This is a genomic window from Nonomuraea lactucae (assembly GCF_003313395.1).
In the GTDB taxonomy this organism is placed as follows: domain Bacteria; phylum Actinomycetota; class Actinomycetes; order Streptosporangiales; family Streptosporangiaceae; genus Nonomuraea; species Nonomuraea lactucae.
The window spans coordinates 1-49,502 of the sequence record NZ_QNFZ01000010.1 but is presented as its reverse complement, the minus strand read 5'-3'; the positions used below and the strand labels follow the sequence as shown (position 1 = coordinate 49,502).

At 69.5% G+C, this 49,502-nt stretch carries 58 protein-coding genes and 9 pseudogenes; 37 read left to right on the top strand and 30 right to left on the bottom strand.

The annotated features are described in order from the left end of the window. From DQW85_RS00680 to DQW85_RS00665, 4 genes and pseudogenes are all read left to right on the top strand, one after another. Positions 1-401 (top strand): annotated as a pseudogene (locus tag DQW85_RS00680) (hypothetical protein); the annotation flags it as partial. Between the two features lie 15 nt (positions 402-416). Next, positions 417-554, top strand: a complete 138-nt coding sequence (locus DQW85_RS48025) for a LuxR C-terminal-related transcriptional regulator (RefSeq protein ID WP_420819131.1) — start codon at positions 417-419, stop codon at positions 552-554. A 99-nt stretch (positions 555-653) separates the two neighbouring features. Further along, positions 654-1,472: a helix-turn-helix domain-containing protein gene (locus tag DQW85_RS00670; RefSeq protein WP_113698540.1), complete on the top strand. Its 819-nt coding sequence runs from the start codon at positions 654-656 to the stop codon at positions 1,470-1,472. A gap of 187 nt (positions 1,473-1,659) precedes the next feature. Next, positions 1,660-1,971 carry a type II toxin-antitoxin system Phd/YefM family antitoxin gene (locus DQW85_RS00665; RefSeq protein ID WP_240196831.1) on the top strand — a complete coding sequence of 104 codons (312 nt, stop codon included), beginning with the start codon at positions 1,660-1,662 and terminating at the stop codon, positions 1,969-1,971. On the opposite strand, the gene DQW85_RS43980 is transcribed toward DQW85_RS00665, so the two are convergent. Beyond that, complete coding sequence (locus DQW85_RS43980) at positions 1,908-2,138, bottom strand: hypothetical protein (protein ID WP_162794620.1); 231 nt, start codon at positions 2,136-2,138, stop codon at positions 1,908-1,910. The two genes, DQW85_RS00665 and DQW85_RS43980, sit on opposite strands and share 64 nt — an antisense overlap. Positions 2,139-2,327: 189 nt before the next feature. On the opposite strand from DQW85_RS43980, the gene DQW85_RS43975 reads away from it, so the two are divergent. Beyond that, positions 2,328-2,504 (top strand): hypothetical protein, encoded by a 177-nt coding sequence (locus DQW85_RS43975; protein ID WP_162794619.1) that lies wholly within the window; start codon positions 2,328-2,330, stop codon positions 2,502-2,504. Positions 2,505-2,522: 18 nt separating this feature from the next. Here DQW85_RS43975 and DQW85_RS00660 read toward each other — a convergent pair whose 3' ends face one another. The 8 genes and pseudogenes from DQW85_RS00660 to DQW85_RS47485 all read right to left on the bottom strand — a co-directional run bounded on the left by DQW85_RS00660 (position 2,523) and on the right by DQW85_RS47485 (position 8,402). Continuing rightward, complete coding sequence (locus DQW85_RS00660; RefSeq protein WP_113698539.1) at positions 2,523-4,106, bottom strand: Na+/H+ antiporter; 1,584 nt, start codon at positions 4,104-4,106, stop codon at positions 2,523-2,525. 35 nt (positions 4,107-4,141) lie between these two features. Beyond that, entirely contained in the window at positions 4,142-4,423 is a 282-nt protein-coding gene (locus DQW85_RS48020; RefSeq protein WP_205314766.1) for a PQQ-dependent sugar dehydrogenase, read from the bottom strand. Positions 4,424-4,607: 184 nt separating this feature from the next. After that, the gene (locus DQW85_RS00650) at positions 4,608-5,408 is read right to left on the bottom strand and encodes an SDR family NAD(P)-dependent oxidoreductase (RefSeq protein WP_113698537.1); all 801 of its coding nucleotides are present in this window, start codon (positions 5,406-5,408) and stop codon (positions 4,608-4,610) included. Between the two features lie 166 nt (positions 5,409-5,574). After that, a pseudogene (locus DQW85_RS46335) lies at positions 5,575-5,715 on the bottom strand (amidohydrolase family protein); the annotation flags it as partial. Between the two features lie 159 nt (positions 5,716-5,874). Next, entirely contained in the window at positions 5,875-6,255 is a 381-nt protein-coding gene (locus DQW85_RS46330) for a hypothetical protein (protein WP_240196830.1), read from the bottom strand. Between the two features lie 300 nt (positions 6,256-6,555). Then, on the bottom strand, positions 6,556-7,335 hold the full coding sequence (gene budC / locus DQW85_RS00640) for a meso-2,3-butanediol dehydrogenase (RefSeq protein WP_205314765.1): 780 nt from the start codon (positions 7,333-7,335) through the stop codon (positions 6,556-6,558). Between the two features lie 26 nt (positions 7,336-7,361). Beyond that, positions 7,362-8,201 (bottom strand): oxidoreductase, encoded by an 840-nt coding sequence (locus tag DQW85_RS00635; RefSeq protein WP_113698536.1) that lies wholly within the window; start codon positions 8,199-8,201, stop codon positions 7,362-7,364. A 78-nt stretch (positions 8,202-8,279) separates the two neighbouring features. Beyond that, positions 8,280-8,402, bottom strand: a complete 123-nt coding sequence (locus tag DQW85_RS47485) for a hypothetical protein (protein WP_275888152.1) — start codon at positions 8,400-8,402, stop codon at positions 8,280-8,282. A gap of 849 nt (positions 8,403-9,251) precedes the next feature. On the opposite strand from DQW85_RS47485, the gene DQW85_RS00630 reads away from it, so the two are divergent. Further along, positions 9,252-9,704: a nuclear transport factor 2 family protein gene (locus tag DQW85_RS00630; protein WP_113698535.1), complete on the top strand. Its 453-nt coding sequence runs from the start codon at positions 9,252-9,254 to the stop codon at positions 9,702-9,704. A gap of 261 nt (positions 9,705-9,965) precedes the next feature. On the opposite strand, the gene DQW85_RS43970 is transcribed toward DQW85_RS00630, so the two are convergent. After that, positions 9,966-10,115, bottom strand: a complete 150-nt coding sequence (locus DQW85_RS43970; RefSeq protein WP_162794618.1) for a hypothetical protein — start codon at positions 10,113-10,115, stop codon at positions 9,966-9,968. A 318-nt stretch (positions 10,116-10,433) separates the two neighbouring features. Continuing rightward, positions 10,434-11,111, bottom strand: a complete 678-nt coding sequence (locus DQW85_RS00620; RefSeq protein WP_113698533.1) for a TetR/AcrR family transcriptional regulator — start codon at positions 11,109-11,111, stop codon at positions 10,434-10,436. Positions 11,112-11,190: 79 nt separating this feature from the next. Between DQW85_RS00620 and DQW85_RS00615 the strand changes: the two genes are divergently transcribed. Both DQW85_RS00615 and DQW85_RS00610 read left to right on the top strand, forming a co-directional pair. Next, positions 11,191-12,129, top strand: a complete 939-nt coding sequence (locus tag DQW85_RS00615; RefSeq protein ID WP_162794617.1) for an SAM-dependent methyltransferase — start codon at positions 11,191-11,193, stop codon at positions 12,127-12,129. Positions 12,130-12,280: 151 nt separating this feature from the next. Continuing rightward, positions 12,281-12,832, top strand: a complete 552-nt coding sequence (locus tag DQW85_RS00610) for an acyl-CoA thioesterase (protein ID WP_205314764.1) — start codon at positions 12,281-12,283, stop codon at positions 12,830-12,832. Positions 12,833-12,853: 21 nt separating this feature from the next. Here the strand turns inward: DQW85_RS00610 and DQW85_RS00605 are convergent. Next, positions 12,854-13,120: pseudogene (locus DQW85_RS00605) on the bottom strand (IS982 family transposase); the annotation flags it as partial. 376 nt (positions 13,121-13,496) lie between these two features. Here DQW85_RS00605 and DQW85_RS00600 point away from each other — a divergent pair. The 6 genes and pseudogenes from DQW85_RS00600 to DQW85_RS00575 all read left to right on the top strand — a co-directional run bounded on the left by DQW85_RS00600 (position 13,497) and on the right by DQW85_RS00575 (position 19,828). Continuing rightward, positions 13,497-14,333 carry a helix-turn-helix transcriptional regulator gene (locus DQW85_RS00600; RefSeq protein WP_113698530.1) on the top strand — a complete coding sequence of 279 codons (837 nt, stop codon included), beginning with the start codon at positions 13,497-13,499 and terminating at the stop codon, positions 14,331-14,333. 225 nt (positions 14,334-14,558) lie between these two features. Further along, positions 14,559-15,401 carry an SDR family NAD(P)-dependent oxidoreductase gene (locus tag DQW85_RS00595; RefSeq protein ID WP_113698529.1) on the top strand — a complete coding sequence of 281 codons (843 nt, stop codon included), beginning with the start codon at positions 14,559-14,561 and terminating at the stop codon, positions 15,399-15,401. Between the two features lie 79 nt (positions 15,402-15,480). Beyond that, entirely contained in the window at positions 15,481-16,260 is a 780-nt protein-coding gene (locus tag DQW85_RS00590; protein ID WP_113698528.1) for an SDR family oxidoreductase, read from the top strand. 45 nt (positions 16,261-16,305) lie between these two features. Next, positions 16,306-17,790 (top strand): amidohydrolase family protein, encoded by a 1,485-nt coding sequence (locus DQW85_RS00585; protein ID WP_240196829.1) that lies wholly within the window; start codon positions 16,306-16,308, stop codon positions 17,788-17,790. An 84-nt stretch (positions 17,791-17,874) separates the two neighbouring features. Then, entirely contained in the window at positions 17,875-18,621 is a 747-nt protein-coding gene (locus DQW85_RS00580; RefSeq protein ID WP_162794616.1) for a hypothetical protein, read from the top strand. A gap of 494 nt (positions 18,622-19,115) precedes the next feature. Beyond that, a pseudogene (locus tag DQW85_RS00575) lies at positions 19,116-19,828 on the top strand (Tn3 family transposase). 168 nt (positions 19,829-19,996) lie between these two features. On the opposite strand, the gene DQW85_RS00565 reads toward DQW85_RS00575, so the two are convergent. Beyond that, entirely contained in the window at positions 19,997-20,641 is a 645-nt protein-coding gene (locus DQW85_RS00565; protein ID WP_113698524.1) for a hypothetical protein, read from the bottom strand. Between the two features lie 4 nt (positions 20,642-20,645). Then, entirely contained in the window at positions 20,646-20,804 is a 159-nt protein-coding gene (locus DQW85_RS43965; protein WP_162794615.1) for a hypothetical protein, read from the bottom strand. 95 nt (positions 20,805-20,899) lie between these two features. On the opposite strand from DQW85_RS43965, the gene DQW85_RS00560 reads away from it, so the two are divergent. Further along, a complete protein-coding gene (locus DQW85_RS00560) occupies positions 20,900-21,244 on the top strand; it encodes a hypothetical protein (protein WP_162794614.1) in 345 nt (114 codons plus the stop codon). Positions 21,245-21,342: 98 nt separating this feature from the next. On the opposite strand, the gene DQW85_RS00555 is transcribed toward DQW85_RS00560, so the two are convergent. The 3 genes from DQW85_RS00555 to wrbA form a co-directional block, all read right to left on the bottom strand. Continuing rightward, a complete protein-coding gene (locus tag DQW85_RS00555) occupies positions 21,343-21,879 on the bottom strand; it encodes a hemerythrin domain-containing protein (protein WP_113698522.1) in 537 nt (178 codons plus the stop codon). Between the two features lie 687 nt (positions 21,880-22,566). After that, a complete protein-coding gene (locus tag DQW85_RS00545) occupies positions 22,567-23,991 on the bottom strand; it encodes an MFS transporter (protein ID WP_113698521.1) in 1,425 nt (474 codons plus the stop codon). A gap of 25 nt (positions 23,992-24,016) precedes the next feature. Continuing rightward, entirely contained in the window at positions 24,017-24,697 is a 681-nt protein-coding gene (gene wrbA / locus DQW85_RS00540) for an NAD(P)H:quinone oxidoreductase (RefSeq protein WP_113698520.1), read from the bottom strand. 79 nt (positions 24,698-24,776) lie between these two features. On the opposite strand from wrbA, the gene DQW85_RS00535 reads away from it, so the two are divergent. The 4 genes from DQW85_RS00535 to DQW85_RS43960 all read left to right on the top strand — a co-directional run bounded on the left by DQW85_RS00535 (position 24,777) and on the right by DQW85_RS43960 (position 26,483). Beyond that, positions 24,777-25,271: a MarR family winged helix-turn-helix transcriptional regulator gene (locus DQW85_RS00535; RefSeq protein ID WP_113698519.1), complete on the top strand. Its 495-nt coding sequence runs from the start codon at positions 24,777-24,779 to the stop codon at positions 25,269-25,271. 100 nt (positions 25,272-25,371) lie between these two features. Continuing rightward, positions 25,372-25,524, top strand: a complete 153-nt coding sequence (locus DQW85_RS46325; RefSeq protein WP_240196828.1) for a hypothetical protein — start codon at positions 25,372-25,374, stop codon at positions 25,522-25,524. Continuing rightward, positions 25,470-25,733: a site-specific integrase gene (locus DQW85_RS48015; RefSeq protein WP_420819130.1), complete on the top strand. Its 264-nt coding sequence runs from the start codon at positions 25,470-25,472 to the stop codon at positions 25,731-25,733. The genes DQW85_RS46325 and DQW85_RS48015 overlap by 55 nt, the downstream gene beginning before the upstream one ends. Before the next feature lie 465 nt (positions 25,734-26,198). After that, complete coding sequence (locus DQW85_RS43960) at positions 26,199-26,483, top strand: hypothetical protein (protein ID WP_162794613.1); 285 nt, start codon at positions 26,199-26,201, stop codon at positions 26,481-26,483. 87 nt (positions 26,484-26,570) lie between these two features. Here the strand turns inward: DQW85_RS43960 and DQW85_RS43955 are convergent, their stop codons facing one another. Both DQW85_RS43955 and DQW85_RS00520 read right to left on the bottom strand, forming a co-directional pair. Then, entirely contained in the window at positions 26,571-26,738 is a 168-nt protein-coding gene (locus DQW85_RS43955; RefSeq protein ID WP_162794612.1) for a hypothetical protein, read from the bottom strand. Between the two features lie 124 nt (positions 26,739-26,862). Continuing rightward, the gene (locus DQW85_RS00520; RefSeq protein ID WP_113698543.1) at positions 26,863-27,438 is read right to left on the bottom strand and encodes a TetR/AcrR family transcriptional regulator; all 576 of its coding nucleotides are present in this window, start codon (positions 27,436-27,438) and stop codon (positions 26,863-26,865) included. A 157-nt stretch (positions 27,439-27,595) separates the two neighbouring features. Between DQW85_RS00520 and DQW85_RS00515 the strand changes: the two genes are divergently transcribed. Then, a complete protein-coding gene (locus DQW85_RS00515) occupies positions 27,596-28,510 on the top strand; it encodes an NmrA/HSCARG family protein (RefSeq protein WP_205314762.1) in 915 nt (304 codons plus the stop codon). Continuing rightward, positions 28,507-29,169: an LLM class flavin-dependent oxidoreductase gene (locus tag DQW85_RS00510; protein ID WP_113698517.1), complete on the top strand. Its 663-nt coding sequence runs from the start codon at positions 28,507-28,509 to the stop codon at positions 29,167-29,169. The genes DQW85_RS00515 and DQW85_RS00510 overlap by 4 nt, the downstream gene beginning before the upstream one ends. A gap of 102 nt (positions 29,170-29,271) precedes the next feature. Here the strand turns inward: DQW85_RS00510 and DQW85_RS47480 are convergent, their stop codons facing one another. From DQW85_RS47480 to DQW85_RS00500, 4 genes and pseudogenes are all read right to left on the bottom strand, one after another. Next, positions 29,272-29,805, bottom strand: coding sequence for a Tn3 family transposase (locus DQW85_RS47480; RefSeq protein WP_275888153.1), 534 nt, complete (start codon positions 29,803-29,805; stop codon positions 29,272-29,274). 50 nt (positions 29,806-29,855) lie between these two features. Next, positions 29,856-30,558, bottom strand: a pseudogene (locus DQW85_RS47475) (Tn3 family transposase). 154 nt (positions 30,559-30,712) lie between these two features. After that, on the bottom strand, positions 30,713-32,296 hold the full coding sequence (locus DQW85_RS45470; protein WP_205314759.1) for a DUF4158 domain-containing protein: 1,584 nt from the start codon (positions 32,294-32,296) through the stop codon (positions 30,713-30,715). A 254-nt stretch (positions 32,297-32,550) separates the two neighbouring features. Beyond that, complete coding sequence (locus DQW85_RS00500; protein ID WP_113698516.1) at positions 32,551-33,159, bottom strand: hypothetical protein; 609 nt, start codon at positions 33,157-33,159, stop codon at positions 32,551-32,553. 72 nt (positions 33,160-33,231) lie between these two features. Here DQW85_RS00500 and DQW85_RS00495 point away from each other — a divergent pair, with 72 nt between their 5' ends. The 5 genes from DQW85_RS00495 (at position 33,232) to DQW85_RS43950 (ending at position 36,357) form a co-directional block, all read left to right on the top strand. Continuing rightward, positions 33,232-34,182, top strand: a complete 951-nt coding sequence (locus DQW85_RS00495; protein WP_113698542.1) for an SPFH domain-containing protein — start codon at positions 33,232-33,234, stop codon at positions 34,180-34,182. Positions 34,183-34,187: 5 nt separating this feature from the next. Beyond that, entirely contained in the window at positions 34,188-34,454 is a 267-nt protein-coding gene (locus DQW85_RS00490) for a type II toxin-antitoxin system antitoxin (RefSeq protein ID WP_113698515.1), read from the top strand. Beyond that, complete coding sequence (locus DQW85_RS00485; protein ID WP_113698514.1) at positions 34,429-35,079, top strand: GPP34 family phosphoprotein; 651 nt, start codon at positions 34,429-34,431, stop codon at positions 35,077-35,079. The genes DQW85_RS00490 and DQW85_RS00485 overlap by 26 nt, the downstream gene beginning before the upstream one ends. Before the next feature lie 333 nt (positions 35,080-35,412). Then, positions 35,413-35,907 carry an ABC transporter ATP-binding protein gene (locus tag DQW85_RS00480; RefSeq protein ID WP_205314758.1) on the top strand — a complete coding sequence of 165 codons (495 nt, stop codon included), beginning with the start codon at positions 35,413-35,415 and terminating at the stop codon, positions 35,905-35,907. A gap of 111 nt (positions 35,908-36,018) precedes the next feature. Next, entirely contained in the window at positions 36,019-36,357 is a 339-nt protein-coding gene (locus tag DQW85_RS43950) for a hypothetical protein (RefSeq protein ID WP_162794611.1), read from the top strand. Here the strand turns inward: DQW85_RS43950 and DQW85_RS48010 are convergent. The 4 genes and pseudogenes from DQW85_RS48010 to DQW85_RS00460 form a co-directional block, all read right to left on the bottom strand. Beyond that, positions 36,357-36,506: pseudogene (locus tag DQW85_RS48010) on the bottom strand (hypothetical protein); the annotation flags it as partial. The gene DQW85_RS43950 and the pseudogene DQW85_RS48010 sit on opposite strands and share 1 nt — an antisense overlap. Further along, on the bottom strand, positions 36,472-37,053 hold the full coding sequence (locus tag DQW85_RS00470; protein WP_113698513.1) for a TetR/AcrR family transcriptional regulator: 582 nt from the start codon (positions 37,051-37,053) through the stop codon (positions 36,472-36,474). The gene DQW85_RS00470 and the pseudogene DQW85_RS48010, both read right to left, overlap by 35 nt. A gap of 283 nt (positions 37,054-37,336) precedes the next feature. Then, positions 37,337-37,855 (bottom strand): annotated as a pseudogene (locus DQW85_RS46315) (alpha/beta fold hydrolase); the annotation flags it as partial. Between the two features lie 209 nt (positions 37,856-38,064). Continuing rightward, on the bottom strand, positions 38,065-38,964 hold the full coding sequence (locus tag DQW85_RS00460; RefSeq protein ID WP_113698512.1) for an SDR family NAD(P)-dependent oxidoreductase: 900 nt from the start codon (positions 38,962-38,964) through the stop codon (positions 38,065-38,067). Positions 38,965-39,073: 109 nt separating this feature from the next. On the opposite strand from DQW85_RS00460, the gene DQW85_RS45460 reads away from it, so the two are divergent. After that, positions 39,074-39,226, top strand: a complete 153-nt coding sequence (locus tag DQW85_RS45460; RefSeq protein ID WP_205314757.1) for a GntR family transcriptional regulator — start codon at positions 39,074-39,076, stop codon at positions 39,224-39,226. A gap of 352 nt (positions 39,227-39,578) precedes the next feature. Here DQW85_RS45460 and DQW85_RS00445 read toward each other — a convergent pair whose 3' ends face one another. Further along, positions 39,579-40,523, bottom strand: coding sequence for an NAD-dependent epimerase/dehydratase family protein (locus DQW85_RS00445; RefSeq protein ID WP_113698511.1), 945 nt, complete (start codon positions 40,521-40,523; stop codon positions 39,579-39,581). Between the two features lie 23 nt (positions 40,524-40,546). After that, positions 40,547-41,461: an alpha/beta hydrolase family protein gene (locus tag DQW85_RS00440; protein ID WP_113698510.1), complete on the bottom strand. Its 915-nt coding sequence runs from the start codon at positions 41,459-41,461 to the stop codon at positions 40,547-40,549. Between the two features lie 133 nt (positions 41,462-41,594). On the opposite strand from DQW85_RS00440, the gene DQW85_RS00435 reads away from it, so the two are divergent. The 10 genes and pseudogenes from DQW85_RS00435 (at position 41,595) to DQW85_RS45450 (ending at position 49,088) form a co-directional block, all read left to right on the top strand. Beyond that, on the top strand, positions 41,595-42,185 hold the full coding sequence (locus tag DQW85_RS00435; protein ID WP_113698509.1) for a TetR/AcrR family transcriptional regulator: 591 nt from the start codon (positions 41,595-41,597) through the stop codon (positions 42,183-42,185). Between the two features lie 404 nt (positions 42,186-42,589). Further along, positions 42,590-42,982, top strand: a complete 393-nt coding sequence (locus DQW85_RS00430) for a GntR family transcriptional regulator (RefSeq protein WP_113698508.1) — start codon at positions 42,590-42,592, stop codon at positions 42,980-42,982. Next, positions 42,979-43,872 carry an ABC transporter ATP-binding protein gene (locus DQW85_RS00425; RefSeq protein ID WP_113698507.1) on the top strand — a complete coding sequence of 298 codons (894 nt, stop codon included), beginning with the start codon at positions 42,979-42,981 and terminating at the stop codon, positions 43,870-43,872. Before DQW85_RS00430 ends, DQW85_RS00425 begins: the two co-directional genes overlap by 4 nt. After that, positions 43,869-44,930: an ABC transporter permease gene (locus DQW85_RS00420; RefSeq protein WP_113698506.1), complete on the top strand. Its 1,062-nt coding sequence runs from the start codon at positions 43,869-43,871 to the stop codon at positions 44,928-44,930. Before DQW85_RS00425 ends, DQW85_RS00420 begins: the two co-directional genes overlap by 4 nt. Beyond that, positions 44,927-46,348 carry a S41 family peptidase gene (locus tag DQW85_RS00415; protein ID WP_113698505.1) on the top strand — a complete coding sequence of 474 codons (1,422 nt, stop codon included), beginning with the start codon at positions 44,927-44,929 and terminating at the stop codon, positions 46,346-46,348. The genes DQW85_RS00420 and DQW85_RS00415 overlap by 4 nt, the downstream gene beginning before the upstream one ends. Positions 46,349-46,359: 11 nt before the next feature. Further along, positions 46,360-47,517: an alpha/beta hydrolase family protein gene (locus DQW85_RS00410; RefSeq protein ID WP_113698504.1), complete on the top strand. Its 1,158-nt coding sequence runs from the start codon at positions 46,360-46,362 to the stop codon at positions 47,515-47,517. A 383-nt stretch (positions 47,518-47,900) separates the two neighbouring features. Continuing rightward, entirely contained in the window at positions 47,901-48,032 is a 132-nt protein-coding gene (locus DQW85_RS47470) for a hypothetical protein (RefSeq protein ID WP_275888151.1), read from the top strand. Continuing rightward, positions 48,032-48,217, top strand: a pseudogene (locus DQW85_RS48005) (DUF4158 domain-containing protein); the annotation flags it as partial. The gene DQW85_RS47470 and the pseudogene DQW85_RS48005, both read left to right, overlap by 1 nt. 142 nt (positions 48,218-48,359) lie before the next feature. After that, a complete protein-coding gene (locus DQW85_RS45455; protein ID WP_205314756.1) occupies positions 48,360-48,533 on the top strand; it encodes a site-specific integrase in 174 nt (57 codons plus the stop codon). A 36-nt stretch (positions 48,534-48,569) separates the two neighbouring features. Further along, the gene (locus DQW85_RS45450; protein WP_205314755.1) at positions 48,570-49,088 is read left to right on the top strand and encodes a site-specific integrase; all 519 of its coding nucleotides are present in this window, start codon (positions 48,570-48,572) and stop codon (positions 49,086-49,088) included. A 54-nt stretch (positions 49,089-49,142) separates the two neighbouring features. Here DQW85_RS45450 and DQW85_RS00395 read toward each other — a convergent pair. After that, positions 49,143-49,502 (bottom strand): annotated as a pseudogene (locus tag DQW85_RS00395) (hypothetical protein); the annotation flags it as partial.

Sequence of the window (49,502 nt, the reverse complement as noted above, 5' to 3'; positions counted from 1 at the left end):
CGCGCCCGCCCGGGCAGGCCGCCGGGCGCAGCCGCCTGTTCTGGAGCGCCGCCGCGCTGCCGGAGCTCATCGAGGCCGCCGCCCGCACCTGCTGGGGGCTCGGCGTGCCGGCCCGCTGCCACGCCCTGCTCAGTTACGCTCCCGAAGAGCTGTACGAGGAGGCCGTCTACCACCTCGGCGACACCCGGGTCGCCGTCCAGCTGGCCCGTACACGCCTGCTGCACGCCGAGTGGCTCATCCGCTCCGGCTCACGGCCGCGGGCGCGCGCGAGCCTGCGCGAGGCTTCCACCGCATGTTCGACGGCATGGGAGCCACCGCCTTCGCCACCCGCGCCGCCCGGGGCCTGCGCGAGCTGGAGGACCGGCCGTCCAGCTCCGCCACCTCGGTCCTGGATGCCCTGACCTCCCAGGAACCACATCGCCCGCCTTGCGGCCACCGGCAGGAACTCTCGAGAGGTGGCCGCCGAACTCTTCCTGAGCCCGCGCACGATCGACAGCCACCTGCACAGCTTCTACCCGCAAACTCGGCATCAGCTCCCGCCGCCAGCTGCGTGACCTCGACCTCGGCATGTGATCCGCCGGAGGCTCCGGCCGTTCAACCTGGGAGTGACGCACCCAGGCAGCGTGCCGGCCATTTGCCTAGCCTCAGATGTCATGGACAGTGAGCGCAACGCCGCGCTGGGGCGGTTCCTGCGTGAGCGCCGCGCGCTCGTGCGCCCCGAGCAGGCGGGGCTGCCCGTAGGCGGCCACCGACAGGTGGCCGGGCTGCGGCGCGACGAGGTCGCCCACCTGGCCGGCCTCAGCGTCGGCTACTACACCCGGCTCGAACAGGGCCGCGAGCGCCCCACCCGCCAGACCGTGGAAAGCCTGGCCCGGGCGCTGCACCTGGATGAGCAGGCCCTTGTGGAGCTGTATCGGCTGGCCCGGCCCACCGCTGGGCGCCGCCGGCCCGGCCGCGTCGAGCGGGTCGCGCCCGAGGTGCTGGCCCTGCTCCACGACTGGACGGTGGCCCCGGCCCTTATCGTGGGCAGGTCCTGCGACGTGCTGGTACGTAACCCGCTGGCGACCATGCTGCACAGCCGCTTCGTCTTCGGCGACAACCTGCTGCGCATGATCTTCCTTGACCCGGCAGGGCGGGAGTTCTTCCGCGACTGGACCAGCACCGCCCGGGCGGCCGTACACGATCTGCGCCAAGCGACTCGCCAGGCACCGGACGAGCACAATCTGCGCGAACTCGTCGGCGAACTGGCGATCATCAGCCACGACTTCCGCCGGTTGTGGGCGGCCCGCGACCCGCGCGGCGGACTCGCGTCCGGCACCCACTTTTACCACCCCGACGTCGGCGATCTGCATTTGCGCACCGAGATCTTCCTTATCGCCAGCGCGCCCGGCCTGCGGCTCATCGCCCACCCGGCCGAGCCGGACTCCCTCTCCGCCCAAGCACTGGCCCTGCTGGGCACGCTGGCCACCTGACCCCCGAACCCTTTCCACAGCGGCCGTCGGGCACATGTCGCGCGCCAGCCGGCCGAGCGGAGGTGGCCCTGGTCGAAGAAGCTGTGCTCGCCGGTCCGGGAGGCCGCCAGTAGTCCCACCGGCAGACCTGTCAGGCGGCGTGCGGGGAATCCGCACGCTCGGTGGTGCCGAGTGGGGCGGTGGGGGCATGAGCATCGACGAGCACGGCATGGAGACGTTCGGGATCACCGCGGCCCGCGACATACTCGGCCCGCTCGTCTCCCGCGCTGTCCACGCCCACCGGCCCACCGTCATCAAGCGCTCCGATGACGAGCACGCCGTACTTATCTCCGTAGCCGACTACGAGGAACTGCTGCGCGCCCGCGACGAGGTCGAGGCCGGCCGCATCCGGGAGGCGATCGCCGCCCGCGAGCGGGGCGAGATGCGCATGCACCGCTACGAGTCGCGCGACCAGGTGTACGCCGACTTAGGCCTGCCGACGCCCGGCGAGCGCTCTTGAAGCAGGCTCTCGAACTCGCCGACGCCGTCCGCGAGGCCCTGTACCAGGCCACCCTCGGCCTGCGCGTCACGATCATCGACGCGATCCTCGACCTTGCCGAGGAGCGCGAACCGCTGGGCGCCCGGCCCTACGGGGCATCCCGGCGCGTTGGAACTGCGCACCGACACCTTCCGGATTATCTACACCCACGGGGCCGACCACCTGTCAGTCTAGGTCCTCCAGATCAACACTTGAGCAGCGTAAACGCGCTGAGAGCGTTCAAGAGCCGCGGCGCCGCTCCCTTAGGACCGGGCCTGTGGGCGCGGCGGCGGGTGTGGTGGGCCGGTCGGGGGTGTCGGCCGCGAGCGCACGGCCAGGTGCCGGCCCTCAAGGCCGCCCGCGACCTGGCAGCGCTGATCGAGGCCGCCGACGTGCTCGATGACGTGTGCGACGGCTGGAGCCGGGGCCATGACGCCCAGGGAGAGCTGGCCTGGATGCATCACGACGACGCGGCCGAGCCGTTGCAGGTGCTGCACGAGGTGATCGCCCGCTGACAGAGTTGCGTCAGCAATTCAAGATAACGACGGTCGAGCAGGTGCGGCGTCGGCGGCGAGGGTTTCGAGGCGGAGTTGTTCGGCGTCCAGGCGCGCTTGCAGGCGGCGTAGCACGATGTCGTCAATGTGCCGCCGGTCGCGGAGGTGGATCAGCGTGGCGCGTTTGACCTGGAGCAGAGCCAAGGCCAGTTGCCGGGTGTGCTCGACCTCTTGCGCCCTGCTCGGGTGGCTGAAGACGCCAAGGTCTCGGGCAAGCTCGTCGGCGATGTGAGCTGGCACGTTGAGGCGGGCGGCGTGTTCGGGCAGCGCCCTCACAGCCGCGCGGGAGATCTGGCGCAGGGCCAGGCGCTCTTCTTCGTCCTGGGTCGGGTCGGCGGGCAGGCGCGCCCACCGGATGACGGCAGGCAGCGGCGGGCTGAGGATGACCAGGGTGACCAGGATGACCACGGTGGTGATGAACACGATGGCGTCGCGGTCCTGTACAGGCAGTCCGCCGGCGGTCATCGTAGGCACTGACAGCGCTGCGGCCAGGGAGATGGCGCCGCGCATGCCAGCCCAAGCGAGCGGCAGGCGGTGCCGGGCGCCGATCCGGCGTTCGCGCTGACGGGGCCGTCGGTCGAGGAGCCGTACGAGGTAGGGCACGGTGTAGAACCACAGCAGTCGGATGCTGATGACCATGGCGCTCACCGCCAGGGCGAGCAGAGCGGCCTGCGGCACGGTGAACGACGACAAACCACGTACCGCAGCGGGCAGTTGGATACCGACGAGGACGAACAGCGACCCGTTCACCAGGAAGGTGGTCACCTCCCAGAAGGAGACCACCTGCAGGCGAGCGACCGGCGGGATGAGCCGGGGCCCTGCCTGGCTCAAGGCGAGCCCGCAGGTGACGACCGCCAGGACGCCGGAGGCGTGCAACAGTTCAGCGGGCATGAAGGCGGCGAACGGGGTGAGCACGCTCAAGCCGCTGTTGAGCATCGGGTCTCGCCAGCGGCGCCGGATGAGGATCACGACCGCGGCCGTGGCCAGGCCCACCGCGATGCCGCCGGCACAGGAGACGGCGAAATGGAGTGCGGTGCCGCTCCAGGAGAACGGAGTGCCCTGAACGGCCGCCTCGATCGTCACGGCGAGCAGCACCAGCGCTGTGCCGTCGTTGATGAGTGATTCGGCGCGCAGCATCGTGAGCGTCCGGCGCGGCAGACCGCGCGCGACCGCGGCCACCGCCACCGCGTCGGTGGGGCCAAGCACGGCACCGAGCACGAACGCCACGGGCCAGGGGAATCCGAATGCGTGGGCCACGGCCGCCACCGCTGCCGTGGTGAGCATCACCAGTCCGGTGGCCTGCAACGTGATGGAGCGCAGGTTGGCTCTGATCTCGCGGAGTGATGTGGTCAGCGACTCGTAATACAGCAACGCCGGCAGGAAGATGAGCAGCACCACTTCGGGGGGCAAGGGGATGTCGCCGAAGTGCGGCACCAGGCCGATCAGACATCCGCCTGCCAACAGCACCATCGGCTCGCTGAGCCTAAGCCGTCTGGCCGTCCAGGTCATGACCAGTACGGCCGCCACCACGACGACCACGATCTCCAGGCTGCGATGACTCATTCCACACCTCCGCGGTGATCTCCGGCCTGTAGGGGTTATCGGATGAGTGACAGGCGGCCAGGGTCGTCGTCTTCGACGTACCAGACTGTGCCGTCGGAGCCGATCACGACGCGGATCGGGGCTTCGGACACCAAGCCGGCGTTCACGAGTGATCCGCGCCATCGCGGGAAGGCGTCGCCGCGGTAGAAGGCCATGCCGCCGGGAGCAATGACGGGATCCCAGTCGAGAGCGGGACTGTGCAGGTCGGGACGGCTGGCATGGCGGGCGCGGTCCGCCGCCGGTTTCCTCCAGCCGGGCTCTGACCAGACGTAGACCACCGTCCGGGCCGGCCGCCGAGTAGGTGAAGTTAGACCATATGGCCGTTGAGTGGCCAGGCGAGAGCGCCGTGTGCGCAGGCCGTTCTGCACCCGACCGAGACGGGCGGGACGCCGCCGACGATTTGGACGGCGCCGGCGGAGTGATCATGACCAGCCGTCCGGCCTTTGTTTCCCGTCGCAGCCTTCATCGCCATGGCTTGAGCAGGTCCGTGGTGGCCTGGTGCAAGGACTCCTGGGCGGCGTGGTCGCGGGCCAAGCGGCTTGGCGTGGCGGGCTCGCCGTCGTCCAGGTATGTGCCTGTGGGCAGGCCAGGCGCGGTCGCAGCTTGGACGACGTTGCGTGCCCCGTGGGCGGTGGGGGCGCCGCCGACGCCGTACATGGCGTGCAGCAGTCCGGTGCTGATGACGCCGGGGCTGATGCTGACGGTCGGCGGTCCGGGGTGGCGGGCCTGCCACAGGGCGTGCGTCACCATGGCGAGCTTGGAGCGGGCGTAGGCGATGGTTGGGCTGTAGGGGTGGCGTTCCAGGTGCAGGTCGTCCACGTTCAGGGTGGCCGACAGGTGGGTGGCCGAGGCGACGTGCACCACGCGGCCGTCCCGGAGTAGCGGGGTGAGGCGCTGGGTCAGCAGCACCGCGGCCAGGTAGTTGACCTGGAGCGTCGTTTCGTAGCCGTCGCGGCTGAGCGTGCGCGTGGGCGGTCCGGGTCGGCCCGCGTTGTTGATCAGAACGTCCACGCGCCCGGTCAGCTCGCCGACTCGGGTGGCGAGCGCGGCGACCTGAATCAGTTCGTCGAAGTCGGCGTGCAGGTAGTCGATCCTGGCCTCGCCGGGCAGCGTGGACAGCAGGGGCTCGACGGCGGAGCGCAGCTCGGGGCCGTGCAGGATGAGATGGGTGGCCGAGCGGGTGAGCAGACGGGCAGTCGCCAGACCGATCCCGCTGGTCGCGCCGGTCAGGACAACGCTGTGGCCGGAGGCGGACTTGGTCATGACGGGTCCTCGCGGTGCGCGTCGCGCAGGACGCGGTCGCGTGAGGCGCGTACGTCCTTTTGGCAGGCGATGAAGACGGGTCGATGTTGCGAGGATCGGAGCCGAGGATCAGGGTGCCGATCGGGTCGTTGAGCGGCATGTCGTTCAGGTCCTCGACACGTACGACGAGCAGGTCGGCCTGCTTGCTCGGCGTGATGGAACCGGTGACGTCGCCGAGGCCGATGCTCTCGGCACCTTGCAGAGTGGCGAAGTCGAGCGCGGCGGCCACGCCGATGCGGGCGGGTTTCTCGCAGTCCGATCCGCGCATCGGAGGTAGGGGCGAGGGAGACCGCGGCGTCGGCCATCGCCTGCCGCGCCTGCGGGGTCAGGCCGGTGCAGTGGAACGTGACGCCCGGGCCGAGCAGGTCCTGCTTTGCCCAGGCGACGATGGCCTCGGAGGAGGGCAGGCCGAAGACGACATCGATGCTCACCCCGATGCCCAGCTCACGGGCGAGGCGTTCGCCGCAGGCGGGGTTCGGGCCGGCGATCTCGGCAATGGGTAGCGGCGCAGGGTGAGGAACTGGTCACCGGCGGAGTAGTAGGTGTTGTGGAGCCGGGTCAGGTCGGCGGGCCACTGGTCGTCCCAGTCGCCGAAGTGCGGCCGCATGGTCACGTGCTCGCCGAGGTCGTCGACGTCGGGCATGATCCGGCGTGGCTGGGCCTCCCAGGCATGGCGGTGGGTGTCGACGAAGCCGGCGACCAGGACACCGAGGCGGGGGTCCATGGTGACGACGGTCGCCTCGGTGAGCATGACCCGGCGGGCGGGGTCGATGGCGTGGCGGCGCAGTCCGTCCAGAAGGACGTTCATGGTGGGCTCCTGCGGAAGCGGGGATAGTGACGGCTCGGCCGGGGGGCGAGCCGGGGTGGGGGAGACAGGCTGGCGTGGGATGCCGCCGGGCCCGCCCGGCGGCATCCCACCGGTGTCAGTCGTGGGTCAGGCCGCTGGAGGCGCCGCAGACGACGGCAACGCGGCCGACGGACGGGGTTGCGGTGAGCAGAGCAGCAGTGATGATCGTTGAGTGTGAGAAGCCGGGTTTTGGCGATGGCGATGTTGGCGGAGGCCGCGTGGCGAGGGCCGGACCGGCCGCGGTGGTGCGGGTCTGCGGCCTCACTTGCCCCATTCGGGGCCGCCGTCGGTGCAGGTCTGACCACCGTCGACAGGCAGGGCAATGCCGGTGATGATGGCGGCCTCGTCGCTGGCGAGGAAGGCGATGGCGGAGGCGACCTCATCGGCCTGGGCGGCGCGTCGCAAGGGGATGCGCTCCCATGCCTTGTCCAGCAGGGCCTCATCCGCCATGATCTCGTCGACCATCTCGGTGATGGTCAGGCCGGGGCATACCACGTTGGCGCGCACACCGTCCTTGCCCACGTCGCAGGCGACGGAGCGGGTGAGATTGGCGACGGCCGCTTTGACGGCGTTGTATCCGGCGTGAGACCAGCCGCCGCCAAGGGACGACACCGAGCCGACGTTGACGATGGAGCCCTTGGTGGCGCGCAGGTGGGGGAGCGAGGCCCGGGTGGTGTAGAAGACGCTGCTGAGGTCGGCGCCCACGCACGTGTGCCAGTCCTCGTCCGAGGTTTCCTCGACGCTGCCGACGAGGTTCATGCCGGCCGCGTTGACCAGCGTGTCGATCCGGCCAAACCGGTCGACGGCCGCCGCGATCAGGGCGTCGCACTCCTCGCGGACGGACACGTCCGCCGGGAAGACGAGCACGCGATCTTGCGGCGTGCTCTGCGCGACGTGCTCCAGGCGCTCTTTCCGACGACCGGAGATGACGACGCTGGCTCCTTCGTCGAGGAATCGGCGCGCGGTTGCCGCGCCGATTCCCGACCCTCCGCCGGTGATGACGGCCACCTTTTCGGTGAAGCGGTTCACGATCTGCTCCAATCAGTTCATAGTGGTGTCTTCGACGGTCAGGAGCCGGCCGGGAAGTCGGCCCCGCGGCTGGTGGACTCCCACTTCTCGAACTCCGCCCGCAGGGTGGCGAGTTTGGCCATGGCGGTGTCGTGGGCATCGTTGCCGAGCAGTAGGTGCAGCGGCGGCTCGGGAGACTCCACCGCGGCCACCAGCGCTCGCGCGGCACGGTCGGGATCGCCGGATTGGCGCCCCACCGATGCCTGGTAGGCGCGGCGAGCGGCACCGGCCGTGGCGTCGTAGTCGGCGATGGTCGCTTCGGACCCCCGAGCGGAGCCGGCCCATTCGGTGCGGAACGCGCTCGGCTCGACCAGCATCACCTTGATGCCCAAAGGTTCCACCTCGTGCCGCAGGCTCTCGGTCAGGCCCTCGACGGCGAACTTGGTGGCGCAGTAGTAGCCCACCGCGGTGTGGCCCACCAGCCCTCCGATCGAGGTCAGGTTGACGATGAAGCCCTTCCTGCGCGCGCGCATCCCGGGAAGGACGGCCCGAATCGTGCGGGAGACGCCATGAAAGTTGACGTCGAACAGCCGGTCGATGGCGGCTTCCTCGCTCTCTTCGACGGCGGCGAAGTAACCGATCCCGGCATTGTTGACCAGCACGTGGATGCCGCCGAACTGCTCCTCGGCCTGTCGCACCGCCTCAGAGACGCTGGCCGGGTCGCTGACGTCGAGAGGCAGCAGGAGAGCTTCCCCTCGCTCGCGCAGGTCCTTGATCTGCTCGGTGTCGCGTGCGGTGGCCACCACGCGGTGGCCCTGGTCGAGCAGGTGTTCGGCCAGGGAGCGGCCGAAACCTGTGGAGCAGCCGGTTATGAGCCAGACGGTTGAGGTGTGAAACACGATTGATCCTTCGGTGGCTGCGGGGTCAGGCAGTGTCGGTGACGTCCAAGGCGACCGCCAGCGCGTTGTCGGCCTTCTTCAGGTCCTCGTAAGGCGGTCGGGGTTGCGTATCGCGACCACGACGTTGTCGCCCTCGCCCAGGGCGGTGCGGCCGATCTCGACGCCCAGGCAGCGGGATGCGCCGGTGAACCAGGCGGCCATGAGGGCGTCCTTTCCGCTTGTCTTGCCGGTTCAGCCGCGATATGTCCTGCCGCTGACAGATTCGAGTCTGTCCAGGCGGCCAAAGGGGGAGAAGGCCGTGAGTTTCCTGGGAGAGCTGTACCTAGGAATGGAGCGTCGCGTTGGTGGCCGCGCTCCCCACCGCGCCGCCATCGCCATGTGGTCATCGCAGTGTCAAAGGCCTCGATCGCCTGCTTGTCGTCGATACGCAACGCCTCGCTGAAAGCCTTTCGGCAAACCTTCACCATGGCTGGCGCGCTGATCGAAGGCCCGTGACCCGCCTGAAGCACCTCCTCGCCGCCCGCATCGCCGGCCCCCGCCCCAGGCCCTGACCGGCCGGCCTCCCACGCGCGCCCACGCGGGTGAGCGCATAGGTGTGCGCGCTGCTACCACCACGATGATCAATTCCGCGACGGCAGGCACCCAACGTGTCACGGAGGGTGTCACCGGCGCTGGTCATATCCGGCCGAAACTTCCCGCTGCGGGCCAGCATCGCATAGCAGCATCGCAGGCCAGCAGCTTCCGAGGAGGCCGTGTTCTCAGAAACGTCCGCCGCGACGACTTCCGAGAACGAGAACCGGAGCGCTCGTCAGCACTTCCGAGAACAGCGGCTGGACGGCAAGGGGTAAGGCGGCCCGCCTAAGGATCTTGACCCAGAGGTATTGACGATTCCACCAGTGTTCGCGTCGAGTGGAGGGGCGCAGCGTGGGACTGGCGGTCCCAGGGATGCCGGGGCGAGGGAGACCAGGCGAGAGCGGCCTAGCGTAAGCATCGCCGCCGGGACGAACACCCATTCCGGACCGGCTCACTTCAACCGGAAAGAGAAAGATCATGAACACCGTTCATCAGGATGCCCTGTCCCTGGCCCAGGCGTTCTTCGCCGCGTTCGAGGGCCGCGACCCGGCCGGCGTGGAGGCCGTGCTGGCGCCGGAGGCCAACATCACCATCCCGCTGTCGATCGAGGGCACGCCCGAGCCTTGGTATGTCTTCGACGGCCGCGAGCACGTGATGGGCTACATCCACTCGGTCGCCGCCAAGTTCGACCGGGTGGCGTTCCTGGACAAGGTCTACACCGTCAGCGAGGACGGCTCTTCGGTCTTCCTGCAGGCCAACGGCGACATCCTGTCGACCGCCGAGAAGCTGGTGTACCGCAACGTCTACATCTTCAAAGTCGACATCGCCAACGGGAAGATCGTCAAGGTATGGGAGTACGCCAACCCGGTCGCCTACGCCAACCTCGGGATCAAGGACTCCGAGTCCGAGTCCGCCGCCAAGGCCGGCTGACCCCCTCCACCCGGGCGACCATCCGGTCGACGAGGCGGCCCGGGTCGCGCCTCATCGACCGGATGGGAGCCCGCATCGCCGAACTGGCCCACAGCGCCGCCACCAGACCGCCGACCACGCCGCCCGCATCTTGGATACATCTCGGCGGCCACGGCGATCGGGTCCTCGATGACGAGTCCGTGGCAGTACAGCAACGCTCGCAGGGCCCGGCGGAAAAGTGGCCGGTGCCGGCGAACCGCGGGTTGAGCGCGGCGTTGAGGTTCAGGCTGGCCGGTCCGGCCGCATTCCGGTACACACCGCCGCCGGCTCGTCCAGCCGGTCGACCGGCATGCCGGTCACTGCGACGGCGAGCTCAGGTCCTGCGTCGGCCCCGGCCGTAGCGCGCAGCGCCTCCAGTGTGCGACTTGCCAACTGGGCGCTCCTCGAAAGTCCGCCAGCCAACCATCGTACGCACCGTCCAGACGGCTGCAGCGCCAGGCCACTGAAGCGGCCCGACGCCCGGCCGTTCCTGCACAAGAATTCGGTCCGTCCGTCCTCTGCCAGGCGCAACACGTCCTGGAGCACGCTGCGCATCTCCGCGGCGGCGGTCCGGCGGCGGGCCTGGTGGCGCAGCTCCACTGCTCGGGACCACGCCAGCACCATTTCGTAGTGATCCGGGCCGTAGTGCTGCAGCACCGAACCAGCCGGAGGGACCAGGCCTTGACCAACCGATCCCCCCGGCTCACCAAGCTACCCTGCGTCCGCAGGCTGCGGTGAGGGCGTTGTGGATGCTCTGGGTGTCGCGGTTCCGTAGATGGCGCGTAGCCATGCGTCGGCGAGGGCCGCGATCCGGGCCTCGTCGGTCAAGTCGGGGCCGAGGCCGGCCACGGTGGCGTAGAGGGTGCGCTCGGTCATCCAGGTCAGGGTCGAGGCGAGCGCGCGGGCGTCGGCGCCCGGCGGGGCGGCTCCGGCCTGCCGTTCCCGATCGATCTGGTCGGTGGCGGCCTCGACGAATCGGTGGAGCAGTTGCCCGTAGGCCTCCTGGATCTTTGGATGCAAGCTGATCGCCTCGGAGGCCTCGCGCATCACGCTGGCGTGCCGGCGCCAGAGCGCCAGCATCTCGGTGAAGTGCTGTTCGCATGCCTGGCGTGGCGTGATCTCAGTCGGCCTGCGGAACCACAGGCGCGTCGCGGCATCGAACTGGGTCGCGAAGACCCGCTCCAGCAGCGCCGCGAGCAGCGCGTACTTGGAGTCGAAGTAGAAGTAGAACGCGGGGCGGGTCAGCCTCGCCCGCTTGGCGATCTCGTCGATGGTGATGTTCCGCAACGGCTTCTCGGCAAGCAGTTCCTCTCCCACGCGGAGGAGGTGCGCGTATCGCAGATCGCCCTTGGACGGGCTGTGCCGCCGATTCTCCGTCGTGTGTGCCATGAACCCTCCGTCCCCAGGAAGGATAATACCCACAGCTTTTTGACATGCGTTGATTATTTTTGACACCTGTAATACGGTGATGACGGCGATCGTCGCTGGGCAGCGATCGGCCGTTCACCATCGGACATTGGGGATAGCCAGGATGAGACTTCCGCAGGGCGTCGGAGCCACGTCATTGATGACCGCGTATGCCCGGGCGCAGGAGAGCCGCCGCGCGGACGCGATCTTCCTCGATCGCTGGGCGGAGGCGTGCGTCGATGCTGCGACCGGCCACCGGTCCGGCCCATTGCCGCCGCTGGGCTTCGCCCGCGACGAGGGCGCGTCGACGTTGTGGCGCGAGTTCGGGTCCTACCTGGCGTTACGTACCGTGTTCTATGACGAGCACCTGCTCAAGGCGAGTAGGGATGGACTGCGTCAGGTGGTGCTGCTGGCCGCGGGGATGGACGCCCGCGCATACCGGCTGGTCATGCATCCCGGGAGCACCGTCTTCGAGCTGGACCACGACGATGTGTTCGCGTTCAAGGAGGAGGTCTTCGCCGCCGTCGGCGAGGCACCGACCTGTCCGCGACGGCTGGTTGTGGCGGATCTGCTGGCCGACTGGCCGGCCGCCTTGCTGGCGGCCGGCTTCGATCCCGGTGAGTCCACCGTCTGGCTTGCCGAGGGTCTGCTGATGTATCTGTCCCCCGAGGATGCCGACCAGCTGATGGCGACGCTGACCGGCCTATCCGCCCCGGGCTCGCGGATCATCAGTGAGTACCCGGACCACCGGCCAAGCACGGAGTTCTTCACCAGCCGATGCACGGACGATGCGGACCGACGGATGGCGGCCGGGATGTCCGGCCTCCTCCAGGCTGGTCCATCCGAAGAACCGTCGGTGTGGCTGCGACGGCACGGCTGGATCCCGGAGGTCACCGAAATCGCTGCATTCATCGCCAGTCTCGGCCGCCCGGTCCCGCCGATCTGCAGTACAGCCCCGGACGCCTGTTCAGTCTGGCTCTTCGCGGGCCAGCTGACCTGACAGCCGGTCATGAGCGTTCGGTTTCGGTGTCCTGCGCGGGGTTCACGTTCCGCCTCATCCTCGGTGAGGGACCCGCATAGCGACATGACCAGGTCGTGGGCGTAGCGCACATCATCCCGGAACGCGGTCGAGGTCGACATCGTCTAACCGCATGGCCGGCGTAAAGCCCCGCGGACATGTGAAGGGTCGGCAGGCCTACTTCCTGGCGGACACGGCGAAAGAAGGAGCAATCGAAGAAGGGATACAAATGGTTGACACTGCCAAGGTGCTCGGTGCGGAGCGCATCGAGCAGGCCGAAGTCCACCTGGACGACCTCGATTTCATGGGCAATCTGCACAGCGGCCGGTATCCGATGCTGGTTGAACGGGCGCTGGTGCGGATCTGGGCGCGGGCTGGGTACTCGATCGCCGACGGTGTGCCGACGCATCCGGATGTCCTGCATGCCGTGCTTGAGCAGGTGATCAGGTATCGCAGCCCGATCCGCGGAGTCGGCATGGTCAACGTGTGTTCCCGGCTGGAGCACCTCGGCAAGAGCAGCATGGTCTTCGCCTTCCGCGTGGTTTCCGAGGATGGGCGGACGGTCCACGCCGAGGGCAGCCGCACCGAGGTCAACGTGGACCCGCAGTCACGTCGGCCTGTGCCCTGGGCTGACGAGACCCGCGACGTTGCCAATGCACTGTATGGTGCGTCCTCCGACGGCTAGACGAGTAAGTCCTAACGCCGGTCAGTGGTCGTAGGCGGTCAATGAGCGGGTGACGGGCTGGCCGGTGAGGCGGTTGTGCCAGATCGCGGCGGTCAACGCCAAGATGCGCTGGGCGATGCGGGCGCCGACCCCTTCTGGGGTACGTCCGCCGTGGAGTTCGAGATCGAGTTGGCCTTTGAGGGTGTCGTTGACCGATTCGATGAGCTGGCGGATCGGTTTGAGGTACTGCTCGCCTGGGCGGGGTGTGCGATTGCGGTAGGAGGGTCGTAGGAGTCGTACGCCGCGTTCGGGGCCTGCGGCGCTCTGCTGAGCAAGGCGCGGGTCCATCAAGGCCGACCCTACCCCCGGGCGTCGCTCGCGTTATGGGAGTTGCCATCACGCGCTGGCCGCCCGCCTCGGCGGGAGCCAGTAAAAATGGGACGATGCGTCTTTGATGTCGGACCAGCACAGCGGGCTCCACCTCCGCCACGCCGCACCCTGACCGCCAGGCGCTCACCATCTTTGCAGGCAGGGGAAGGTGACCGTCACCTTCTGACGTTTCCGAGCTAGAAGCTGAAAGGACGGACATGACAGCTTGGACAAGTACGCTCAGTACTGTTCCTCAAGCCACGCCGGTTCCTCAAGCCACGCCGGTTCCTCAAGCCACGCCGGCAAAGGGCACGGCATGACCGGCACCCCGCTGGGCGACTTCCTGCGCGCCCGCCGCGAAGCCCTCAAGCCGCAGGACGTCGGCCTGTCCGAGTACGGCCGCCGCCGGGTCAAGGGCCTGCGCCGTGAAGAGGTGGCGATGCTGGCCGGCATGAGCAGCGACTACTACGTACGGCTGGAGCAGGGCCGCGAGTCCAGCCCGTCGCCCCAGGTGGTCGAGGCGGTCGCCCGGGCGCTGCGCCTGGACGCGCCCGCCGCCGAGCATCTGTGGCGGCTGGTGCAGCCGCCGGAAGCGCGGATGTGGCAGCAGGCACAGGACACCACGGTCAGCCCTCAGCTGCTGCAACTCATGGACGGCTGGTCCACCTCGCCCGCCTTCGCCCTCGGGCCCGCGCTGGACATCCTGGCCTGCAACCCCATGGCCGCCGCGCTGCACGAGGGCTTCAGCCCGCCCGACAACCTGGCCCGCATGGTGTTCGCGGACCCGGCCGGGCGGGGGTTCTACCAGGAGTGGGAGCGGGCGGCGCACTCCTGCATGGCGGAGATCCGGGCCGCCTACGGCCACGACCCCGGCAATCGGCGCATCGCCGAGGTCGTGGCGGACCTGTCGGCCGCCAGTCCCGAGTTCGCCGAGCTGTGGGGCCGCCATGACGTCAAACCCAAGACGCAGGAGGGCAAGCACCTGCGCCATCCGCACGTGGGCGACCTGCACATCCTGTTCTCGGCGTTCACCGTCAACGGCGCACCGCACCAGCAGCTCGTCGTCTATCAGGCCGAGCCGGCCACGCCAACCGCGCGGGCGTTCGAACGGCTGCGCGAGCGGGCCGACGACGCGCTGTCGAAGGCGCGGTAGGAGGAAGATCAGGCGATGCACGCACGAGCCGACTGACCCGCACGATCCACGACCATGCCGAGAGGCCGGGGCACTGCCCCGGCCTCTTCTTGGTGCGCGCCCGGTCCGCTGTCCGGCCCGGTTCCTAGGTACATCTCTCCCAGGAATTCCGCGACCTTCTTCTACCTCGCTGACCTGGGCAACCTCATAGATGTCAGCCAAACGGAACGGAACGAGGACACCGTCATGGCCACCTGGTTCATCACCGGAGCATCCCGCGGGCTGGGTGCTGAGATCGCCCGCACCGCCCTCGCCCAGGGCGATAACGTTGTCATCGCGGTCCGCAACCCGGCCCGCATGCCGGAAGACCTCGTCAAGGCCGGCAACGTGCTGACCGTCGCCCTGGACGTCATCGACAGCGCGGCCATTCCCGCCGCCGTCCAGGCCGCCGTCGACCGGTTTGGCCGCATCGACGTGCTGGTCAACAACGCCGGTCGCGGCCTGCTCGGAGCCCTGGAGGAGATCAGCGACGCCGAGGCGCGCTCGCTGTTCGACCTGAACGTCTTCGGTCTCATCGACATGACCCGCGCGGTGCTGCCCGTCATGCGCCGCCAGGGCTCCGGCAAGCTCGTGCACATCGGCTCGCGGTCAGGGTTCGAGGGCGAGCCCGGGGTGAGTATGTACTGCGCCTCGAAGTTCGCCGTGGCGGGGATCAGCGAGTCGCTGTCGAAGGAGCTGGAGCCGTTCGGCATCCAGTCGATGGTGGTCGAGCCGGGCGTGCTGCGCACCGACTTCCTCGACGCCAGCTCCCTGTCGATGCCCGCCGACCGCATCGACGCCTACGACGGCACCCCGGCCCATGTGACCCTCGACTGGGTGGACACCGCCAACCACACCCAGCTCGGCGACCCGGCCAAGGGCGCCGCGCTGATCTACGAGGTCACCTCCCAGGACACCCTGCCCCGGCACCTGTACTTGGGTACCGACACCCTGGACCGGCTGCAGGTCAAGCTGGACCAGATCGAACAGGACGTGGCCCCCTGGCGGGGGAAATCCGCCGCCACCGCGCACGACGACGCCACTGCCTGACCGACGGCCTGCGGCACACCGTCCGGCCCCTGGCAGCCCATCCCGGGCACCGCCTTCACACACGAAAGAGGTCTTGGTCATGACTGCTGCTCTGCTCATCGGAACCCCGCTGGCCGGCCGCGTGGCCGTGGTCTCGGGTGCCTCCAGCGGCATCGGCGCCGCCACCGCCCTGCGCCTGGCTGGACTCGGCGCGAACGTCGTCGTGCTTGCCCGGCGCAAGGACAAGCTCGACGACCTGAGCGCGTCCATCAGCGCCGCCGGTGGCACCGCGATCGCCATCGCCGTCGACGTCACCAGCCGGGAAGCCGTCGGTGACGCGGCGGCCGAGGTCGCCGAGCGGCTAGGCACCGCCGACCTCGTCGTCAACAACGCCGGCGTCCAGCTCATCTCGCCGATCACCGACCTGCGCCAAGACGATTGGCAGCGCCAGATCGACCTGAACATCACCGGCGTCATGAACGTCATCGGCGCCTTCCTGCCACACCTGACCATTGCCGCCGAGGCGGGCCGTCCCGCGGACCTGATCACCACCTCCTCGATCGCGGCGACCCGGATCCTGGAGAAGTTCTCCGTCTACTCAGGCACCAAGGCCTACATCAGCCACCTCACCCGGCTGTTGCGCGTCGAACTCGGCCCCAAGAACATCCGCGTGGCCACGATCCAGCCCGGCATGGTCGACACCGAGCTGCCCAGCCACGTCACCGACCCCGACGCCAGCGCCCTCATGGAAGGGCTGCTCACCGAGATCGACCCGCTGCAGTCGGCGGACGTGGCCGAGACCGTGGCGTTCATCGCCGCCTCGCCCCGCCACGTCAACCTCACCGAGATCACCATCCTGCCTACCGCGCAGGTCGTCTGACCTGGCCTGACCTGGCCCTGCGCCGGGCTCCTGTGAGCAGCCGACTTGCGGATTCTCGGCACCTTCTCCACCAACGCCGCCACCGTGGATCTGCGGCACCGCATGACCAAGTGGCAAGACCTCACCCACGACCACGCTGAAGGAAACACCATGAACGCCACCCTGGACGAGCTGCGCCGCCACAGCTCCGGCCGCCGCATCCTGCTCACCGGAGCCGCCATCGTCACCATGGACCCCGCGCTCGGCGTCCTGCCCCGCGCCGACCTGCTCATCGAAGGCGACCGGATCGCCGCCGTCGGCCCGGACCTGCAGGCCGGCGACGCCTTGGTCATCGACGTCACCGGCGCCGTCCTGGCCCCCGGCTTCGTCGACACCCACCGCCACGCCTGGGAGGCGCAACTGCGCCGCATCATGCCGGACGTCAACGACCTCGGCCAGTACGTCACCTCCACCCTGGCCGGCATCGCACCCGCCTACCATCCACAGGACATGTACATCGGCACCCGGCTGGCCGCGCTGACCGCCATCGACGGCGGCATCACCACCATGCTGGACTTCTCCCACAACTCCCGCACCGCCGCCCACTCCGACGCCGCCATCCGGGCGCTGGCCGACACCGGCATCCGCGGCGTGCACGCCTCGATGCGCCCGCACTTCGGCGACTGGGACGGCCAATGGCCCGCCGACCTGACCCGCTTGCAGGACACCTACTTCTCCAGCGGTGGACTGCTCACCCTGCGCCTGGCCACCCTCGCCACCGGCGAGATCGCCGGCCCCGACCTCGCCTACGGCGAACGCCTCGCCCACACCGCCCGCGAGCTGGGGATCGGAGTCAGCATCGACGCCGTCTTCGGCCATCCCTCATCCGAGGCCATCCTCGGATGGGCCAAGAAGGATCTGCTCGGCCCGGCAGTCTCCCTCATCCACTGCACCGGCCTGACCCCCCAGGCATGGCAGGCGATGGCCGACAGCGGCGCCAACGTCGCGCTCGCCCCCACCTCGGATGCGCAGATCGGCCTGGAAAGCGCGATCCCCGCCATCGACGAGGCGCTCGCCGTCGGCATCCGGCCCGGCCTGAGCATCGACGTCGAAGTGGCGCTTGCCAGCGACATGTTCACGCAGATGCGCGCCCTGCACGCCATCCAGCGCATGCGCGCCGTCAACGCCACCTACGGCACCGGCGATCAGCCCAACCGGATCGGCGTGCACGACGTGCTCGACTTCGCCACCCTGCAGGGCGCCAAAAGCATCGGCCTGGGTGACGTGACCGGCTCCCTCACCCCCGGCAAGCAGGCCGACCTGCTCGTCGTCCGCGCCGAAGACCTCAACAACATGCCGCTCAACGACCCCATCGGCACCCTCGTCCTCGGCAGCGATGCGGGCAACATCGACGCCGTCTTCATCGCCGGCCAGATTCGCAAGTGGGCCGGCACCGTCCTCGACGTCGACCTGGCCGCCCTGCGCGAGGACGTGCGCGCCTCACGCGACCGCGTCCTGCGCGCCTCCGGCTTCGGCAACCGCCGGTCCTGACCGGCGCTGCAGATCTGTACGTCCTGACAGGACCCGACGGTCGTTCCGACGAGGCTCGTGGCGAGCGGCCCAGCGCTACACGGGGTGCCGGTAAGAAAGCGGATCGCCTCCCGGTCGAGTCCCGAGACCACGCAGCGGATCTACGCGCTGGTCGGCATCGAAGATGCGAGCCGCGCGGTGAACGAGGGGGCCGGTGACCGTCAGGAACCTATGGGCGGGGCGCCTGCCGAGGACGATGACGACATCGACTCCAGCCTCCTGGCGTTGATCAAGTCCGCGCCGGGCAACGTGAGCCTGGAGTCGATGATGACCGAGATCCGCAAGCTGGCGGCGGGGCGCTCGATCGAGCTGCCGGCCGGGTTGTTCGCCGACGTGGCGCCCAAGGTGCTGGCCGCTTGGCGGGCACGGGCGGCGGTGGAAGCGCCCTCCCACATGCGCACGCATCCGCGCGAGCTGACGGTGCTGCTGCTGGCGGCGCTGGTCCAGGAGCGGGAGCGGGAGATCACTGACGCGCTGGTGGAGCTGCTGATTGCCACGGTGCATCGGATCAAGGCGCGGGCCGACAGCAAGGTGACCAAAGAGCTGATCAACGCGTTCAAGCGGGTGACCGGCAAGGAGAACATCCTGTTCAAGGTCGCCGACGCCGCGCTCGGTCAGCCCGACGATTCGGTCCGCCAGGTCATCTTCCCGGCTGTCAGCGGCGGCGAGCAGACGCTGCGGGATCTGGTGCACGAGTTCAAGACCAAGGGCCCGGCCTACCGAACCACGGTGCAGACCACGCTGCGCGCCTCACACCAACCACTACCGGCGCGGTCTGATCGCGCTGCTTGACACCCTGGAGTTCAAGAGCAACAACACCGCCTTCCAGACGGTGATCGAGGCGCTGAAGTTGATCCGCCGCTACGCCAAGGCGGGCAACGCCACCTACTACCCGCGCGGCGAGGTGGTGCCCGAGCACCGCGGCACCGCTGGTGAGTGGGAGGACCTGGTGTTCAAGAAGGACAAGCGCGGGCGGCGGCGGGTGGTGCGGATGGTGTATGAGATCGTCACCTTCCAGGCGCTGCGCGAGGCCCTGCGGTGCAAGGAGATCTGGGTGGTCGGCGCTCATTCCTTCCGTGACCCGGAGGAGGACCTGCCCAAGGATTTCGCCGCCCGGCGCGTGGAGAACTACGCTGAGCTGCGCAAGCCGCTGGACCCGAAGGACTTCATCGCCGAGTTGAAGGCCGAGATGCGCGCCGAGCTGGAGGCGTTCGATACCGCGCTGCCGAAGCTGGACTGGTTGGCGATCTCCGAGCCGCCGCTGGGGTTCGGTACCGCTGATCGACATGCTGAAGGAGGCGGTGCTGCGCACCGGCTGCCTGAAGGCGGTCACCTCGGTGGCGGGCACCTCCAGCCTCAAGCCCGAGGTCCTGGCCGAGCGGCTGATGCTCACGATCTTCGGATATGGCACCAACACCGGGATCCGGGCCGTGGCCTCCGGTGGCCACGCCCACAGTGAGGACGACATCCGCTACGTGCGGCGCCGCTACCTGACCCCGCAGATCGCCCAGGACATCGCGATCGCCATCGCGAACGCCACCTTCACCGCCCGGGACGTGGAGCTGTGGGGCGAGGGCACGACCACGGTCGCCTCCGACTCCACGCATGTGCGCGCCTACGATCAGAATATTTTCACTGAGTGGCATTCGCGGTACGGCGGTCGCGGCATCCTCATCTACTGGCACATCGAGCGCGGGTCGATGGTGGTGCGCTCCCAGACTCTGCGCGCCTCGGCCTCGGAGTGCACGCGATGATCGAGGGCGCGGTCTGGCACGGCACCACCATGAAGGTCGAGGGCAACTATGTCGACTCCCACGGCCAGACCGAGATCGGGTTCGGCGTGACCCGGCTGCTGGGCTTTGACCTGCTGCCACGCATCAAGCAGATCAACAAGGTCAAGCTGTACCGGGTCGAGAGCGGCGAAAGCGATCTGTACCCGCGGCTGACGCCGGCGATGACCCGGCCGACCGGAGGCGGGCAGCCCGAACTAGCTTCATGATCGGGTAGGGGCCGGTGCGCGCCCGCCTGGCAGGACGGCGCGCATCAGGCCCGGGCCAAGGCCCTTCGTCAGGCGGGCTGTCCTTGGCTCGCCTGATCAAGTCCTCGAAAGTGTGGGCAGGGGCACTGCTTGGCGGTCCAGGGGCTGCTGCTGTCTTTCCGGTAGCGCTCATAGAAGCTCTGGGCGGACTCGTACTGGCCGGTGGTGTACCAGGTCAGCGCCGTCGATCTTTCTCAGCAGGCCGACGCCGCAGGGCTCGCAAATCGCGTAGCGGACTTCCCCGAGCGTCGGATAGTCGTTCCCCGCGGCGATCGCAAACGCATACCAGAGGGTTGACGAGCGGGAGAATTCACGCTTGCTGGGCGTGGCGGTGGCGTGCGTGATCGCGTCCGCTCTGATGCGGCTGGCGGCGTCATACAGCTTCCACGCCAGGTCGGTGTCGCGACCGGCGGCGGTGGTCGGTGACCGGCCCGAGAGCTTCACCGTGTCTTGGGCCAGCAGCGCGGCCAGGTGGCTCTTCCACGCTTCGGCGAAGGCGGAGGTCCTGCGCTGTTCGTCCTCCTGCTCGCCCACGGTCCGGTAGTAGGCCTCCCGCACGATCGCCTGCGCGGCTGCCCGCCGTAGGTGCCCTTTGAGGTCATCGAGGTTGCCTGGCCGCCGCACCGCGTCGGCCATCTCCTGCAGCCGGGTGAGCAGGCCGCGCAGTCCCGTCGGTCGCGGGGGTGCCGGTGCCGGCCACGACGCGGGCAAGGGCTCCAGCAGCAACCGCATCACCATGCCAGCACCGTAGTGCGCGGCCTCGTGCGAGGGCACCGGGTCAGAGATCCTCGATATAGCCGGCGGCCGTGAAGGCCTCGTCGGCTACAAGTTCCGCACCGTCGCCGTGCCGTTGATCTGCGGTATCGCTTATTGACACGGCAACAGCCTCCGGCGCCGTCCCGGGGCGCCGCTGCGTTTCGGAGATCGTCAGCCCCATGAACTGAGGTCGACGGCGTCGTCGCGGCCGCCAGCTTCGCGCCCGGCACTTGAGCCCTGGGGGCGGCCAGAGCCATTCGGGTTACCGTCGTGCTCGTGGACGCCTCCCAGACCCCCGCCCCTGACGGCCAGCCCGAAAGCGACAGGGCCACGGCCGAGATGTTCTACCAGTTCGCCGGGCAGGCCTACGGCAGCATCGGCTACGAGAACAAGACCGCGGCTGAGCTGGCCGATCGGAGTGCCGGCGAGCTGCTGGCTGATGCGCAGCTGTCGATGCTCCAGGCGATCTACCACGAGCTGCGTCACGGCCATGACCTGGCGGCGGCCCAGACGGCGGCGTTGGCGGAGCACTCCGCAGCGTTGAGCGATCACGCCGATCAGATGGCCAGGCTGGGCGGCGATCTGAGGGGCCACGGCGACGCGCTCGACCGCCACCGGTAGCGGCAGCAGCCGGAAGTCTGCCGATCGTCATGGGCGCATCACTGGAGCATGAGGAGCCGCGCGGCGGTCCGCGGTCGCCGTTCTCCTGGTGTGGAACCTCACGGAGAAGAAGTCCGAGCTCCGTCCTCGTCGTCGATCAGCAGGAAGTCGGGCCGGCTCTCGCGCCACTCGGGCACGTCCATCGAGTTGAGTACGGAGATCAGCTTCTTCTCCTCATAGATGAAGTGCGTCTGCATGATCGCCGACAGCGCGTCCACCTCCTCGCGCACCTTAGAGGCCGTGGCCGGGTCCGGTTTCTCCGGGAGGGACTCGAGCAGTTTCTGCAGATTCCCCAGCAGCCAGTCCAGCTGGTTATGGTCGGTGCGCAGGTCGGAGAGCACCTTGCGCAGCTCGGGGAACTCCTCGGCGATCGCCGGGAACGCGCCCTTGTCCTCGCCGGTGTGGTGGCGCGTCAACGCCGTGCAGAAGGAAAGGCAGTGGGCACGGAGGTCCCGTGGCGGAAGCCCCTTGCCGTCGAAGTAGTCGTCGACGCTGTCCTGGAGGTCTTCCAGCATCTCGCGGAGCCAGACATGCACTTCGAGCAACTGTGTGCCCAGGGCGGTGAGGCGGCTGCCCGCCTCGGAACGTGCATTCATGCTCTCCTCCGGATGGGTGACGCCTTGGGGGCGTGGACGCGTGATTCAGAGCCAGGGTGATCATCATGTCTGGTCCTGTGCGAGGGGTGCTTGGTTGATCCACTCTGCGATGCGGCGGAGCAGGGTGGTGGCGATAGGGAGGACGGTGGCGTGTAAGGCTGGGGCACACTGTCGTAGATGTCGAGATAGACGTTTCCTCCGGCGGCGGAGACGGCTTCGGCGAGGCGCCGCGCGTCGTCGAGAAGCACTTCTTTCGAGCCCACCGCGAGCAGCAGCGGCGGCCGCCCGTCAAGCTCGCCGTGGGAGGGGAGACTGAGGTGCTCGGTCCGGCTGTGCCCTGGCCAGATACGGCCTTGGAACGGAAACGTACGCTAGCACCTCCCGCAGACCCCGCCTGTGAACCCGCCACGGCCTGGGCGAACGGGCTTGGCGTACGTTTTCGTTCCATCCGGATTTCCGGCCTCGACGCTACTGCCTTGATCGCCTCGTACTCCGACTCGTGGTTCTCCCGGGACTCGCCCAGCAGCCGCAACGCGCGCTGCCGAAACTCCGGCGGGAAGTGACGTGGCATAGCTCCATCCTCCAAGAGAAGTTGGAACTAAACCCAGGACGGTTCACCTGCACCGCCACGTGAGGTCGTACGCGGACACAGGGGTGCGGCGAGTGAGCACGCGGCGTCGTCGGCGGTCAGCCGCGCCGGTGCCGCGGCAGCAGCAAGCTGACCACCGCGATGGCCAGGCCGAGCCCGGCCGCCATGAGGAAGACCAGGCCATATCCGGCGGCGAGGGCGGCGGCCGGGGAGCCCTCGCCGGCCTCCGACGCAGCTCTGGCGCCGGCAGCCGTCGCGAGCACCGCCAGGCCGATCGACCCGCCCGCCTGGCTGGCGGTTTGGGCCAGGCCGCCGATGATCCCCGCATCGCCCTCGGGAGCGTCAGCGGTCGCCACGGCCATGAGAGTGGGGAAGGTCAGCCCGATGCCGACCGCGATGAGCAGCGTAGGCCCGAGCACGCTGGTGACATAACCGCTGCCGGCATGAGCCAGGGAGAGCCAGCCGAATCCGGCCAGGAAACAAGCGCTGCCGGACAGCAACAGAGGCCGCACGCCGGTGCGCGGCAGCAGGACGGCGGCCCACCGCGCGATCACCATGAACATCACCGCCGCGGGTGTCTGCCCGAGCCCGGCTTGAAGCGCGCTGTAGCCGAGGACGTTCTGCAGGAAGAGCGACGTGAAGTACCACATCGCGATGGCGACTCCGCCGAACAGCAGCAGCATGCCGTTACCGACCGCCACCCCCCGGATCTTGAACAGCCGCAGCGGCACTATCGGCTGGGTGGCGAAGCGCGCCTCCACCGCGGTGAAGACGACGAGCAGGAGCAGGCCCGCCACGACTGGCCCGATGACCAGCCCGGACGACCAGCCGTGATCGGCGCTCTGCATGACCCCGTAGATCAGCGCGGCCAGCCCCGCCGTCCCGGCGACCGCGCCCGTGAAGTCGAGCGACTCTCGCCAGCTGCTTCGCGTGCCAGCCAGCGACATTATCGCCGCGACGATCAGCACCGCGCCGATGGGCACGTTGATGAGGAAGACCCACCGCCACGACAGGCCGGTGGTGATGGCGCCGCCCGCGATCGCGCCGGCCAGCCCGCCCACACCGCCCGCGGCGGACCATGCGCCGAATGCCTTGGCACGCGCGTTCGGCTCGGTGAAGCTGGTGTTGATCACGGCCAGCGTCCCCGGGGCCATCATGGCGGCTCCGATGCCCTGCGCGAGGCGGGCCGCCACCAGGACCTCCGGAGCGGTTGCCAGGCCGCCGACCAGACTCGAGGCGGAGAACAACAACAGCCCGGCGGCCAGCATCCGGCGCGGGCCGTACAGGTCGGCGGCGCGGCCACCCAGCAGCATCAAGCCGGCGAAGGTGAGCAGGTAGCCGTTCACCACCCAGGCCAGGCCGGTGGGTGTAAAGCCGAGGTCCTCGCGGACCGAGGGCAGGGCCACGTTCACGATGGACGAATCCAGGATCACCATGAACTGGCAGGCACACGCCAACGCCAGGACCAACCAGGCGGGCCCGGTGTGCGGCCTGGCCCGCTGCGTCTCGATGTTGGTCGTCATGACTCACTCCCGGCCAACCCGCCGCTCACACGGTCCGGGAGGCCGTAGCGGCCAGGGCTTCGCGGGCGTTCCCCTTGCCCGCGGCGGCATCAGTGACGCGCCCGCTTCCCAGCAGCCGGATTGTGATCCGGGCCAACCGCTGCCCCTGGTACCTGGCCGCTTCCAGCACCGCGGCGTCCGGGCCGTCTCCGGTCGGGCCGGTCACATGCGAGGTGCCATAGGGGTTGCCACCGGCGGCGTACACGGCCGGATCGGTGAATCCAGGCGGGACGATCAGCGCCCCCCAGTGGTAAAAGACGTTGCCCAGCGACAAGATGGTGGCCTCGCTGCCGCCGTGCCGGTTGAATGCCGAGGTGAAGGCCGTGACCGGCTTGTCGGCCAATCCGCCTTCGTGCCACAACCCGCCGGCCTGGTCGATGAACTGCTTGAGCTGCGCGGCAGGAGCGCCGAACCGCGTCGGCGTCCCGAACGCGAATGCATCGGCCCACGCCAGGTCATCGATCGAGGCCTCGGGGATCGACCCGGCGGCATTGGCGTGCTGCCGCCACAGCGGGTTCTGGTCAATCGCGCTGTCGGGAGCCAGCTCGGCGACCCGCCGCAGCCGCACCTCGGCCCCGGCCGAGGCGGCGCCCTCGGCGACGGCCTGCGCGAGCGCGTGCACGCTGCCTGTCGCGCTGTAGTAGATGACGGCGACCTTCACGGTCATGCCCGGCTCCTCATTGTCGAGTAAGATTGGTTACGTGCATAATAGTTATGTGCATAACCAATGTGTCAAGGAGAAGCCCATGGACTTCGAACACGCCGACGCCCTCAACCAGGCCATCCGCCTGTTGAGCCTGCGCCACCGGGCCAGGGCCGCATCACTGCTGGCCCCGCTCGGCCTGCACACCGGTCAGGAGGCGCTCCTGCTCCAGCTCGACCGGACCGGCCCGATGATCCAGGCACAGCTCAGCGAGGCGCTCGGTTGCGAGCCGCCCAGCGTCACGCTCATGACCCGCAAGCTCGAAGCCGGCGGCCACATCCGCCGCACACCCGCCCCCTCCGACAAGCGCGCCAGCATCGTCGAACTCACCGACAGCGGCAAAGCTCTGGCCGACCAGGTCAAGCAGCTTTGGTGCGCTCTGGCGGAGGAGACCGTGGGCGGCCTGCCCGCCGAAACGGTGGCAGAACTCCCCGGCATCCTCAAAACCTTGACCGACAACGTGGACACCAGGCGCCCCACCACCCAGGCGGCGCTGGCACGGTCTAGCGCCGTGCGCTCACCCAGCAAGGCTTCCTAGATAACCGTTGTTATCTGGCAAGATAGCGATCACGTACCAGGCACGAGCTGGACGGGCGCCGCCCGGCAGGCACGCTTCATTTCCCGGTTATCTGGCAACCTTGCGGATCAGGGAGGTCGACACGGTGGATCCGGTCATCGCCGAGCAACTCGGCCTCGCCCACCCGCTCGCCCGCCACCTCGACGACTTTTCACCGACCTGGCCAACGCTGGCGCCTCCGCGCACACCCGGCGCGCCTACCGCGGTGACCTGATCGCCTTCGCCGCCCACCACGGCGAGGACATCGCCGAGCTGACCGCCGCGCCGATCCGCACCTACCTGGCCGAGCTCGCCGACCTGTCGCCAGCCACCCGCAAGCGCAAGCGCGCCGCCGTCGCCTCCTTCGCCAAATGGGCCGTCCGCCACGACCTCCTGCACGGGGGCGGCCGGAATACGCCAGAAAGGGGCCGTGAGCTGCTGTAGTCGCAGTCAGCGGGTTCGGCAGTAGGCGCGACCGTCCCTGCAAGGTGGTCCAGGGTCAACGGGTTCGGCGACGTTGGGCGGGGTCTGCTTCGGCGGTGATGCGCGCAGAGGTCTCCTCGCCCAAGCGCACATAGCGGCCGAGGCTGGCCAGGTGCTGGTGGCGGGCTCTTGGCCTGCAACTCCGGGGCGGTACGCCCGGCCTGGGCGAGATGCTGCAGCGCACTGTGGCGAAGCTGATGCAACGTCCACCCCTGGCGGTGCGGGTCGAGCTTGGCGGAGGCGGTCTTGAACAGGTACTCGGCGCGTGGATAGGACAGCCGGCCCCGCCCGGTGAGGGGGCAGATGTCGGCGGCCGCGGGTGCGCGAGAGCCGGAGGCAGGGGCGCGCCGGTCGGCCAGGAACACCGGCCCGGCGGTGCCGCCGGCCAGCAGGCGGGGCAGGATGCGGGCGGTGGGGAGTGGCCCAGTGCACGTACTCGATGGCGTCCCCGTTGCTGGTGACGCGGGCGCGGCGGAACTCCAGGTCGAGGTCTTCGATGTTGAGGGTGAGGATTTCCTCGGCGCGGGCGGCGGTGTCGTACAGGAGCCGCCACAGGACTCTTTCGCGCAGCGCGTGGGCGGGGTCAGTGAAGAGTGTCTCCAGTCGGGTGCGCGGGATGGCGCGGTCGCCGCGGCGGGCGCTGTTGCGGCGCTCCAGGCGCCGGGCCGGGTTGGTGACGAGCAGTTCCTGGCGCTGGGCCCCAGGTGGTGAAGGAGACCAGGGTGGATAGATGCCGGTTCCAGGTGGCCGCGGTCGCGGTGTTCCAGCGGTCCATCACCGCGGCGTACTGCTCCGGGGTCAGTTCGGCGACGGGATGGCTCGGGCCGGTGATAGCGCTGAGGTGAGGGTCTCGGCGTAGCCGGCGCGGGTGGTGGCCGCGGTGCGGGACTCCAGGAAGCGCTCGACCGCTGCGGCGGTCGTTGAGCCGGTGGGGTCGGGTGGGCTGGGGAACGCCACGACGGGCACGGGCCGTCCTCCTGCACGTGGATGTGACACATAATGTTGCCGAGTCGCCCGCGGCGCGGCGGAGGCCGAGCTGGGGGGACAGAATCCGGCGGTCGCCGGTGTGACAGATAATTCATCTTCTGTGTCACATCTTCCGGCCCCCCGTTGCTCCTGCAGGGTGCACTCCGGCGAGCGCAAGGGTGAGCAGCCGGTCGGCCTGGGCCACGCCGTCGGGTTCCTGCTCAACGGCCAGGCAGATGGCGTTGACAAGTTTGAGCAGGTCCGTGATCGAGACATCGGGCCGTGCGGCGTTCGCCCGGCATGCGCGGGCCAGCAAGTCCGCCCCGGCATTGGTAATCATCGTGTGGCAGGTGGCGCCCAGGGTCGGATCGCCCTCGTGGGCTCCCCGCATCAGCGAGGCGGCCAGGCCCCGGTTGGACACGGCGTGCCTGGCGATGGCTCCCAGCCAGGTCGCCAGCGCCTGTCCGGGGTCGGGGTCGGCGGCCAGGTCGGCGGCAGTGGCGCACAGGGCCTCGACCTTGTCCCGGAAGACGGCCTCCAGCAGTCGCTGCCGGGAGGGGAAGTGGCGGTGCAGCGTGGCCGAGCCGACGCCCGCGCGCCGGGCGATCTCCTCCAGGGACGCCTCGGCTCCGTGCTCGGCGATGGCCTCGGCGGCTGCGGCCAGGATGCGGTCGTAGTTGCGGCGTGCGTCCGCGCGCATCGGACGCGTGGGCGAGGTCGTACGGCTGTCGGGCGGCATGTGTTCTCCGGCGGGCTTGCAAAAACGGGGTGGCCCTCCATATCGTACTCACCCAGAACCGGAGGGCCACCCCAGTTAAGCGGGTGGCCGCCGCATGCCTACGATCTGGAGACACATCGTGAAGACCATCGTGGTGGTGGGGGCGACCGGCCTGCAGGGCCGGGCCGTGACAGCACAACTGCTCGCCGACGGCTGGCAGGTACGGGCGGTGACGCGCGATCCGGACGCCGCAGCGGCGCGCGCGCTGGCGCAGGCGGGCGCCGAACTCGCCCGCGCCGAGATGGACAACCTCGCCTCACTCATCGCCGCCGCCGAAGGCGCCTACGGCCTGTTCAGCGTGCAACCCACCGTCGGCTCCCCGGGCACCCCGGCGGGCTTCACGGCCGAGGACGAGGTCCGCTGGGGCCGCAACGTCGCCGACGCGGCCCACGCCGCCGGCGTGCGCCACCTGGTCTACGCCTCGCTCGCCGGCGCCGGCCGCCACAACACCGAGAAACTGCCGAGCAACACCATCAACAAGTGGCGGATCGAACAGCACATCACCCGCCTGGGCCTGCCCGCGACCTTCCTGCGCCCGGTCTCCTTCATGGAGAACTACACCGGCTCCTACCACCTGCACGACGGCACCGTGGCCACCGCGTTCGCCGCCGACGTGCCCCAGCAGATCATGGCCGTCGACGACGTCGGCGCCTTCGCCGCGCTGGCCTTCGCCCAGCCGGGCGAGTGGATCGGCCGCGCGGTCGACCTGGCCGGGGACGAACTGACCCCACGCCAGATCGCCGCCGCCATCTCCGAGGGCGTCGGCCGGCCGCTGCCCTACGTCCAGATCCCGATCGAGGCGATCGCTCAGCTCGGCGCGGAATTCGCCTACGCCTACACCTGGCTCAACGAACGCGGCTACCGCGCCGACGTCGCCTTCACCCGCGCGCTGCACCCCGGCCTGATGGACCTGCGCACCTGGCTGCAGCGGACCGGAGCGGCCCAGATCGCCGGTTTCCTGGCCGCCCAGGACACTGCCGAGCAGGACCGATGAACGCGCTCGACCTCGGCCGGGTCGGCATCTGGGCGGGCGAGATGGACCGCTATCCCGCCCTCGCCTTGCGTCAGGCCGCCGCCGCCATCGACGACCTCGGCTATCCGGCCCTGTGGTTTCCCGAGACGACCGGCCGCGAGGCGATGACCCAGGCCGCCCTGCTGCTGTCGGCCACCCGGCAGACGGTCATCGCCACCGGCACCGCCAGCATCTACGCCCGCGACGCGGTCAGCGCCGCGGCTGCGCAGCGCACCCTTGCCGAGGCCTTCCCCGGGCGGTTCCTGCTCGGCCTCGGCGTCAGCCACCCCGCCCTGGTCACCGACGTGCGCGGCCATCGCTTCGGCCCGCCGGTGGCGACCATGCGCGCCTACCTGGACGCGATGGATGCCGCCCCGTTCGGCCCGCCGATCCCCGCACCGCCCAGCGTCCCGGCCGCTGGGCCCGAAGATGCTCCAGCTCGCCGCCGAACGCGCCTGCGGCGCCCACCCGCTGGGCATGCCGGTCGAGCACACTCGCCGGGCCAGAAGCCTGCTCGGGCCGCAAGCGCTGCTGGCGGTCACCCAGCTCGTCGTCCTGGACTCATCCCGCGCTCGCACGGCCGAGCTGGCCCGGGCCCACGCGGCGGCCGCCCTGCCCAACCGGCTCGCGCTGCTGCGTGACCTGGGACCGGCGGGCCCGAGGACATCGCTCCTGATCAACCCCGATCCAGGAACAGGCTAGGACGTGCCGGTCCGTCATCGTGCCCACATTTAGAACGGGGATCAGGCCAGAGCCGCTGCGAACAACACTCGTGGTTCCAGGTCCAACCGGGTGTTGGGAGTGTCCTCCGGAGGGCTGAGGTTGAGGGTCCAGTTCCCGAACCGGCGGACGGTGTGGGTGATGTAGGGGGAAACGGTCGCCAGGTCGCCCAGATCGACAGGTTGTCCCTCGGCGGCGATGTCGTTGGCGGCGTCGGTGATGTCCAGGGCTGTTGAGTACATGACGCAGTTGGCGAGCAACTCGTTGAATTTGATGACCTTCTCCTGGTAGTCGGGGTCGTTGTGGCCGATGAGCTTGCCGCCGAACATCAGCCAGTCGGCGAAACCGTGGAAGGCCTCGTTCCGGTTGGTGACCTTGGTGATTTGCTCCCGCAGCTGCGGCTCGGACAGATAGCGCAGCAGCGTAATGGTGCGGATCGCCCGGCCGAGCTCCCTGAATGCCCGGTACAGGCGGTTCTTGCGGGAGTGGTTGCCCAGCCGGCGCAGCAGCGTGACCGAGGACATCCTGTTCTCCCGGATGGAGATCGCGGTGCGCAGCAGGTCCGTCCAATGGGCTTCGATCAGGTCCCAGTCGACCGCCTCGTCCCCTAGAAGATCAGGTCGTGCCAGTTGCGGATGCGAGGGAGCAAGTCGAACCCCAGGAGCGCGGCCAGGCCGAAGACCGGCAGCGACTGGCCTTGGGTGTCGGCGCGGATGGTATCGGGCTGGACGTCGGAGGTATTCTTCAGCAGGCCCTCGATGATGTAGACCGCCTCCCACACCCCGCACGGGATGAAGTGGCTGAACAGGGCGACGTAGGTGTTAGAGATATGCCGGTAGGCGATGCCTCCGTAGCCCCCGTACCGGATGGACGTTTCCGCGAGGAGATTGTTCTCCCACGTGTCGATCTGCGAGCCGTCCGCGGCGACGGTCTTCCCGTCGCCCCACACGCCGGCCACGTCCAACTTGCTGAAGGCGTTGATGACCGTGGCCGACGCTTTCTCAATCTTGCCGGCGGTGGCGTGCTTGTTGCCTGCCAGTGAGACTGACCTTGCCGCGCATGTGTGCCGCGACCTGGGACGGGCCGAGGAGCGTACCATGCGCGAACACCGTCAGCACGTAGCGAGCCAAGGCCTCTTTGATCTTCGGATCCGAGCCGGAGGCCGGACCGAAGTGATGGTGCCAGCCCAGCAGATAGGCGGTGCGCGTGAGGATGTCCAGCAGCGCCCGCTGCGGCAGCCGGTCATGGACCGCAGCCTCCAACTCGAGCGCCTCCGGCCGACGCTCGACGCCCTTGCGACGCTTGAGCATCGGACAGACACCCTCCAGCACCAGATCGGTGTTGGAGGAATACCCGGCATCGACGCTCTGCGCGAGGGCGGCAAGCTTGTCGCGGAAGAAGGCGGTCAGCTGCGACGGCTCGGACGGGATCCCGGCCTCCTCGCAGAACCGGGTCACCAGCGGCTCACACTCCTGCCAGGACATCAGCTGTTCGTGCAGGTTGGCGTAGGACTCCGGCCCCGCCACCGCGATGTCCCCAGACCGCAGCTCCGCCGCCAGGTTCGAGAACACGCACCCCGGCTTGTGCTTGTCCCGCAGGATCTTCTTCCACATCGCCGAGGCGAAGCCGTCGATGTCGATCGACAGCGTCACCGTGACCGGTTGCCCGTCCGCGCCCACCCGCTCGACCATCAGCCGCTCCGGCACAAACCTTCGCGCCACGCAGCGCCCGCAGGAACTCCACGGCGTCAATGACGCTGCGGTCGGCGCTGGTCGACTCCAGCGTAATCGCGTTCACCAGCGTGAACAGCGCCGCACGGTGGGGCCCGTAGTACTGCTCCAGCAGCGGCAGGTAATTGTTGCCGTGATGGGCCGACACCGCCTCATGCGCCGCGGCCACCGTCTCTACCCCCCCTGCCTTCTCCAGCGTCTTGAGCACCCACCGGCCGGCCCGCTCCGCCACCTCACGCGTGTCCGGCGCTAGGCCCTCGACCGAGGCATCACCGTTGCTCTCGGCCGACGCCTCCTCCTCAGGGGCGGTGGCCTCGCGAACCATGGACAGGACGTCGCCGAAGACGCCCAACAGCCGCTCCGATTCGGCCCGATGCGCCTCCCGCAGGGCGTCCAGGCGCTCGCGCCCCTTCTTGTGGATCGCGGCCATCCGCTTGCAGAACATCGTCACCACGTCATCGCGGACACTGGTCCGGACCGCATGCACAAAACACACAATCAGCGTCAGCCGCTTTTCCTCATTGGTGATCTTCTTCATGTCGGCAACGTAGGTGACCCGCGCTTCCCCAGCGAAATGAGCGATCTTCCCTGGCGGTACGCCATCCAGCCACACCTCGGTCGGCCCGATCGCGTCGATCCCCTCCAGCAGCTCCAGGCGCTGCTTGAACTTGCCCAGCGACGCGGCCTGCGCCACATCCTTCAAACGGTCGAACTCACTGCGCCGACTGATCGGATCCACCACCAGCATCCGCGCCAGCCTGGCCTTGGCCCCAGCACCGAGCCGCCCAGCGACGCTCTGGTAGAAGCCGTTGTTGACCTCAGTGCGAATCGTCGAGGCCATCGCATCCAGCGTGGTGTAGCCCGGCAGCTCACAGCGCGCCCGAACCAACTCCTCCAACGCCACGTTGATCAAGTCGGCGGGATTGTCCTTCGTCAGGACCGCCCTGCGAATCGCCTCCTCGGCGACCTTCCGGACCCCAGCCCCGTCATAGACGACCTTCATCCGCTTGCGGACGAACTCCCGATGCCGCTTGGCCGACCGAACCGCCGCACGCTTCAGCGCTACGTCCTCGCCGAGTCCCAGAATGTCCCTTACATGCCGCACCACCAGCAGCGGCGCATCCTCAACCTTCGGGAAGTACCCCAGCCGCTGGTAGGACTTCAACCACACCACCAGGGCCAGCAGATGCTGCTGATCCTGCGTCTTGGTCCGCGCCCACTCCGCCTCGGCATCCGTAGGCGTGAACGCCTCAGATAGCTCCCGCCCCGACACCACGCGGCCAAATCGTGGATACGCCGTCCGATCGACCGAGGTCACAGCCAACCCCCGCAGACGCGGCCAACAAGACGCCGCCAACCCTAATGATCAGCCATCAACCCCGCGGCCCCTTTCCGGCGTATTCCGGCCGCCCCCGAACCTGCGCGTCCGGGTCAGCTACCTCTGGGAGAACTGATCCCGGCCCCGTGACGATGCGGGCGGTCCAAGGGGCCGCCCGCATCCGCGTGACTTCGGTGCTCCTACCGGCCATCGCCAACCTCGGGCAGGGCCACCGCCCTGCCTGATCGACGCGCTCAGCCCCGCACCTGGACACCCTCGTGATCGGACTGCACGCCAAGATCGACGACGCGGGCCGCCGGGATCTCCCGGCTGCCCTGACAGCCGCCCAAGCTCGGGAGGGACATGACACATCGCCCGCTTCCGCAGCATGTCGGCGAGATCAACGGCCGCTCGCCCAGGCTGAAGCGCGCCGGCCGCCACTGGCGACCTGAGTCTGCCCGTCCCCTTTCCGAAGCGTCCCCGCCGGCGACGACCGGGGCACCGGCCGGGGCACCTGCCGGGGCAGCTTCGGCGACGATCAGCTCTTCCAGCTTGCCGACCGACCCAAGCGACAAGCGCTCCACGGTCGTGGCGGTGAAGTTCCGCTCGAACATCGCCTCGGCCGCGCCCAGCACGCGTTCAATCCGGGTCGTCTTCGGCGGCTCGATCCTGTCTTCGCGACAGCGCGCCGGCAGCGCACCGCGCAGCCGATCCGGCGACATCTCCACCCGACAGACCTTGGTGGCCAGCCGGTCCACTGCCAGCCGCCAGCGCTCGCTGTCGCAGGTGGCCCCGCCCTGATCATGCGCGGTCAGGGCATCGACGACTTCATCGAGAGTGAAGCCGAGCTCTTGCAGCGCCACCGGCCTTCCACAGGCGTCGAAAAAGTGATATCACTTTGGTAGCAAGATGAAGTCATGGAGAAGGGACGGACGATGGCGAACACATCGGGCGAGGTCGCACTTGAGGCCGCCGTCGTGGACATGCCCGTACCGCACACGAGCGAGCGCCCGGTGCGGGCGGCCAACGGGTTGGTGATGCTGGGGGTGGCGACGGCGCTGGACCTGGCCGGGATCGCGCTGCTCGTCGTGGGGATCGTCATGCTCGCCTCGGGGGCCGGGCAAGGCGGCCTGTGGGTGGTCATCGTGAGCATCCTGATGATCCTGCTCGGATTCTTCACGTACTTCGGCCTCACCGCGGTGGCGCCGGGCGAGGCCAGGGTGGTGCAGCTGCTGGGCCGATACGTCGGCACCCTGCGCACCCCCGGCTTCCACTGGGTCAACCCGATCACGGTGCGCCGGCGGGTGTCCACGAGGATCCGCAACCACGAGACGGACGTGACGAAGGTCAACGACGCGGACGGCAACCCGATCCAGATCGCGACCGTGGTGGTCTGGCAGGTGCAGGACACCGCGCAGGCGGTCTTCGAGGTGGACGACTTCGTCGAGTTCGTGGCCATCCAGGCGGAGACAGCCGTGCGGCACATCGCGGGCAGCTATCCGTACGACGCGCACGGAGAGCCCAGGCTGTCCCTGCGAGACAACGCCGACGAGATCAACGAGCGGCTGTCCACGGAGCTCGCGGCCAGAGTGTCGTCCGCCGGGGTGAAGGTCATCGAGTCCCGCATCATCCATCTGGCGTACGCGCCCGAAATCGCCCACGCCATGCTGCGCCGCCAGCAGGCGGGCGCAGTGGTGGCGGCCCGGCAGCGGATCGTCGAGGGGGCGGTCGGCATGGTGGAGATGGCCCTGGCCAAGCTCGCCGAGCACGACGTGGTCGAGCTGGACGAGGAGCGCAAGGCGGCCATGGTGAGCAACCTGCTCGTGGTGCTGGTCGGTGACCGCGACACCCAGCCCGTGCTCAACACGGGCACGCTCTACCACTAGTCACCGTGGAGCGGAAGAAGATCCTGCTGCGGCTTGACCCGGTGGTTCACGACGCGCTGGCCAGGTGGGCGTCCGACGAGCTGCGCAGCACGAACTCCCAGATCGAGTTCCTGCTGCGCAGGGCCCTTTCCGAGGCCGGACGCCTGCCTGACGGGGTGGGGCGGATGCGCCCACGCGGACGGCCGAGGAAGGCGCCAGAGGACGGCACAGGGGACGACACAGATCAGGAAGAAGAGGAGCGGGCGGATGGAGACGCAAGTGGAGCAGGGTGAGTCACTCGCCCGATCGGCCTTCCTACTTGCCTTCGACCTGCGGAAGGAGAAGCTGACCCAGGGGGGCGAGCTGGGCTACCTGCTGCGCGCGGCCACCCTCGCCGAGCTTCTGCTGGCGGGCAATCTGGCGGACGAGTCGGGCAAGGCGCGAGCCCTCACCGCCCCGGCCGCCGAGCCGGGTTCCCTGCGGGCCGTGGTCTGGGAGCAGATCTCGAACTCGCCGCCCCGCTCGTGGCGGCGGTGGGTGCAGAAGGACAGCGGCAAGGCGGTCCGCATGGTACGCGACGAGCTGGCGGCCGCCCGGATGATCAGCGTGGAGCGGCGCCGGATCCTGCTGTTCTCGGTCGAGCGGATCACGCCGCGCAAGGCGTACCTGTCGCGCAGGCTGGCCGAGCGCGTCAGCCGGGCCATCCGCGGCGGCCAGCCGGTCGGACACCTGGATGAGGACGTCCGAATTCTGGCGGCGCTGGCCACGGCGGCCCGGCTCAAGACGGTGGTTCACTCCTGGCGGGAGACGCGTCTGCGCCGGAACCGGATCCAGCAGCTGTCCGCGCCCGTCGAGCCGATCGCGACCGCATTGCGTAAGAGCGTCGAGGCGGCCAAGTCGGCGTACGGAGAGGGCTGACACGACGAGTCACGGCGGCTCCCACCGCCGGCTTCTCGGAGGAGGTCACTTGACCACGTCATCGAAGCCCCGGACCTGGCCGGGGCGCGATCGCAGTTTGGCGGCTCATCGCACAGTTCTTACCCGGCGCCCCGACTGCCAGGGCGAACGGCTCGGAAGCCGCGATCGACCCATGATGAAGAAGAGGACCTGATGCTCGAGATCAGCGAGCTGCGCAAGCACTTCGCGGGCGGGCCCCGACGCTCCCGGCGGCAAGCTCGCCCTGGATGGGATCAGTTTCGTCCTACGCCCGGGCGAGATGTTCGGGTTCGTCGGCGCGAACGGCGCGGGCAAGTGCAGTCGCTCTCGCTGGGCAACCAGCAGCGTGTGCAGCCGGCGGTGGCGCTGGTGCACCGCCCCGAGGTGCTGGTGGACGAGCCGTTCTCGGGCCTCGACCCGATCGCGGTGGAGGCGCTGGCCGCGGTGTCGCAGGAGCGGCGCAGGGGAGGGGTGCCGGTGATCTTCTCCAGCCACCAGCTGGAGCTGGTCGAGCGGCAGTGCGACTCGGTCGGCATCCTCTCGGCCGGCCGGATGGTGGCCACGGGCGCGGTGGCCGAGCTGCGCTCGGCCGAGGGCAACACGGTCCGCGTGGTCGTCCGCGACGCCGCCCCTGGCTGGGCGGACGGTCTGCCGGGCACGGTCAGCGTGAACGGTGACCGGCACGTCCTGCGTACGACGGACGGCGATGATCAGGAGATCCTGCGTCGCGCCGTCAAAGCCGGACGCGTCGAGCACTTCGGCGTCGAGCAGCCGACCCTCACCGAGATCTTCAAGGAGGCCGTGGCGTGAACGGATTGATGCTGGTCGCCCGCCGCGAGGTCGTGACGCAGATCCGCACGAAGGCGGCGTCGCGGCCGAGGCGCTTCATCTCGTAGACGACAGCACGCGGCAGTGCGGGGCGTGGGCCTTGATCTCGCGGGCGAGGGTGAGCGCGGCCTCGAACTGGGGCGTACCCGGTCGGTGTCTGCGGGAATGCGGGTGCTGATCTTCTCGGAGAAGATCTTGTCGCGTGGGATGCCGTGCGCGCTGAGCGCGTCCAGCTGCGACCGGAGCTCCTGGATGAGGTGGCTGCAGCGGGCGTACCCGATGCGGATGTCCGCGCTGGGGGTGTCCGCATCGGGCGCGGCCGGCGGCGGGGTGCCGGCCCGCCAGGGCTGGCCGGGGCCGCGGTCGGCTGGGGTCGGCACCCGCAAGAGCTTGGCATGCCGGGCGACCTTCTTGAAGCGGCCGGTGTGGTAGATCCCCGCGACCGCACCCGAGCGGGATCGGCAGGGCGAGCCGGGCTGTACGCCGCAGCGCGGGCAGCGATCCTGCTCCGGAAAGGGTCGTTTCGAGAAGACGTGATCCTGGACGTCACGCGTTCGACGGCGCGGGGCGCATGCCTTCAAGCAGGGTGTCAAGGTAGCGGTGGGCGGTTTCGGTCTTGTCAGCGGGTGTGCCGCCGTGGACGTTCACGGCATGGGCGATGCCGCACATGAGCGCGACCAGGTCGCGGGCGGCGAGGTCGGGGCGGACGGCTCCGGCGTCACGAGCCCGGTCGAGGAGCGTGGTGCCGGCCGACGCGAGTGACTCTTTGAGTTCCGTGGTCCGCGGCAGGGCGTCCACGGCGGCGGCGGCGACCGGGGGCAGGGCGGCGTCGGTGAGCTGTGCTTCGACGACGCGGGACAGGAAACTCTCCAGCGCCCGCCAGGGGTCGGCGTCGGCCAGGGCCTGCTCGCCATCGCCGGCGAGGGCTTCGAGGCAGGGGGCGGCGACGGTCTCCAGCAGTGCCTCGGGGGTGGGGAAGTGCCGGTAGACGGTGGCGACCCCGAGGCCGGCCCGGCGTGCGACATCGTTGAGCTGCAGGGGGGCGCCCTGGTCGACCAGGTCGCGGGCGATCGCGACGATCCGCTCCCAGTTGCGGGCGGCGTCCTTGCGCAGCGGTGTGGTCGTCATGGGGAAGTGTCCAGGTTGCTGGTCTTGGTTCGCTGGCTGGTCGGGTGATCATAGCGCGGGCGTTCCCGGGCGGGCGGCTGCGGGCGGTGGGTGGGCTGCCCGGCCCGCCCACCGCCCGGGTCAGCGAGCGTCGTTCTGCTTGGCGAGGAAGCCGGTGATGGTCTCCAGCCACTGGTTCGGCTGTTCCAGGAAGGGCAGGCCCGGTGGCGAGCTCGGCGATCTGCGCGCCCGGGATGGCGGTGGCCAGTTCGTACTGGAGTGCGGCCGGTATCAGGGGGTCGGCGGTGGTCACGACGACGAGGGTCGGCGCGGTGATGGCGGCGAGGTCGTCGCGGACGTCGGTCCGGCGGACCAGGTCGACCTGGTCCGAGGTGCCGGGAGGGAGTTGGGAGGCGGTCTGCTCGGCGGCCGCGCGCACCTGGGCGGGCGTGAGGGAGTTCAGCACCGGGGCGCTGATGGTCAGCTGTGCCAGGTACTGGGCGAGGATGAGGTGCTGTCCGGCGTCGTAGAGCTGCTGCCAGATCGCGGCGGCCAGCTCGGTGCGGGTGTCCAGGCGGGCGAAGGCCGCGCTCAGCACGAGCGCGGTGATCCGCTGCGGGTGGCGCGCGGCGACCCGCAGGGCGACCGCGCCGCCCAGCGAATACCCGCAGACGGCGAAGGTGTCGAGCCCTTCCGCGTCCGCCGTGGCGACGAGCTGGTCCGCCAGGTCGTCGAGCTCCAGGGGCGCGGCAGGGGCCGGGGTGGTGCCCGATCCGGGGTAGTCGACGCCGACGACGGTGTGCCGCGCGGCGAGACCGTCCATGATCGGCCCGAAGTTGGCCGCGCTGCCGCCGCCTGCGCCATGGGCGAGGAGGAGGCCGGGGCCGGAGCCGTGCACGGTGCGGGCGTAGGGGGCCGGGACTGCGGTGGTCATGATGGTGTCCTCACGGGGAAGGGGTGAATGGGCGGCGGTGGCGGTGGGTCGGCGCTGGTCGTGCGGCCGGCGTCGGGCCCTGGGGTCATCTGCGGTGCTCATGTGTTCTCTCGGGCGGCCACGGGTGCGTGGGTCTGGCTGAGCAGGCGCACGGCGTCGGCGACGCGAGGGTCGGTCGCGGCGCGGAACGGGGCGACGGGATCGGCCTGGGGGCCGATGACGAGGCCGGTCCGGCCGGTCAGCGCGGCGTCGGTGGCGGCGGTGATCGAGGGCCGGGCGGCCACGGATGCGGGGCCGGACGTGGAGCGTTCGAACCGGCGGCGCACCAGCGGCCACAACAGCCGCAGCGGCGGGGAGACGATCTTCGGGTCGGTCAGGGTGCCGTTGGTCATGTCGGTCGCGGCGCCACCAGGATCTGCGGCGAAGACCGACACGCCCGTTCCCTCCAGCCGCCTCGCCAGGTCGAGCGTGTAGGCGAGGTTGGCTAGCTTGGCACGCCCGTACCAGTGGAAGCCGTAGTAGCCGCCCGGCGGCTCGACGGCGTCGAACACCCGCCTGGCGACGCCGACCGCGCCCGAGGTCACGTTCACGACCCGGCTGGGCGCCCCGGCCGTGAGCGTGGGCAGCAGCAGCTCAGTCAGCAGGTACGGCGACAGGTGATTGACCACGAACGACGCCTCGACGCCGTCGATGTGCTGCCGCCGGGCGAACATCGCCCCCACGTTGTTGACCAGCACCGTCAACGGTTCACCCGACGCCACGCGCTCGGCGGCGATCGTGTCGGCCAGCGCGCGGACCTGGTCGAGCGAGGCCAGGTCAGCAGAAAGGAACCGGCCGGGGTGCGCGGGTTGCTCCGCGTTGATCCGATCGACCGCCCTGGCTCCCCGGTCGGCGTCGCGACCGACCACGGTGACGGCGAATCCCGCAGCGGCCAGACCCAGCGCCGTCTCCAGACCGATGCCTCCTGTGCCGGCCGTGACCACGGCTGTCTTCGTCATGAGCCCCTCCACTCAAATAATCGGATAGATAATCCGTTTGAGTGGGACGATAGCACAACCGGATGGACTATCCGGTCGTGCGCGAGGCGCACGTGCGAGTGGTCGGAGAGTGGTCGGCGAGTGCCTCGCCGACCGGCTGCCCAACCGCGGCTTCGCCGTCCCGCCCTTCTCCGACGGCCGCTGGCAGGAGATCGCGGAAACCCGCTGGACCATCGAACCGGTCGTGCTGCGCATGTCCATCGAGCGCGGCGACGTCGACTAGGAGGCCTGTGTACGAGCGGCCCACCACCGTCTGGCCCGCACCCCTGGCGTACGTGCCGGAGGAGGGCGAGTACTACAGCGGCGCTTGGTCCGAAGCCCACCGGGTCTTCCACCGCACCCTGCTGGAGAGGCCGCCGGCCCGCGACGCCGGGTCGAGCGGTTGGTGGCGATTTCCCGGCCCTCGCGGATCGCGCCCCACAGCCGGGCCGAGGCCAAGGGGCCCCACACCAGCACACCGAGCCCGCACTGCTCGGTCACGGGCAGTACGTGGGTCTGGATCCCACGCTGCAGGATCGAGTAACCGGGCTGCTCGGTGACGGGACGACTCAGGTGGTGGTCTCGGCCCCGGTGGTTCAGCGCTGGTTGCCTGCGCGCAGCCACGCGATGTAGTCGGCGGCGGCTCGCTCTGTGCCGTATTCGGGCTGGTAGCCGGTGTCCTGCTGGAGACGGGTGATGTCCAGGACCGGATGGTGGGCCTCGCCCCCGGCGGGCAGGGTGATCCGGGCGTCGGGAACGGTCTTCTTGATCGCTTCGATGATGTCGGCGTTGGTCGTGGCGTGGCCGGAGCCGACGTTGTAGGTGCGGTGGTTCAACCTGTCCGCGAGCTGGAGCAGGGCGATCGCCCGTACGGTGTCTTTGACGTAGGTGAGGTCGAGCCCGTCTTCTGCGAAGGCCGGCCGCATGAGGGTGGACAGGTCGGGGGTGGTGCCGCGGGCGGCGGCGTGGATGAGGGCGGGCGCGGCGAAGAACGGGTCGGGGTGGCCGAGCGGTCCCCAGGTGCCAGAGATGCGGTAGTGGACGATGTCGAGGCCGGTGGTGTCGGCGAGGAAGCCGCCCAGCAGTTCGCCGACCTTCTTGAAGGTGGGGATCGAGACGGACGCGGTCATCGGCAGCGCTGCATCCTCACGGAGCGGCGACCTGGTGTCGGTACCGAGGTAGACGCCGATCGTGCTGGCGATGCCCAGGCGCCGCACTCCCCACTCATGCGCGGCCTGCACGATGTTCAGCAGTCCGCCGACCGCCTGCCGGGTCGCCTCGACCGGCGCATCGGGGACAGGTGGCCAGGGATAGGAGCCGGCCAGGTGCACGATCCCTGTGATCTTGTGGCGGTCGCCGATCGCCAGCAGGGTGTCGCGATCGGCGATATCCGCCCGCACCACCTCTACCCGCGTCTGGGCGAGGAGGGACGGGAGTTGGCGGGAGCCGCGCTGGACCACCACACAGTCTTCTCCCACGTCGGCCAGCGCCCGGACGGTGTGGGTGCCGATGAAGCCGAAGCCTCCGGTGACGAGGATCATCACGAATCCTTTCTGGCGTCGGTCTACTTGCTCTGCAGCTTCCCGAGCGGGGCGGAGGCTTCGGCCAGCGAGGCGGCGGCCGTTCGCCAGGCCGTGTCATCCTCGTCGAGGGCGCTGCGCAGGAACGCCGTGGTCAGCCGCTGGATCAGGGCGACGCGCTCGGGGTCCTCATCGGTTGTCTCGGCGATCTCGTGACCGGCGACGCCGCCGAGCGAGTGCTCGGCCCCGAACAGGGTGAGCAGGCTCTTGCTGCCCGGGCTGCGGTGGTAGGGATCGGTGAACCAGTCCGGTCCGCGCGAGGACAGCGGGGACTGGTCGTGGTCACCGGCGACGATGAGCGCCGGGGCCTTCATGCCGTCGAAGGACGGCCTCATGAAGGGGAAGTGCTCGGCGGCGAACGGGGTCAGGTCATCGCCCAGGCCGGTCAGCGCGAGCAGCACCCCCGCCTTGACGCGGGGGTCGGACAGGTCCTCGCCGGGAACACCGCCGTCGTCCAGGACGCGCGCGCCCAGCAGTGTGCTCGCCGTCTGTGCTCCCCAGGAGTGGCCCGCCACGGCGATCCGGCCGCGGTCGATGCGGCCGCCCAATCCCGGCACGGACGCCTCCAGCACGTCGAGCCCGTCCAGGACGCGGGTGAGGTCCTCGACGCGCAGCCGCCAGATCCGCGGCGTGCGGGGATCATCGGCCCGCAGGCCGAGCGTCCGTGAGTCGAGGTGGGTCGGCTGGACGACGACGAAACCCTCGGCGGCCCAGAAGTCCGTCAGCGGGGCGTAGCCGTCCATCGACCAGCCGAAGCCGTGCGAGAAGACGACGACGGGAAGATCGCCGCCGGTCGCGGGGGCCGACACGCGGACCTGGAGATCGTCACCGCGCCCCGGGGCGGGCAGGACCACCGGCTTGGCGGAGATCATCAGGGTGGGCGTCTGAGTTTCGGACATGGAAATGCCTTCCTTCGGGGTTGTCTTCCGGGCATCGGCCGGCGTCTGACATCATGAAAAGCGGAACGGTGTTCCGCGCCAAACAATACGGAACACCGTTCCGCTTTGCAACCGGGCGGAAGGAAACGTCGCGATGAACGACAGCGACCGGCGTACGGCAAGCATGGCCGGGTCCAAGCGGAAGGACGCCCGGCGCAACCAGCAAGCCCTGCTGGACGCTGCCGCCACGATCTTCGTCGCCTCCGGCGTGGAAGCCCCGGTACGCGACATCGCGGCCAAGGCCGGCGTCGGGATCGGCACGATCTACCGCCACTTCCCCACCCGGGCGGAGCTGATCATCGCCGTCTACCGCCACCAGGTCGACGCCTGCGCCGAAGCCGGGCCCGCCCTGCTGGCCGCAAGCCCGACACCGCACGCCGCCCTCGCCCAGTGGGTCGATCTGTTCGTCGACTTCCTGGTCACCAAGCACGGCCTCGCCGCCGCGATGCGAAGCGACAGCGCCGGATTTGAGACGCTGCACGCCTACTTCCTCGACCGCCTCCTGCCGGTGTGCACCCAACTCCTCGACGCCGCCACCACCTCCGGCGAGATCCACCCCGGCCTCGAGGCCTACCAGCTCATGCGCGGCATCGGAAACCTCTGCATCGGCGCCGATGCCGACCCCCGCTACGACGCGCGCCGAATGGTCGCTCTCCTCGTCGCCGGACTACGCCAACCGCACTGACCATGACGCCCGCGAAGGACTGGACTCACGTTCAACGGTCCTTGCCTGTGATCTTCGGAGGATGACGGCAGGGTTCCTTCGCCTGTCAGGTGGCAGTGCCGGGTGCGTGCCGGGCCGCCCGCGACCTCCATCGACGCCCACTCCCGCGCGGCTTCCCAGGCCGCCTCGGCCAGGTCGGTGAAGTCGATCGGGGGCAGGTCGGGGTCGGGGTGGGGGTCGAAGTCGTCGGGGCGCCGTCGTTGCCGAAGCGCAGCCAGGCGGAGAAGCCGTTGAAGCCCTGCGGTCGGGCTAAGGAGCGCCGGACCGCTTCGGGTGCCGCCGGGCGAGGTCTATGCAGCGATCCTTATGACCCCTTAACATCTGTAACCCTAAAGTACTATAAGCCTAGATAAAGGGGTAAAGCGGTGATCGAGTTCCACCTGGACGGCAGGTCGGGTGTGTCTCCGTACCTGCAACTGGTCCAGCAGGTACGGCACGCGCTACGGCTCGGCGTACTGCGCGAGGGCGACCAGTTGCCGACCGTCAAGGAGGTCGTGGCGCACCTGGCGATCAATGCCAACACCGTGCTCAAGGCTTACCGGGAACTCGAGCACGAGGGCCTGATCGCCGCCCGGCCAGGGGTGGGGACGTTCGTGACGGCGACGCTCACCGACACCTCGCTGGCCGCGCACGGCCCGCTGCGGCTGGAGCTGCAGCGTTGGCTGGCCAAGGCCCGCCGGGCCGGCCTCGACGAGGAAAGCATCGAGGCCCTCTTCATGACCACCTTTCGGACCACCGCTCAGGAGGACATAGCGTGACTTCTTCCGTCCTAGAAGCCCAGGGGCTGGGCAAGAAGTACGGCAAACGCTGGGCGCTGCGCGAGTGCACCATCGACATCCCGGCGGGCCACGTCGTCGGGCTGGTCGGCCCCAACGGCGCCGGCAAGACCACACTGCTGAAACTGGCCAGCGGCCAGCTCGAACCGACGGCGGGCAGCATCACGGTGCTCGGCGGCCGACCCGCCGGCGGGCCGGCGCAGCTGGCCAGGGTCGGGTTCGTCGCCCAGGGCACCCCCGTCTACGCAGGGCTGAGCATCGCCGATCACCTGCGGCTGGGGGCACGCCTCAACCCCCGCTGGGACGACGCCAGGGCGCGGGAGCGGATCGCGCAACTCGGTCTCACCTTCGACCGCCGTGCGGGCAAGCTGTCGGGCGGCCAGCGCGCCCAGGTCGCCCTCACCCTGGGCCTGGCCAAGCGGCCCGAGCTGCTGATCCTGGACGAGCCGGTCGCCTCGCTCGACCCGCTGGCCCGCCGGGAGTTCCTGCGAGGGCTGATGGAGGCCACCGTCGAGCACCAGCTCAGCGTGGTGCTCTCCTCCCACCTGGTCTCCGACCTGGAAAGGACGTGTGACTACCTGATCGTGCTCGTCGACTCGCGCGTCCAGGTGGCGGGCGAGGTCGACAAGCTGCTGGCCACCCATCACCGGCTCACCGGGCCGCGCCGTGATGCCGACCGGCTCCCCGCCGACCAGCACGTGATCTCCGCCAGCCACACCGACCGGCAGAGCACGTTCGTGGTCCGTACCGATGCCCCGATCCACGACCCCGCCTGGACGGTCACCCAGCTCGGCATGGAGGACCTCGTCCTGGCCTACATGGACAAGTCCACCGCCGAGTGCCGGCGAGCCGCCCTGGAGATGCAGCGATGATCTGGCTGACCTGGCGGCAGTTCCGCGGCTCGGCCGCGATGATGGCCGCCGTACTCGGCGTACTCGCCGTCGCCCTGGCCGTGACCGGCCCCGGACTGGCCTCCGCCTACTCGGCGGGGATCGCCGACTGCACCACGGACGACACCTGCGCCGGCTTCTACAACCGCTTCTTCGGCGAGTACGACCTCCCGTTCCTGGCCCTGACCCTTGGCGTGCTGATCCTGCCCGCCCTCATCGGGCTCTTCTGGGGAGCACCGTTGATCACCCGCGAGCTGGAGGCGGGCACGCACCTGCTGGTCTGGAACCAGAGCATCACCCGCGGCCGCTGGCTGGCGGTCAAGCTCGGGCTCACCGGACTGGTCGCCGTGGCCGCCGTCGGCCTGTGCGGCCTCATGGTGACCTGGTGGTCCGACCCCCTGGACAAGTCGGCCGCCGAGGGCATGGCCCTGATGGCACCCCTGGTGTTCAGCGCCCGCGGCATCGCCCCGATGGGCTACGCGGCCTTCGCCTTCGTGCTCGGTGTGACCGTGGGCATGGTGGTGCGCCGCACGCTGCCCGCCATGGCCCTCACGCTGGCCGTCTTCGCCGCGATCCAGCTCACTCTGCCGACGATGGTCCGTCCCCATCTGGTGGCCCCGGTGACCGCGACCTTCGAGCTCGGCATGGAGAACATGGAGAGCCTCAGCATCCCCCGGGAGGGAGGCGAATCCCCGCGGCTGTTCCTGAGGGAGGCTGTCCCCGGCCACCCGGGTTCCTGGGTCCTGGCCAACGAACTGCTCGCCCCATCCGGACAGGTGATCTCCGGCGGCGACGGCGGCACCGGAGCCGTCATCAACGTCTCCTCGACGTCGGGGCCCTGCGCACCGAGGAATGCGGCGCCGGGCGCCGGGGACGGCTGCCTGGGCGAGGTCAACCGTCTCGGCTACCGGCAGCAGGTTACCTACCAGCCCCTTGAGCGCTTCTGGATCTTCCAGTGGATCGAGACCGGGATCTACGCCCTGCTCACTGTGGGCCTCGCGTGGTTGTCGTTCTGGTGGATCCGGAGGCGCCTGTCATGACCGTGATCAGGGCCGTGACCGCCGGGCTCGCCCTCCTGCTGGCGGCGGCCTGTACGGCGCCGACGGCGCCGCGCAGCGAGACGAGTCCGGCGGCCGGCACGGTCTGCGCACGGCCCAAGGGCCGCCTCCCGGCGCAGACACCCACCACGATCGAGGTCGTCGAGCAGGCGTACTTCTGCATCCTCGGCAACTACTACAGCGGCGCCACGATGGACGCCCGCTTGCTGCTGACCGCCGGGTTCATCGCGTTGACGCGGGAACTCAACCTCAACGGGCGTGATGTCTCCGAGGCGACCATGCCGGCGCTGACCGGCGACCGGGAGGCCGACTGGACCGCTTTCGAGGCCGTCTATCGGAAGGTCGCCGATCAGGTCCCGGACGTGCGTGACAAGCTGGCCGTCGTCACCCTGGAGGCCATCGTGGCCGGCCTCGATGACAATCACGCCAGGTGGGTGCGCGACGTCGGAAAGGCGCCCCCCGGCTACCACGACGGTGACGGTTACGGCCTGGGCCTTGCGGCGAGCGTCAACGGACCTCAGGTGAACGGCAACCCCGGCGCCGCGCTTCCCCCGTTGTTCGTCACCACCGTGGAGGGCGGCGCGGCGCAGGCCGCTGGAGTTCGTCCGGGCGACATCATCGAATCGATCGACGGATCGGCGCCCTTCATCGACGGGAAGCCCACCCCCGCGATCGCCGCCCTCTACCCGCGATACCCGGAAGTCGACCCGGTCGAGCTGCAGCTGCTGCGGCAGAGCACCGGACGCCGCTGGAGCGTGACGCTCAAGCCCGCCGTTTACGAGCGGGATCTGGCCGCCCTGCAAGGGGTGACGCCGAAGCTGCTGGAAGACGGCATCGCCTATGTGCGGGTGCGCGGGTTCACTCCCGACGCCGGGGACAGGGTGTTCAAGGCGATCTCCCGGCTGCGCACCGGCCGGACGCTCACTGGCGTCGTGCTGGACCTGCGGGGCAACGGCGGCGGCCGCGCCCCTGAAGCGATCCGGCTGGTGAGCGCGTTCGTCCACGGCAAGGTCACCGCCTACCTGTGCACCGTGGACGCCAAGTGCGAAGCCTTGCGGACCGACGACACCGTCGAGCTGCTCAACCTGCCGCTTGCGGTGCTCACCGACCGCAGTTGCGCCTCGGCGTGCGAGCACTTCAGCTCCGCGGTCAAGGACCTGGGCATCGGCAAGTTGGTCGGCACCAGGACCGCCGGTGCCGTCTCCGGCCCCTCGGAGCCATTCCAGCTCAGCAACAACACCATGCTGGCCTTCCCCACCAGACACCACCTGGGGCCGAACCGCGAGACGCTCGACCGGATCGGCGTGCCGCCCGACCACTACGTGCCCCTGACCCCGAAGGACGCGGCCGCCGGGCGCGACCCCGCCCTGGCCAAGGCCCTGACCCTGCTGCACAAGTGAAGGGACTCTCGATGAGACTCCTCCTGGCAGCCGCTGCCGGACTGGCCGTCCTGGCCGCGTCCGCCTGCTCCGCGCCCGCGCCGCCCCGGTCGGCTACCAGGCCGTCGGCCACGCCCACCGGCCCGGCCGTCCTGCCCGCGCCCACCGGCGACCACCCGGTCGGCACCACCATCCTGTACGTGAACGACACCTCCCGCCCCGATCCCTGGAACCTCGACGTCGGCGCCAGGGAGCTCAAGGTCACCCTGTGGTACCCGACCGAGCGAAAGGAGGGGGAGCGGGCCCCGTACATGACGCCGAAGGAGTCGGAGCTCTTCCTGAGGGGCTCCGCGATCGCGGGCGTGCCGTCCGACACGCTGAGCAAGACGCGGACGAACGCCATCAAAGACGCCGAACCCGCGGGGGAGAAGCTTCCGCTGGTGGTGCTCTCTCCCGGCTTCACCAAGCCGATGAGCTCACTCACGGCCCTGGCCGAGGACCTGGCCAGCCGGGGGTACGTCGTGGCCGGGATCGACCACACCCACGAGAGCTACGTCACGACCTTGTCCGATGGGCGGATCGCCGACTGCATCGCGTGCGACAGCGACACCGATCCGGGCTTCGGCGCGCGGGTGGTGCAGGGCCGGGCGGCCGACGTCTCCTTCGTGCTCGACCAGTTGCCGGCGAAGTGGGACGGTTCCGGCCTGATCGACCGCTCCAGAATCGCGATGGTCGGCCAGTCGATGGGCGGGGCCAGCGCGATGGCGGCCATGCTGGAGGACTCCCGCGTACGCGCCGGCATCGACATGGACGGCAGCACCTACGCCCGGATTCCCAAGAGCGGATTCTCCCGGCCGTTCATGTTCATCGGTTCGGAGCAGCATGTCCCCGGTGGCGGCGATGCTTCGTGGGACCGTGACTGGAAGCTGCTGACCGGGTGGAAGCGCTGGATCGCGGTGACGGGTACGGACCACCAGGCGTTCACCGACATTCCGCTGGTGGGGCCCTCCCTCGGCATCGAGCCCGTACACGGTGTCCTGCCCGCGGAGCGCGGCGCCGAGATCGCCCGCACGTACGTGGCGGCCTTCCTCGACCGGCACCTGAAGTCGCAGCGGCAGCCCATCCTGGACAAACCGTCATCGCGCTACCCCGAGGCCAAGTTGTGCCCTGAGGACTGCGGTCAATCATGAATCCCCACGCGCCGTGGAGCTCCCGAGGGCTGCCGACCGTAACCCGCCCGGCAGCGCCGCCGACCCGACGCTCGGTCAGGAGCGCTCCCGCAGGAGCATCAGGGCGGCCGTCGCGCTGGCCACAGTCGCATTGGCCGGCACGGCCTGCGGAGGTGACCAGCACCCTGGCGGGACCAATGTGTCCTTCGCGCCGCAGGGCGATGGCCGGGTCCAGCCGAGATGCCGGCAAAACCGGCCATGAGTCGATCTTGAGAACGTTGGGCATCCCGCTGCGGGTCCGGGTTGGTGGGGTACCCGGGCCGGAGCACAGGGCTCTCCGCGAGGGTTGGCGCGTGATCTCGGAAGTCGACCGTCGGGGACGGCGGGGAGCCTGGCTCTAGTTTGTGCGTTTCTGTTACCCGCGGTTCAAGCGGACCATCTCCGAGCGCGAACTGCGCGAGGCGTACTCGCCGAGCCTGGCGGAGATGGACTGGGCGCGGGAGATGACCGACAGCGAGCAGACCCGTCGTCGCTGATGGTGTGGCTGAAGGCCCGGCTGAGGCTGGACGGCGATCAGGCCGCTGCGCGCAAGCTGGCCGAGCAGGCGATCCGGCAGGCGGCCACGACCAAGGACCACCCGGCCGATCTGATCAACGTGGCGCTGGAGGACCTGGCCAAGCACAGCTGCGAGTTCCCGGCCTTCTCCACTCTGGATGACCTGGCCTCTTCTGTGTGCGCGGAGGTCAACGGCGCCATCTTCACCCTGGCCTACGGCCGGATGAGCTCAGCTGGGAGGACTGCCAGCCGCACCTGGCCGTCGCCAACGGCTGTCCACAGGTTCTTCAACCCCGATCTACCCGGCGGTGCCCAGCTACGCCGACACGCTCGTCCGCTTCACCACGCTCGCCGGGGACCGGGCCGCCGCCACGCTCACGCCCGAGGACTACGCCGCGGTGATGGACAAGTGGAACAGTGCGGCCGCCGCAACCTGGAACCGACACCTGTCCGCGCTGACCTCGTTCACCGCCTGGGCCTGACGGCAGGAGATCCTCGCCACCAACCCGGCCCGCCGATTGGAGCGGCGCAAGCCCGCCCGCCGCGGTGATCGCTCGATTCCGCGCGCCCGCCTGGACAAGCTGTTCACCGACAACCAGCACGGCCTGCGCGAACGCGTTCTCTGGCGAATGCTGTACGAGACCGCCGCCCGCGCCGAAGAGATCCTCTCCCTCAACATCGAGGACCTGGACTTGGAATTCCGGCGCCGCCGCGTCACCTCCAACGGCGGCGCCACCGAGTACGTGCACTGGGCCACCGGCACAGCCCGCCTCCTGCCCCGCCTGCTACGCGGCTGCACCACCGGGCCGGTCTTTCTTGCCGACCGGCGCGTACCCGCCTCGGGGCCACGTGCCCCGCAGCTGCCGACAACCCCGCTGACCCTTTCAGGGACCGACCTCGCGGTGGACGACCATCCCTTCGGGCCAGGGGTGCGAACGCGAGTCGCCAGGTATTGCCTGAGGCGTTCATCCCAGAGAGCGCCTGCACGCCGGAATCACCGACCGGAGCGACCTAAGAATCACGATGGCCCATTCTGACTACTTTGTGGCCAGGGTTGGATTTGGGCGTGGGTGACTGTCTGCGTCGTGGGGTCATGGCGGATGGGTGGAGATCGTCTCCCGGGGGGCGCGCAAGTCGTCGGCACTCCAGCGTTCGGCGCTCTCGTCGTCCGAGGGGAAGAACGCCTCGATGCGGAGTTCCTGTGCCGTGACGTCGACCGGTGTGCCGATGGTGTCGATGCGGAGTTCCTGTGCCGTGACGTCGACCGGTGTGCCGATGGTGGAGACGACCGAGAAGAACCGCACGACTCCGCCGCCGAGCCGGAAGTGCACGTCGACGATCGGGATCGGCGCCGGTGTGGTCCGTGGCGCCGCGATGAGCGCCTCGACCTCCGTGCGCGACCGGAGCTCCCGCACCAGCTCGGCGGTGACCAGGTCGAGCACCCCGCCCAC

Coding starts and splice junctions, on each gene's coding strand:
- DQW85_RS00670 (WP_113698540.1), top strand. CDS start 654: ATGGACAGTGAGCGCAACGCCGCGCTGGGGCGGTTCCTGCGTGAGCGC.
- DQW85_RS00665 (WP_240196831.1), top strand. CDS start 1,660: ATGAGCATCGACGAGCACGGCATGGAGACGTTCGGGATCACCGCGGCC.
- DQW85_RS00660 (WP_113698539.1), bottom strand. CDS start 4,106: ATGAGTCATCGCAGCCTGGAGATCGTGGTCGTCGTGGTGGCGGCCGTA.
- DQW85_RS00650 (WP_113698537.1), bottom strand. CDS start 5,408: ATGACCAAGTCCGCCTCCGGCCACAGCGTTGTCCTGACCGGCGCGACC.
- DQW85_RS46330 (WP_240196830.1), bottom strand. CDS start 6,255: ATGAACGTCCTTCTGGACGGACTGCGCCGCCACGCCATCGACCCCGCC.
- DQW85_RS47485 (WP_275888152.1), bottom strand. CDS start 8,402: ATGGCCGCCTGGTTCACCGGCGCATCCCGCTGCCTGGGCGTCGAGATC.
- DQW85_RS00630 (WP_113698535.1), top strand. CDS start 9,252: ATGAACACCGTTCATCAGGATGCCCTGTCCCTGGCCCAGGCGTTCTTC.
- DQW85_RS00620 (WP_113698533.1), bottom strand. CDS start 11,111: ATGGCACACACGACGGAGAATCGGCGGCACAGCCCGTCCAAGGGCGAT.
- DQW85_RS00615 (WP_162794617.1), top strand. CDS start 11,191: ATGACGGCGATCGTCGCTGGGCAGCGATCGGCCGTTCACCATCGGACA.
- DQW85_RS00610 (WP_205314764.1), top strand. CDS start 12,281: ATGGCCGGCGTAAAGCCCCGCGGACATGTGAAGGGTCGGCAGGCCTAC.
- DQW85_RS00600 (WP_113698530.1), top strand. CDS start 13,497: ATGACCGGCACCCCGCTGGGCGACTTCCTGCGCGCCCGCCGCGAAGCC.
- DQW85_RS00595 (WP_113698529.1), top strand. CDS start 14,559: ATGGCCACCTGGTTCATCACCGGAGCATCCCGCGGGCTGGGTGCTGAG.
- DQW85_RS00590 (WP_113698528.1), top strand. CDS start 15,481: ATGACTGCTGCTCTGCTCATCGGAACCCCGCTGGCCGGCCGCGTGGCC.
- DQW85_RS43965 (WP_162794615.1), bottom strand. CDS start 20,804: ATGGGGCTGACGATCTCCGAAACGCAGCGGCGCCCCGGGACGGCGCCG.
- DQW85_RS00555 (WP_113698522.1), bottom strand. CDS start 21,879: ATGAATGCACGTTCCGAGGCGGGCAGCCGCCTCACCGCCCTGGGCACA.
- DQW85_RS00545 (WP_113698521.1), bottom strand. CDS start 23,991: ATGACGACCAACATCGAGACGCAGCGGGCCAGGCCGCACACCGGGCCC.
- wrbA (WP_113698520.1), bottom strand. CDS start 24,697: ATGACCGTGAAGGTCGCCGTCATCTACTACAGCGCGACAGGCAGCGTG.
- DQW85_RS00535 (WP_113698519.1), top strand. CDS start 24,777: ATGGACTTCGAACACGCCGACGCCCTCAACCAGGCCATCCGCCTGTTG.
- DQW85_RS00520 (WP_113698543.1), bottom strand. CDS start 27,438: ATGCGCGCGGACGCACGCCGCAACTACGACCGCATCCTGGCCGCAGCC.
- DQW85_RS00510 (WP_113698517.1), top strand. CDS start 28,507: ATGAACGCGCTCGACCTCGGCCGGGTCGGCATCTGGGCGGGCGAGATG.
- DQW85_RS00495 (WP_113698542.1), top strand. CDS start 33,232: ATGGCGAACACATCGGGCGAGGTCGCACTTGAGGCCGCCGTCGTGGAC.
- DQW85_RS00485 (WP_113698514.1), top strand. CDS start 34,429: ATGGAGACGCAAGTGGAGCAGGGTGAGTCACTCGCCCGATCGGCCTTC.
- DQW85_RS00470 (WP_113698513.1), bottom strand. CDS start 37,053: ATGACGACCACACCGCTGCGCAAGGACGCCGCCCGCAACTGGGAGCGG.
- DQW85_RS00460 (WP_113698512.1), bottom strand. CDS start 38,964: ATGACGAAGACAGCCGTGGTCACGGCCGGCACAGGAGGCATCGGTCTG.
- DQW85_RS00445 (WP_113698511.1), bottom strand. CDS start 40,523: ATGATCCTCGTCACCGGAGGCTTCGGCTTCATCGGCACCCACACCGTC.
- DQW85_RS00440 (WP_113698510.1), bottom strand. CDS start 41,461: ATGTCCGAAACTCAGACGCCCACCCTGATGATCTCCGCCAAGCCGGTG.
- DQW85_RS00435 (WP_113698509.1), top strand. CDS start 41,595: ATGAACGACAGCGACCGGCGTACGGCAAGCATGGCCGGGTCCAAGCGG.
- DQW85_RS00420 (WP_113698506.1), top strand. CDS start 43,869: ATGATCTGGCTGACCTGGCGGCAGTTCCGCGGCTCGGCCGCGATGATG.
- DQW85_RS00415 (WP_113698505.1), top strand. CDS start 44,927: ATGACCGTGATCAGGGCCGTGACCGCCGGGCTCGCCCTCCTGCTGGCG.
- DQW85_RS00410 (WP_113698504.1), top strand. CDS start 46,360: ATGAGACTCCTCCTGGCAGCCGCTGCCGGACTGGCCGTCCTGGCCGCG.